Genomic DNA, 57,671 nt, shown 5'->3' on the forward strand with positions numbered 1-57,671 from the left:
GATACCGGGCATACTCCGTTTGGAGATATTTTCTACAGCGAAAGTCCGGACCTTACCTTCTGGGGCAAGCACCGCTATGTGATGGGCACGGTGAATGGAGATGCCTCCGCCTGGCAGTCCAAGAAGATTGGCCCCGGTCCGATTCCGATCGAAACGAGCGAGGGCTGGCTGCTCATCTATCACGGCGTAATCAACACATGTAATGGATTTGTCTACCGCATGGGCTGTGCGCTTCTGGATCTGGATCAGCCTTGGAAAGTAAAAGCCCGTTCGCGCAATTATATTCTGGGGCCGGAAATGGTGTACGAATGTATGGGAGATGTGCCTAATGTGACCTTCCCTTGCGCGGCTTTGACCGATTCCGCTACAGGACGGATTGCGATCTACTACGGGTGTGCGGATACGGTTACGGGCCTTGCTTTTACCACTGTGGATGAATTGCTTAGATATATGAGGGAGTTCCCTTTGGAGATTGAGGGATAGTATCGGTGAACAGTAACAGGGCGGGGGGCTTTTGGTGTTTATGGGACGGAGCCCCTCAATTGAACTTATGAGTCCTATAAGTTATGAGGGGTTCTTAGCACTCCGTAATTCGGAGTGTTTTTTTGTTTTCAGACACCAGCAGTGCCACCCATTGCATATCAAATGGAATTTTTGCGGAAGGACGGGCGTTGGTAATCACCGTTTCAATACAAGTGGCAAGAACACTTCGTCCACAAGATTAGCAATCGTCTGCTCGGACATTGGTTTGTTATACAGCATTAGCTCATGGCGGGCCAGATCTGCCGGCAAAGTAAGCATCCGGGGTGTAACGGCTTCGGCCGACACCTCTCCCCGGTCAACGGCCCGCTGCAGTACAATCGTCATTGTCCTGTTATGACGCCCTTGGGGGAATAATAAGGATGCAAGCGGCATGGCGCCGATTTCCGTTACGAGCCCATAAAAGGCCTTGATCATCACTTCGATGTTGTTCTGATTCATTGATTGAAGCACGCTGCATACATCGTCCCTCAAATTCCCGTAATCGGGTACCTCCTCCAGCGGGAGAGGCACGCGTTCCCGGATCGCCGCGAGTACAATCTCAGCGCGGTTGGCCCATCGACGGTACAGCACGGCTTTGCTTGTCCCCGCCCGTTCCGCCACTCCATCCATCGTAAGATTAGAATAGCCTTGTTCAGTCAACTCTTCCCGTACGGCTTGCAGGATAGCCGCTTCCAGCTCTTTGCCTCTGCGTCTGTTTTTCAATTTATCCGGGTGTTGAGAATTGGACATGTTGTTCTCGTACTCCTTTAGAAAAATTCGTTGCGTTTCATATAGGGATAGTATATCATAAACGCAAATAAGAAACCAAAAGTTTCTTATTTTTCGATCAAAGGGAGGCAATCAACATGCAAAAACAAGGTTCTACAGCGCTTGAATCGGCTGAACAGCAGGCAGCCGAGAAGAAATTGATGTGGATTCTAATGGTTGGCATTCTGGCTCCGCTATTCGACACGACGATAACGAATGTGGCTATTAATACGCTGGTTCGGGAATTCAATACCTCGGTGTCAACCATTCAATGGGTTATGACCGCTTATCTGCTTGCGCTTGCTATGGTCATTCCCTTCAGCGGCTGGGCGGTGGAGCGATTCGGGGGCAAGCCTATGTGGCTATTTTCGCTGGGCATGTTCTTGCTCGGTTCTGTGCTATGCAGCTTGGCATGGAACGTGGAGAGCCTGATTTTTTTCCGTACCATTCAAGGGATCGGCGGGGGATTGCTGATGCCCATTATGCAGACCTTGGCAGTGCGCGCCTCTGGAGGACGAAATATGGGCAAAAAGATGGCCACGGTGGCTTTACCGGCGCTGCTTGGGCCGATACTCGGGCCAGTGCTGGGAGGCCTTATCATCAACCATCTGAGCTGGAGATGGATTTTCTTTGTAAATATTCCGCTCTGCATCGTTGCCATCATTATGGCGTGGAAAGAGCTGCCTAATGAAGAGCGCGGAACCCGAACGTTGCGGCTGGATCTGCCGGGACTGATGCTGCTCTCCCCAGCTATCGTGCTCATTATTTACGGTCTTGGAGAAGTGAGCTTGAGTCACGGTTTTGGACATGCTGCGGTTCTCGTTCCCGTTATAGCAGGGTTATCGCTTCTAGTTGTATTTGTCGTTTATGCCTTTCGCAAAGGAAACGAAGCGTTGCTCGATGTTAGGCTGTTCCGTGTGCGTTCCTTTACTGTATCCGCGGCACTGCTTTTTCTATCCGGCCTGACCTCCTACGGGGCAATGCTGTTGCTGCCGCTGTACTTCCAGCAAGTCCGTGGCGAATCGGTGCTTCTATCCGGTCTGCTGCTCGTTCCGCAAGGGGTCGGGATGCTGCTGACAAGATCGCTTGCCGGCAAACTAACGGATCAGATCGGTTCGAAGCCCGTCGTTCTTGTCGGAACCGTCCTTACCATGCTTGGAACATGGCCGCTTACGCAGCTTAGTGGAGATACGAGCTATTATTATTTGAGCGCGGCATTGATCGTGCGGGGAGCAGGATTAGGCGCTGTTTTTCTGCCGGTCATGGCTTCCGCTTATATTGGCCTGTCTTCGCAGCAAATCCCGCATGCCAGCAGCACCACTCGTATTATGCAGCAGATCGGCGGCGCCTTCGGTGTATCGGTTATCGCTATTATTTTGCAGAACGAGCTAAATTCAGTCTTGTCACATGACCCGGCAGCTGTGGCTGTTGCGTTCAATCATACGTTTATCTGGTCAATTGCCTTCTCTACATTGGCGCTAATTCCGGCGGCATTTCTGCCGAGAATAAAAAGATAAATTCGAGTGAATTCACTTCGTGATAGCCCCTGAGCGCAAACTGTATAACTCGTATAAATCTAGTGAAATAAGGGGAATGGCTGTTACCCGACTAAAAATCTAAACAAACGGAGTTTGGCCCCTTTATTAAGTAAATGGGTGGCAGAGCTATGTCGTATAGCTTAATTTCCTTCTACCAGAGTAAGAGATTTGCTCTGCGTTTACGGAAGATATTCGTATCTGCTGAGGGTTATCCCAATTCGTTCTGTGAATAATTCAGCTTGTATTCCTTGGGACTCATCCCTGTATATTTGGAGAATACATGCGTGAAATAGGCAGGTGTCTCAATGCCCACGGCTTCCGCGACTTCAAATACTTTACTCGCCGGATTCCTGAGTAATTTCTTGGCCATATCAATCCGGTACTTGTTGATCACGTCGATGATGGACTCCCCGGTTACCTTTTTGTAAAGGCGGCTGAGGTAGCTGCTGTTGATGTGGATATGGTCCGCAATAATCTGCAGATTCAGGTTCTGGTTGTAATGCTCTCTTATATATTTCTGGCATTCTATAACGATGTAATTGGGCTGCTTGTCACTCTGCGCCATTGCCCTTGAGCAGCTGTGGATCAGGCGCCCCAGGATGTCTGTTAACAGCTGAATGCTCTTGCTCTCCTGGATTTGCTTGTAAACCGCGGATTGGTTTTCATCCAGCTCCGGTGCGAAGGGTGTGCTTGCGCTCAGCAGACGGAAACAGTAGGAACCGATAAGCAGACAAGCTACCTTTACATTTTCTATCGGCTCTTTGATGCTCTTGTAACTCTCAAGTAACTGGTCCAGATGCTGGACCGCCAGATCGTTTTGTCCTTGCTGTAGATGTTCGGCAATTTGCTCTGCGGCATGATGGGGAGGAGCTCCGGGAGTGAGTGTCTGATTCGTATGGGGCATATACACAGCTACATAATTATCGTTATAGAAGCTGCCTTGAAGTGCCTCTCTGGCCTCAAGATAAGCCACCCTGAGTGTCAGAACATCCCGGTGGTTCAGACTGATGCCGATATTGACATGGTACTGCCTGAAGTTCTCTGCCATGGCAAGGATTTCATTACTGATCGTGAGCAGCGCTTGTGTGGATACTGATGCATTGCCGCCGTCCATGGAGACAATAGCGAGCAAGGTGTTTTTCTCCATGGTCATGATATAAGAGGGACGTTCCCCGAAGGCCAGTGCAAGGAATTGGCGGATGGACGACAAGAACCGGTGATGGTCATTCGCCGGGGCATCCGCATTTGCATGGAGGCCGGGCATATCCTTAACTTCCAGATAGATCCCGAAATAGTTCTCCAATTGCAGACCCAGCTCTCTTGAGCGGCTGAATAAACCTGCTTCATCACTAATCAAGCCGCCTACGGCTTCCTTCAGAAATTTCTCGCTGATTTCGGACAGATTGTCGTTGATTTTGCTCTCCAACTGTCTAACTTTCTGCGTCTGCTCCCTCTCCTTTTCCAGCAGCCGAGTTGCCTTTTCAATAGCCCGGGGAATCTGCTCGGTCGGATTGGTCTTGACCACAAAATCAACCACTTCATATTGAATGGCCGTTTGGGCATAGGAGAAGTCCGCGAAGGCAGTAAGAATGATGACCTTGGTCTGCGGAAAGTTCTGGTGCACATAGTCCGATAAAGCAAGACCATCCATCCCCGGCATGCGGATATCGGTTACAATAATATCGATATCATAATAGCCCAGTATCTCTACCGCTTCCAACCCATTGGATGCCTCACAAACAACCTCGCACTCAAGAACGTCCCAATCAATAAAACACTGCAGCCCTTTTTTGATAACAGGCTCATCATCAACAATCATGACGTTATACATGCGGAATTTCCCCCGAATCTGCTGGTATGTGAAGGGTAACTTTGGAGCCTGAACCGAGTTCGCTCTCAACATCCACTCCATAAGCCTCGCCGTAGATCAGCTTCACCCGTTTATGCGTGTTGATCAGGCCAATATTGTTGTGGCCTTGTTTGCGTATGGTGGTATTCTCGAAATTATTCCAATCCCGTGGAACATGCTCAAATCCGATGCCATTGTCCGTGATCTCGAAATAGACCGAATCGTTTCTGCGGTAAATGCGGATATGGATCATCCCCTTGCCCAGCTTTTTTTCCACACCGTGCACCACAGCATTTTCCACCAGGGGTTCAACACTCAGCTTGGGCAGGAGCAGATCCAGTAACGCTTCATCCTCGATCTGGATCGTATACTCCATCTTATCTTCAAACCTTTCTTTCTGCAGATAAAGATAAAATTTGATTAAATCCAGTTCCTGCCGGATCGGGATTTTGGCCAGGCTGCTCGAATAAATACTTGCCTGCAGCAGCTCAGTAAGCGATGTCACCATTTTGTAAACGGTCTCATCTTTGGACAATTTCGCTTTGTAACCAATGGTAATGAGCGTATTGAACAGAAAATGGGGATTCATCTGGGCTTGTAAAAATTTGATCTCCGACTCCCTGATCAGCAGGTGCTTCTCATACACTTCCTTGATGAGATAGTTGATCTCATCTGTCATGTTGTTGAAGGTGGTACTCAGCTGATTAAGCTCCACATCCTTGTAGGCTGGCATTCTTGTGTTGTAATCCCCTTTCTTTACTTTGCGGATGCTCCGCAGCAGATCACGGACGATCCGTGTAAAGCGAAGAGATAACAGAATTCCTGCCGCGAGGGATACGAAAGCAATCAGAGCGATGATCCAAATGTAATTGTACATGCTCCCTGATAATTTGGAGAGTACCTGTTTCCTTGGAATGCCTGCAATGAAAGTAAGCCCGGTTGTACCGATGCTGCGGGAAGCGGCCAGGTAGGTCTCCTGATCTAGCTTGACGTCACTTACCTCGGTATTGTCCTTAAGCGCCAATATATCAGGAGAAACGATAGAACCTAACTCATGCTTATCGCTACTTGAATAGATGGTTCCCCGGCTATCAATAATGTAGGCCATAGCGCCCTTAAAGGCGAGCAGTGCGGAATACTCTTCGGCTAAATCTGCCTCATTCGTGCCAAAGATCAGCACAAGACGCTGCCGGGGAAGATTGATATTGGACATCACCCGTGTGAAATAGATGGTGGGGTCCCCGGGGCTTGGCGTGAGAATTTCCTTACCCCGGACCATTCTGCCATTAACCGATTGATAGACAGCGAGATTGTTCCTGTTAATTTGTTCAATGTTAGGCGGTGACTTTAGAACGGATACATAGTTGTCCGTATCAAAAAATACATAGGCCGTTGACAGCAGGCTGATATTCCAAGCATTGTTGAACATAAGGCTGTACTTCAGATCCTCTTCCATTTCACTTTTATTCATGAATTTCTTGTAGAAGTCATCGCTCAGTGACACATCGTTGATTAGCCAGTTTCTTAACATTTTATTGGAGAGGAAATGCAGGGAGGTATTATCAATAATCTGAAAGGATTTCTCAATATTGTCGTTGGTCTGGCGGATCAGAAGGGACAGATTATCATTGGCATTCCTAGTTAGAATCTGGGAAATGTTCCAATAGAAATAGCAGCCAGCGAACGTCATCGGCAGAAGAATCAGAAGAAAGATGATAATTACAATTTTATTCCTTACCGGGATGCGGGAGAGCCATCCGGAAATGGGGCGAAGGCTGAGCCGTCGAAGGAGATGTTCTTTGGACATGCAGATTGCTCCTTGGTTGATGAGTCTTATAGTAAGCGTATTATATAATTTTTTTATTGCGGCGAATAGGCAAACAGAAGGGAATTCAGACGTTTCGGGCGATATGGTAAAGAAAACGATGAAGAGTTAAAGAAATCTGAAACCCCTTTCATCCATCCCGCTGCCTTGCCCTATTTACTCAAGATTTTATAAAAGATAATACCGAAAAACGAATTCATTCGCTTTTTTCTTTGTTCTACAATGAGAGCTGTAACAAACTGCAATGGGCCGAAGGGTTACGCTCATGCATCACGCTATCATTATTAAGGGGGATTTAGTTTGAAGAAACCAATGCACAAAACGGGCTTTGCTCTGGCAAGCACGCTGATTCTAGCCATGTCCATTTCGGCATGCGGATCAAAGAATTCGGCAGAGAACAGCGGGGCGGCTGCAACAGCGGGCCCGGGAAATGCCGCGGCGGCCAAGGCGCCTGTGAAAATTTCTTATCTTACCTTCCGGGTCGGCACTCACGCGTCAGCCAAGATGGAGGAAGAGCAAATCAAGCAGTTCAACGCCAAGTATGGTGATGAAGTGGAGGTTGTGGTTGAAGAAATTCCAAGTGACGCTGCATATGTTGACAAGATCAAGATTCTGGCAGCCTCCGGGGATGTTCCGGATGTCGTCATGGGCAAGGACGGAATTAATGACGTTTTGATCAAAGGAAATCTTGCAACCCCTTTCAATGATTATTTAGACAAGGACCCGGAGTGGAAGGCCGCCATCGGAGAAGATGCGCTATCCTCCAATACCCGGGACGGAAAGATCTGGTCGATCAGCGATCAGAAGCAGAACATCGGTTATTTCTACAATAAGGAGATGTTTGAGAAGGCAGGGATCAAGCCGGCGGAGACTTGGGATGAATTTATGAGCAACAACGAGAAGCTTAAAGCAGCGGGCTTTGTTCCGCTCGCACTCATGACCGGGGAGAATGCCTGGACGACCAATCTGATTCTTGCTGCCATGATCGGCACTAACGGGGACAACGGCAAAGCGTTCATGAACACACTGCACCCCACCGACTTCAATACGCCCGAAATGAATCAGGCGCTTAACATGATGAAGGAGTTATTGGAGAAGTATACGACCAAGGATGCACTTGGAGCCGGATACGCCAACGCAGCGAACGCCTTCAGCCAGAACAAGGCGGCGATGATTGCAAATGGTCCCTGGATGATCGGAGACTTCAGCGATCCGACCAAATCCAGTGAAGGTTTCGATAAAAAGGTGGGAGTTGCCGCTTTTCCGAACAACAGCCTGATTTCCACCTACGAGGTGGGCTATATGATCGGAGCCAAAACGCCGGAAACCCGCGAAGCCGCTGAGAAATTCATTCGTTTCAAGACAGGGCTTGAGGGACAGACCATCGCGCTTGAATACGGCAATGTGATGCCGGTATCGAATGAAATCCAGCCTTCGGACGCACTTAAGCAGAAATATCCGATTGTAGTTGAATCTATTATGGTAGCCCAAAAGACGCAGCTTCATTACCGGACGCTTGATTCCATCGTGTATCCGAACGTAACAGATGCATGGAAGAACCTTTATCCGAAGCTGATATCCGGCCGGGCAACGGCAGAAGAAATTGCCAAGGAACTGACGGATATTGCTGCCAAAAATAAATAAACTGTAAGCTGAGGATTGGGGAGGACCATATGGATGGTTAGGAAAAATAGAGGAAATATCGCGCTTTTCCTGTTGCCGACAGTAGCATTGTTTATTATTGTCTATGCCGTCTCACTTGTCATTCTGTTCGGTACGTCCTTTACGGAATGGTCGGCCGGACGAAGACCGGTGTTTAACGGTCTCGCTAACTATATACAGCTGTTTAGTGACGATACCGATTTTCGCAAAAGTGCTCTGAATACACTCGTCTGGGTTGTACTCCAGTCTACGGTACACGTTGCCATCGGCACCATATTCGCGATTATTCTCAGTATGAAGGAATTCTACTGGAAGTTTGCACGAACAGTTTACATGTTCCCTAACATCATCTCGGGGGCCGCTGTGGGTATGTTGTTCCTGTGTATGCTCAATCCTGATTTTGGTGCGGTGAACAGTATTGCCCGCTTGTTTGGAAATGCCGATTATGCCCAGAACTGGTTCATGGATTATGCGACAGCCTTCTTCTCTGTCACAATGACCTGGCTACCCTATGCGGCTGTCGTCACCATTCTGATTCTGGCCGAAATCGCAGCGATTCCGGAAAGCCTGTATGAATCCGCACGCATTGACGGGGCCAGCACTTTCAAGATTAATCTGTACATCATCCTTCCAATGCTGCGCAACATTATCGGCACCTGCGTGATTCTGTCCGGAACCAGCATGCTGCAGAAGATGGATATTATTTTGATGACGACTGGCGGCGGACCCGGCAATGAAACCATGAATTTGCCAATTTATATTTACAAGACCGCACTCATGAACAATAACTTCGGTTATTCCAACTCAGTGGGCGTCTTTCTAATCGGCTTTGGCTTGATCTTTGTCCTGCTGTGCCGAAATCTGTTCAGAATAGGCAGCTCCCAAAACTGAATGGAGCGGATGGGGTGGAAATGTTGAAAAAAGGTTTGGCTGTACTCAAATATGGGTTTGTGTTCTTGATTGTCCTGTTATCGCTGGGTCCGTTCCTGTGGGTGCTGCTGGCTTCGTTTAAGACAAATGCCGAGATATTGACCAATTCACTCGGCTGGCCAAGCAGCTTCCGCTTTTCCAATTACACCATGGCCTTCAAAATAGCGCCGATATCCCGGTTCTACATCAACAGTGTAATCGTGGGGATCTTCGGAACTGTGCTCAATCTGCTTCTGCTTGGAATGGCAGCCTATGTCCTGGCGCGCTTTCAATTCCGCGGCAAGAAGCTGCTGATGGGAGCCTTCTCCCTTTCGCTCTTGATTCCAGGCGCTGCAATGCTGCAGCCGTTATACTTGACGGTTAACACGCTCGGGCTGTACGACAAGCTGATTGGACTTATCATCGTATATACCGGCTTTGGATTGCCGGTCTCGCTCTATATTCTATCAAGCTATTTCCTGACGATTCCTAAGGAAATGGAGGAATCGGCTTACCTGGATGGTGCGAGCTTCATCCAGACCTTCTTCAAAATTATATTGCCTATATCGAAGCCGGGCTTCGGCACGGCTGGGGTGATGCAGTTTCTGCTCTGCTGGAATGAATTTCAATTCGCTATTATTCTGACAACGGGCAATCAAAGCCGCACACTGCCGCTTGCGCTCTATTATTTCAAAAGCCAGTTTGCCAGCGATTACGGCGTCATGTTTGCGGCCACGATGGTCGTCATCATCCCGAGTATCCTGGTGTATATCCTGCTGCAGGAGCAGGTGGTATCCGGACTTGCTGCGGGAGCAGTTAAGGGATGATGAACCGGATGATAACCAAAGGAAAGATACCGGAGAAACCAGGAGGTTGCAGATGAATGAGGAAAACCTGTGGTGCCTGAAGGAAAACGGATATCAGGCCGGATTACACAAGCATTATGAAGGACTCTTTACCCAGGGAAACGGCTATATGCATGTCCGTGGAAGCTTTGAGGAGGGGTGCAGTGATGCGCCCCAGGATGAGGACTACCTGCGCTTTCCTGATAACGTTACGCTGGAGAAGCCACGGCACCTGAAGTCCAAGCAGGGAACCTATATTCCGGGCATTGTGGGACGGCATCCGCTGCTGAAGGAAGAGATTATCAATCTCCCTTATGTTCTGGGACTTGAATTCCGGTCAGCCGGCGAGCGGCTGGATATGGACCGCTGCCGGATCAGCAGCTACAGACGCTGGCTGGATCTGCGTGATGGAAGCCTTCATCGTGCATTCATATGGGAAACGGAAGAGGGGATGCAGCTTCAATGTACCTACAGCCGCTACATCAGTATGGCGGATACCCATCTTTGCATCCAGCGGGTACAGCTTGAGGTGCTGGCAGGCGAAGGCAGGCTGGAGGTGAAGGCCACCCTCCGGGCTGATGTACGCACCAATGGAATGAATCATTTTGCCCAGATTGTTCCCTCAGCAGAATCAGAAGGAAGCCTGTCACTCGAGACGCTGACAGAGGAGGGCAATCAGATCTTCATGCTGTCTGCGCTGGAAGCCTCTGAAGCCATGAACTGGCAGGAAGACAATACCCGGACGATGGCTGCACTCCGCGGGGATTGCAGGCTGCAGAACGGGGACCGCTTGACTGTCACCAAGCTGACTGCGGTGACAACCGACCGTGATAGGGAGGAGGGAACGGTCTGTGACAGGGCGCATGAACATCTCAGCCGCGCACGCGATTTAGGCTGGGAGCAGCTGTATAAGCGGCATACTGACAGCTGGAAGAGCAAATGGCAGCATGCTGATATCCGTATTAAGGGAGATGATATAGCGCAGGTAAGCGTCCGGGCATCGCTCTACCATCTGATCCGCGCAAATAGCGGGCAGGATGCGCGGGTGGCGATCTGCGCCAAGGGCTATGCCGGGGAGGCCTATTTCGGCAGGTATTTCTGGGACACAGAGATCAACCTGCTGCCCTTCTACCTGCACACTAACCCGCAGGCCGCCCGTAATCTGCTTCTGTTCCGCTACAATACGCTCGATGGAGCCAGACGCAACGCGAAGAATTATGGATACAAGGGAGCACGGTATGCGTGGGAGTCCTCGCTGAGCGGGGAAGAACAATGTGCCAACTGGCAGTATGCTGATCATGAAATTCATATAACAGCGGATATAGTGTATGCGATATATCACTACGTGAGGGCTACAGGAGATCATGAATTTCTGGAGCGCTACGGCATTGATATTCTGGTGGAGACGGCCCGTTATTGGTGTGACCGGGTGGATTGGAACCGGGAGGGGGCCTGCGAACTGCTCGGCGTTATGGGGCCGGACGAATATTTGCCCTTTACCCGTAACAATGCCTTTACCAACCGTATGGTCAAATTCAGTCTGGAGCAGACCGTTGCTTGTCTGGACAGCCTGCAAGGCAGCATGCCGGACAGCTATGCGACTGCGGCAGAGCGGCTGGATATTCGCCCCGGTGAACGGGAGCTCTTCCGGCGCACAGCGGAGAAGCTAAGGCTACCGTATGACAGCCAGAGCGAAGTTGTTCCGCAATCCGACGATTTCGCCTCCTATGCAGATGTGGATTTTGCAAGTGTCTGGACCGACAAGTCCAGGCCTTTCGGCCATTTCATTTCCCAGGAGCGCAATTATCGTTCCAAGGCGTTAAAGCAGGCGGATGTTCTGGAATTAATGCTGCTGTTCCCGCAGGAATTCACCCGGGAGCAGCTGAAGGCGGCCTATGCCTATTATGAGCCGATCACGACTCATGATTCCTCTTTGTCCGTGGCGGTTCACGGTATTGTGGCCTCCTGGCTCGATCAGAAGGAGGCTGCTGCGGATTTCCTGCAGCGGGTGATGGCTATTGATCTCTCGCCTGAGAAAAAAGGTGCCGCTGAAGGAATTCATATCGCCAATTGCGGCGGTTTGTGGCAGCTTATCGTTTACGGGTTTGCCGGTTTGAAGAGTGCAATGTGGAGTGAAACCCTTCAGCTTGAGCCCCGTCTGCCCGAGGGCTGGGAGGAGCTGGACTTTCAGATTGCCTGGCGGGGAGAGCGCTACCGGATAACCCTTCATCCAGGTGCTTATGAAATACACAAGCTGGACGGGAGGGAAGCAATTGCAGACACAACCATTTGAGGCAGCCATCTTTGATTTGGACGGCGTGATTGTCGACACCGCGAAATTCCACTACAAAGCCTGGCAGCGCCTTGCCGGTGAGCTGGGATTCGCCTTCAGCGAAAGCGATAATGAGCAGCTGAAAGGTGTCAGCCGCATGGAGTCACTTGATCTTCTGCTTCGGGCCGGCGGGATCACGGAGGTAACGCCGGAGCGGAGGGAGGCGATGGCTTCCCGGAAGAATGAGTGGTACACAGAGTACCTTGCAACACTTACACCCGCTGATGTATTGCCCGGTGTAACCGACTTTCTTAGGCAATTACACTCATGCGGAATCAAAACAGGGATTGCATCGGCCAGCAAAAATGCTCCTCTGATCTTGGAGAAGGTGAACATCAGGCCGTTGTTTGACGCAGTGGTAGACGGCAACACCATTGTCAGGGCGAAGCCGGACCCGGAGGTATTCCTCCGGGCAGCCGGGCTGCTGGGTGTGGCGCCGGCCGCATGCTTTGTCTTTGAAGATGCTGCCGCCGGTGTAGAAGGTGCGATCCGGGCAGGCATGCGCGTTGCTGGCATCGGAGACGGGCGGCTGCTTGTCCGCGCTCATCTTACCATCACCAGCTTTGAACAGCTTAATCCCGTGTATCTGCTGACCCATATAGGCGTAACCGGCCACACCGGACGGGGAGACCGTACGGATGGACAATAAGCGGATAACCGGATTGACACTGGCGCAGCTGCAGCCGGGCATTCCGCAGGTGCTGCCGGAAGGCAGCTTTGTTACCCTGACGCTTGTTACAGACCGCTTCGGCTCGCAAATGCACCTGTTGACTATTTCCAATGGCAGACTTGTCTTTACCGTGATTCTGGAACGGGGAATGGACATCGGGGAAATCAGGCTGGATGCTGAGAAAATCAGCTGGGACCGTGATGAGCGGTATCTGCTGCATCCGGATCACGTCGATCTGACCGATAATGAACATTCGGGCTGGGATTCAGGCTTCTATGCGGCTGTGGCTGCCATAGGGCCTGAAATCTTCGGCACCCCGGATGAGGAAAGAACCGTCCATGGAACAGGGTCTTATTCCCCGGCGCTGCTGGAATCGGTACGGCTAATTTGGGATGAGCGGCAGATCTGCCTGGAGGGGAATGTTCCAGTGAGAGGGTATGGAACGTTGCCTGTGTATGAAAAATTAATCCGCATCGTAACCAATTACGGGGCAGCTGCGCTGTTCCGGGAGGATACGGTGCGGAATTTAACAGATACCGCCCAACCGGTTGATGACGGATACCATATCCAGCTGGCGGGGGTTTTCATGTCGGGAGGCGGAAGCTATGTTCTGCCGGTCTCGCCCGGGAAAATGTTGCTCCGCGATTCTGCCCCGCCGGAGGAAGACCCATTAGCTGTCTACAATTCCGGGAGCAGGCTGGACCCGATCCGCTGTTATCAATACATTCCTGAACCCGTGGAAGGGCTGGCCGCGCTGCCGCAGGTCCGCGACTACCACGCTGTCGCAGGCGGGGGGCGGGAGTTGACGGCCGAGATGCTGGTGAACACAGGACAAGATGCCGCGGCTTATGTGATTCGTTCTCTGCAATGCTTTCCCCGTTCACTGATAGCCAAACGGGCGACCGGGGACTGCATGTATGCTCTGGAGCCTTGTAAAACCAGACCTAATTCCATGAAGCAAAAAACAATAGACGGAGAAGTGGTCTATGTCGGACCCCGCGGCCAGAGTACCGGCTGGTTCATCTTGGGGGCGACACGTGATCCGCAGGAAATTACAACCCTTACGCACTTAATCCGAAGTGCAGCAAAATGACTTACGCCAGGAACACAGACTCCATCTAGGTTTAAATGAAACTAAATAACCAGTCACCGGTAGATTTGCGGCGACTGGTTATTTAGTTTTTCGTTTTCTGCCGGGTTTTTCTCACAGCTTGCTTTTATCAAAGTGTATATTTGGACTTCCAGCTGCTGTTGCCGCTAGATTTCTTAAATCAACCCGCTGTCTGTGGCTGAAATCCGGCGACTGCTGCTGTAAATAGCGAGCTTTATTGCGGAAAGCTTCCGGTGTGCGTTTACTATTTAAAATCCTGCACTCTAGGAATCCAAGTTGCAAAATGTACAATATTTGTTTCCTTACCGAGTGATCTTAAGCCATTGTTCGGTTGCTGGTTTGGTTATAGTCTTCATATTATTCTTGAAATATTTGCGGTACAGGGTACAAGAAGCGCTCCCCCTTGGAACAGTGTAAGGGGGAGCGCTTGTTTATGCCTTGCAGAACCGGTAATCTCCGTTTCTCGTCAATGCTTATCTCAAATAATTCATCAGGATCTGCGCTGCTTCTGCACGGGTGGCAGGAGCTTGGGGAGCAAAGGTACCGTCAGCCCGTCCTTTCACGAGGCCAAGCGCAGTCGCTGCAGCCACATGATCCGCTGCCCAGTCGGAAATGTCTGCAGCATCCTTAAGGGGAGGGCTGACCGGAGCGGCCGGAATGGCACCATGCTGGAGCGGGTACGCCCGCATCAGAATGACGGTCATCTCTTCACGGCTGATCTCTGCATTCGGCTGGAAGGACTCCGGAGTCAATCCGGTAATCAGACCGGCCTGCACCATGCCGGAGAGAGCGTTCTGATACCAGGCGCCTTCCGGAACATCGGTGAAGGAAGTGGTGCCGCTGCCGCTTAGCTGCAGCGTGTTCGACATCAGCTGCACGAATTCAGCTCTGGTAATGTTCCGGCCGGGCTGATAAGCCAGCTCCGATATACCTTGGATCAGATGTTTTGCAGACAGCTCACGCAAGGCTTCAAATGCCCAGTGCGTGACAGGGACATCGCTGAATTGCTTGGAATACTCCAGCAGCGCGTACATGCCGCTGCCGTCAAGTAGCGCCTTCAATCCGCCGTCTTCCGCTGCACCGCCCAGGTAGGTGAGTGTACCGTCACTTCCCACACGGTACAGGCCAAGCAGCCTCGGATCAAGTCCATCGGCCGGCCAGCTGAGGCCTACCGGAGCCGGATATTTCTCAAGCCGATGGACCGCTCCATCCGTTCCGGACAGGCTCAGATCATAATCCAGCAGCCTGCCTTTCAGCGCTACGTCGGCTTCCGTCTTCAGCTTAACTTCCTCCAGCGCCTTCCGCCCTGCCTTCAGCAGGATCTTGGCACCTCTGCTCTCAGCAGCAGGCATGGCTTCGGCCAGCTGCTTCAGCAGCTCCGGCGCCAGCACAAGCTCTATTCCGTCTCCCTGCACACGCAATGATTTTGTTCCCAGCAGCTCCCCGGCATTCACCGGAAGCTCAATGGCAGCCGCTTGCCCCACCTGCACAGTAACCACCCCGTTCACCGCCGGACTGCTCAGCTGGGTGGCTGTAATGACTGCAGCCGAAGGCCGTGGCGTTGCGGTTGGCTGTGGTGTTGGTGCTGGATTCGCCGTTGTTGACGGCGGGCTCGTCGGCGTCACCGGAGGATCCGTTGGCGTTACCGGAGGACGGTTGACAGTCAGTTCAATCGTCTTTGTATTGACCGCATCTACATAAGTACGGTCCCCGATGATACGGGTATTGGTCACCTCTGCCTTATATGCCCCGGCATCAGCAGCCCCGGCCTTCACAACAGTCAGGCTGTTGGCATTGGCACCATCCAGTACAAGGTCATTCTTCAGCCAGCGGTAGCTGAGCTCTCCATATACCGAGTTGGCTACAACGGTAAAGGTAACTGAGTCCCCCTCCACTACCGGATTACCGGTTGCCGTGAACGACTGGACCGACGGGACTTCATGCGCCGGATACACCTTGAGCCTAAGCTCCGTTCCAGTGATACGAACCGAATTCACCTCTGCTTTGCCGGTCAGCACCACACGGTACTGCGTTCCGTCATCTTCCACTCCCGGAGTGAAGCGGTATACCGCACCGGTAACAGTCGGGACCGTCAGCCAATCACCGCCGTCCGGGCGTTTCACTTCCCACTCGATAGACTCAACGTCTCCTGTCGGCTCAACCAGCAGCATTAGCGGTTCACCTTCCACAGTGTCAAGCAGAGAAGGCAGATCGGTCCCGAATGCCGGAATTATCCATTCCGCATCGGCCGGAAGCACCTGCAGGATGTATTCCTGCTCTCCGGTTAAGCCGCCTTCGCCCGTCACGACGGCCTTGTACCGGTAGCCGCTCATCGCTTCGGACAACTCCGGAAGCGTCAGCACGTCGCCCGATCCGACCGGTTCGCCGTAGCCTTCTCCCTGGTCCACATACCAGGTGTAGGACAGGGTTCCTGTCCCTGTTCCGGCAGCGCGGAGGATTCCGGCCGATCCCGCCCGCAGCGAGCCTTCGCTGACAATCTGCACCGTAGGCGCCTTAAGCGTCCATTTCGCCGTCAGCGTCAAGGCACCCGGCACCGTCTGGGCGGCAAAATCCCATTTCGCAGCATCGTTGTACCAGCCCTCCAGCTCATAACCTTCCTTTGTTACAGCCGGAGCAGTCAATGGTTCGCCGTACACGGCCTGAACAACCGTCTGGGCCGGACTTCCGCCATTGGCGTTAAAAGTGATATCAAAGGTTCCATTTAGCTCAGTCAAAGCGCTGATTTCACTATTGCTGAGATTGCGGATTTCTATTTTCATCCGCTGATTATCTTTCGCCTGGTCATCAGCTAACCTTACCTTTGCGCCATCACTAAAGGATGCTCCTTCTACAGTGATTACTTTATTATTGCTTTTGTTAACTATTTTGTAGTAGTCACCGTCTTTTTCCAGTTTCCACTGTTGAGTATCCGGTATGGATCCGGAAGCTTTTGTATTTTGACAGATTTGCAGTATGGTTGAACCGGGAAGAATGTCGATGACAAGACCGCTTTGAACCGACTGGATTTGATAATAACCTGTACCGAGATCCAGGAATCTCCATAGCTGATTATTGCCGTCGCCATTGGCCCATTGGTTGATTACTGCCAGCGGATTACTTGAAACTTTGTCCACATCCAGTGCTTTTCCGCTGTGTTTCGGCTGGATTTTAACCATCTTTTCGGGAATGATTTTCTTGGCAGTTGAACTCATAAATCCGCCCAGGGTCTTATCTATAGTGAGACTGTCGATATTGAATCTTCCGGTATCTCCTTGTTCACGGATGAATTCAATTACATTTTTACCGGCGTTCAAGTTTACGGACTCCGTACTGTTATTCCACGTATCCCAATTCGCTGTCGGAGGTAGAGATACTTGTTTGATTCTCTGTCCGTTAACATACATTGTCATGGTTATATTAGAACTCTGTACGCCGGAATACCGCAGTGTTGATGTATAGGCAGCTGTATTGGGGACATTGACTTCAAACTTGACCGCATCGCCTGTTTGCTCAAATCCGCCTACGAATCCGTTGCCTTCATACCATAAGTGATCTTTGGCAATCTTCAGGCTGCCCGCTCTGGTTGCTTCTTCTGCCTGATACCGCCAGGGAGTCCGCTTGTTAAGATGAATACTGTCCATATTTATAATGCCTGAATGATCCGTTTCATTTTTATAAGCGATCGTGTTTTTTCCCTCTTTCAGACTTAACGTCTCAAGCTGCTCCTTCCAGACCGTAAGTCCGCCAGTAGAGGGGAGAGTAATATTTTTAATCTTAGTGCCATTCAAATACAAACCTAAGGTTTTACCTGCAGCTTCTTTGGCATATCTCAGCTTCACATCATAAGACGCCGCATTCTCAACATTTACAGCAAACTCTACAGATGAGTCCGCTCTGGAGAGGCCGGTTACATATCCGGTCCCCATATTGCCGTCTTTGGCGTAAACGACTGCAGCGTCATTCGCGCCCGCAGTTTTGGCATCTTCAGCTCCATAATGCCAGGTAGTTGCATCGGTAACCGTTATATAGTCCAGATTGACATTGCCGGTGTCGCCGGCATCGTATTTATACATGATCGTATTTTCCCCTTCTTGAAGGAAAACATTATCATAGCGGTCGGCCCAGCTGTCCCAGCTTTTTAGGCTGAAGAAGTCTACCTGCTTAATTTTGTGGCCGTTTACATACATACTCAGGGTCCTGTCATCATTAAACCCTAAGCTGTAGCCCAGCTTAACCGAATAGCTGCCTGCACTGACGGCATTTACCTTGAAGGTAACCGCAGAATTTGAAGTCCATAATCCCCCAATAAATCCGTTTCCGCTATATCCCGGATGGTCTGTATCCACCTTTGCATTTCCGGACAGCCCGGCATTTTCTGCTTCATATAAGCTGCTTCTTTTGATAATCATGGAATCCAGAGCCAAATTGCTCTTGCCAGAGAGGCGGATCGTATTGCTTCCGGCGTTAAGCTTAATATTATAAGCAGATTGAATATCGAAGTTTGCATCAAATCCTGCATTAGAAGTAAAGGAAAGATCCCGGGCAGCTTCCCCATTGACTCCTAATTTCATGTTAATAGCATTCGCCGTATTATTGTTGTATCTGAAATCCAGGGAGTAGGTTCCTTTGGCGGCAGTGTTTACAGTAAACTCAACATAATCACTTCCGCTGCTGTTATTGTATTTTTCATATACACCGCCCGAAGCATAGCCGCTTTTTCCGATGACTTTAGATACTCCTGCGAGCTTTGCATCCTCGGCTTCATAAATTTCGCTTTTTTCCTCTCCGGAGGGTCTGTTCAGGACAGTGCCGGGATTGGAAGGGATTCCGAGATTGATGAAATCATTATCATCCCAGGAGATACGCTGCGCTCTTATTCCTCTGTTTCCGCCGCCTTGTCCATGGGTCGGTATGCCATGATACATAATCCAATCCTCGGTGTCGTCTTCGGACTTAAGGAACAAGGGGGATCCCGGCCCATAGGAGCTGTTTTCATCCGATCTTTGCATCACCGGCTCAGGATATTTCACCCATGACTGGGCATTCATCACATCTGAGGTTGCATTAGCTACGGATACGCCTACAGCATAGTTATCATTCATAAAGCTGCTTGCCGAGTAGGCGAAATAGATTCTACCGTTTCTTTCAACGACCGCAGCGCCTTCATTGATATTGTCGCCATGCTTTTCCCAGTCATATTGCGGCAGGGCCACTTTACCTTCTGCGCCTTCCAATGTCCATGGGTTCTTCATTTTGACAATCGTAGGGCTCTCGTCAAATTTTGTCTTTGCAGGATCATTAGGATCAGGGTAATAGTAATATTTGGTATAGGTGAAGTATGGTTCTCCTTTAATGGATACAACACCGCATGCTAAACCATAGCCCTGCGTGTTCAGCAGTCCCTTCTTGACCGTAACCTGTCCATCGCTGTCTGCATTGGCGGATTCTCCCTTAAGCTCCCAGGTTCCTTCAAAAGGATCGGGAGACGGGTTCTCCAGGACGTAGGAGCTTGGATGTCCATATCCGAAGCTCTCCTCCGGACCAGAAGAGAAATACAGATACCATTTGCCGTCCAGCCTATATACGTATGGACCCCACACGTATCCGAAATTATCGGGCTTCTTCCAGACTACCTTGCTTTTTGCAGTGGATACTCCGAGAATGGTTTCATGTCTTTTTAAGGTGATATTATTATCGCTTGAAAAAGCTGAATAGTAATAGCCGTCTGCAGCCCTGGCAATGGTAGGATCAGCACCTCCCATAAGCGGGTTAACATAATTAGAAGTTACCTCTGCACTGGAGATGCCTGCCAGCAATATTGAAAGTATGATTGCAAAGGGCAACATCATTAAAATTTTTTTCCTCATAGTAATCTCCTTGTCTGCTCAATTTTTTCCTCCTTAAAGATCCGGACCTCTTTTTTGAAACCGCTTACTTTTTGGCGTAGCGCTACGCATTCATTATAAAATAAAAGCGGAACCGTTTTTCCGCATCATGTTTTGCGATATTTTGAGGGATTATAATTACCGAAGAAGAGTCTTGAATGAAAACTTGATTTTCTTGTATTTTTTTTAGTTTTCTTATGATATTTTTACCGGGTGAATATTGCTGAAAGGAAGCAAGCAAATAATAAATTTTAGAGGTTTTATTTCGAGAGGAGTGATGTGTTATGTTTATTGGACTGCAGACTCGGTATATGTTAACAAAGTCTCCCAAATCAGCAAATCGGGTAATAGAACGGCAGACACTGCTTCAACTCCTTACCGTGCGCGTCTGTGACCCAGCAATATGAGTGTTTACGTAAATTGCACTTATGCAGTTGCAATGCCGTATACCGAACAATACGTACGGTGGTGAGAGGAATGCGATATAGTCGCCAAATTTTTTGTGCACTCCGTCAATTTGTATAGCGGGCGTACTGCCGCTTTTTTTCTTTGATAAAATACTCATAGCCTTTAACTCCTCCATAAAGAGAGAGCTTGTACAGGATTCTAAGGACGATACTCCTGAACAAGCTCCACCGGAAATGTTTCAATAAATCTACTGCTTTATGATGTTATGACAATCCCTAAGATTGGCGGGGCGCAGCTGGCCCAAGCCCAATGGAGCAGAGCCAATTCAGCGCTACCTCATGCATCACGTTGATGTTGTCTACCTGACAGTGTTCTAATCCGCCAAGTCGTCTATCCTCTATCGCGTAGAATGTCTTGTTTTTCGAACCCGCCTGCTCGTAATTCTTCATGGCTTGTGTCAGCGGATTGGGCTGAACCAATATCTCTTCCGCTCCATGCATGACAAGCAGCGGACATTCGATCTGGTGGAGCACGCCCTCAAGATCATAGGCAAAACGCGGATTCCCCGCAAAATCCTCCAGGCTTTCTGCCCCCAGAATTCTCATGCCGTGTGCGGCCAGACTTGGCGGCATCCATGTAAGCATGGCTTTCCAGTCGAAGGCATGCGTACCGCCGTCGGAGATGACGGCAGCAATCCTGTGATCGAACGAAGCGAATCGCAATGAGTCGTAAGCCGCAAAACTCTCCCCGTGCACGATAATCTTATCGGGATCGACTTCCGGCCGTGTTAGAAGGAAGTCGATGGCCCGGGAATGGAAAGCCTCGCTGTCCGCCCGTCTCCCCTTTCCCTTTTCGTACAGCGAGAGGCCGGTGCCGGGCTGGTCATAGACCAAAAAGTTATATCCACACGAAATGAAGGCAGGACCCAGCCAGAAATAATTTTCAATGGACCACTCGTCACCACCGTTAAGCGCAAACACGGTCGGCTTTGGGCCTTTGATCCAGGAAGGGGAGAAGAAGTATCCCTCCAGCTTGACATCCTCGTAATCGACCTCGATTTTCTCCGGGCGGACATCGAAGTACTTTCCGGCAGCTTCGAAGAGTTCATTAACCTTCTTAAAAATACGGATTTTCTCGGTGTCATCATCCATCACCGCATACTCTGCGATTCTGTAGTAATTGCAGGCACGAATGTAGCAGTTCCGTGCGGTATACCAGTTTCCGGCCGTTTCGGCCTCCTTGCCGTGTCTTTCCAATGCCTGAGCGGTGATGAGCCATTCCCTGTGCCACGTATCCTTGTCATCGGGATCGATTTTTTTGCAGGCCTCGTAGATTTCGGTGACGTCCGTAGCACCAAGGCTTGCCATACCCAAAGCTTTGGTAACTTGGTATGACATCATGTAGTTATTGGGCCAGCGGCTGAACTCAATTGACATTTCGACATCCTCCTTGTCAAGTTCCAGTGATTGTAGTTTTTTTACTACAAGTAATTTTTACATCCAAAGATAAAGCTTCTTTAAAGGAAAAATAAAGGTTTATAAAGAGAATATAAAAAACTATAAACCGCTAAAAAACAAAGTTAAAGGCTATTGCCTGGGTATTGACACCCGGCAGTAGCCTTTAACTTTGTTGTAAAAGAAGATATGCAAAAATAAAGTCAGCGTTGTGCCGCCCGGGGAAGGCTGAATCTTATCCCCAAACCGCCATATTCGGAAGAGTAGGCAACAATTTCGCCCCCGTGATGTTCAATAATCGATTTACAGCTTGCAAGCCCCAGCCCCAGCCCGCCCTTTTGGATTTGCCGCGATTTATCCACAGTGAAAAATTTGAGGAACAGAGAAGAAATATCCTTATCCGGCACTCCCATTCCATTATCCTCGATTTGGAAATAGGCATAACGTTCTAGCGGGTATCCGGTCATATACACTTTCAGCTTATTCTTCCCTCCATATCTTACAGCATTGCTAAAGAGGTTGCCGAAAACCCGGCGGATCATCGGTTCATTGACCATTAGCAATATATTTTCCGTGAATGAATGACGGCAAGTCAGCTCGTAGTCAAGTCCCGCCAACTCGTACTCATATTCAAGAGCAATTTTTTCAAATAATATTGATGCTTGTACAGGTTTAGCTACCATGGATTCCAACTCCAGTTTTTCTTTGGTGAAGCTGGAGAAATCATTGATGAGTTCGACCATATATTCTGACTTCCCTTGAATCAAATCATAATATTCCTGCTTTTCAGTTTCTGGTAGGTCCTTGTGTGTAGCCAGCAGTTCAGTAAAACCGTTAATAGATGTCAGGGGTGTTTTCAAATCGTGGGCGATTGCCGCAATCATATCGGTTTGCTCTCTGTGGGCGAGTTGAAGCCTATGCTCCATCTTATTGAAGTGCTTATAAAGTTCTCCGATCTCGTCATTACTCCTCAATGCTAACGGAGGCATGGGATGTACAATATTTACTTCTTCCAGCCTGGTATTCAGAAGCCGAATGGGCTTCTCTATGCAAAAATAAATATAGATAATCAGAATAATAAATATACAACAAGCGATGGCGAATATGGGCAAAAGCAATGCTATATATCGTGAGTCCAACAATGTACCGCGTATAGGGGAATATACTGCAAAGACAAACTTTAAGTACATTCCAATGGAAAACATAAGAATTAGAAGCATCAGCAGGAATAAGAGGGGAAGTTTTATTTTCAGTTTCATACTATTGCTCTCTTTCCGTATATTTATATCCTATGCCCCATATGGTTTTAATAAAGTTATGATCAGGCCCCAGTTTCTTACGGATATTTTTGATATGGACCGTTACGGTATTTATTTCTCCGTATTCGTCTCCCCAGACCTTCTCATAGATCTGCTCACGACTCAATACCTGATTGGGGTGACACATAAGAATAGACAAAATTTGAAATTCTTTCGTTGATAAGTCGAGCTTCCTGCTATGCAGGAATACTTCAAACGTCTTATCGTTCAAAATGAGCGGAGCATCCGCCTTTTCGCTACTGGGACTAAGTTCATCCCACTCTTTAAACAGTCTGTCCATTTTTCTGAAGTGGGCCTTTATCCTGGAGGCAAGCTCCTGAATACTGAAAGGTTTGGTCATATAATCGTCTGCTCCTATTTCGAGCCCAACGATTTTATCAATGTCCTGATCACGCGCACTTAAAAACAGAATTGGAACATTATAAGATTTTCGGATACATCTGCAGACATCAAATCCATCCATATCAGGCATCACTATATCAAGAACGATGAAATCAATGTGGTTTTCTTCTAATGCAGATAGGGCTTCTTTCCCAGAACATGCCGAAATTATTACAAATTGCTCGTACCTTAAACTCTTTGTAATGAGTTTTACAATTTCTTCATCGTCGTCTACAACTAATATCGTTTTTGGCATCTTTATACCTCCCAACCTCTTTAAATGGCCTTCATTTATAACACAAGAGCCGTATGGACTTGAATTGACAAAAAAATGGAGCTCAAAGCGCCTTCCAGTTCCGGATACGCTGGAATAAGAGCTTGAGCAACGCCATTTCAAGTTCCAGGATTCTTTGGTACCGGCTATTGTAGGCTATTCTTAAACACTTGATGATCAAAATTACGCAAACGAATCTGGTATAAATAATATTCTCTTCATCTTGTTGATGCAATCGTCCACTTAGTAAATAGAATCAAGGCATAAATATTGAATTACCAAGATTTTATTTCTCCTTGTTAATCTATCCAGAGTGTCTCTGTGCTCTGTATACACATACTCCATTAACGAGATCTCATTTAGTATTATTAGGTCAGCCAGATTACAGGGATGAAATTTTGTATACTTGGAGAGGAATTAATTCAATAAATGGTGTTTAGGGACCAATCAGAATGGATAGAAATAGGGGGGATTTTGATCATTATTTAGAGGAATAAAGCCTAGTTTAAATAATTCGAACAAAAAAACCCTTATTATTCAAGGGTTTTAGCATTTTAGTATGGTCGAGACGACAGGATTTGAACCTGCGACCTCTTGCTCCCGAAGCAAGCGCTCTACCAAGCTGAGCCACGTCTCGTCATTACAGGTTAACTGGTTGTTAACCGCAGGGTTGTTCTAAACAATCCACATTATACGCCTGCAAGTAAGCGCTGTAAATAATCATTTTGCTGCTTCATTTCGTCCTATTCTCTACCCGAGATTGACAGAAATAGGGGCGCTGGCTATACTTGAAATGTTAAAATGCAAATCGGAAAAAACGTTGATGAAATGAAGTACGCCGGAGATTGGCTTGATCAGAGAAGAGGTTCCTTTACGATAGTTTTCGTAATTGGCTGTGAGAACCTTGAAGACAGGCCGGCAGAAAGCTGATTTCGGAGTGCGGGGACAATCCCGCCGGGGGCGCCCGTTAACAGCCGCACAAGGCGATCGTCTGATCATGGTCCGTGACTTCACGGATATTGGCGATAACCAGGGTGGTACCGCGATAATCATCGTCCCTGAATTTATTCAGGGGCGTTTTTTTGTTTTTAATAACTATGAGACAGGGGCTGTACATGATGAAAGCAAGTGAAATCCGTTCCAAATGGCTGCAGTTTTTTGAGAGCAAAGGCCACCGTATCGAGCCGAGCGCATCGCTCGTGCCGCATAATGACCCATCGCTGTTGTGGATCAACGCTGGGATGGCTCCGCTGAAGGCGTATTTTGACGGCCGGGAAATCCCGGAGAATCCGCGTCTGACCAATTCGCAAAAATGCATTCGTACTAACGATATTGAGAATGTAGGCAAAACGCGCCGCCACCATACGTTCTTTGAAATGCTGGGTAACTTTTCCATTGGTGATTATTTCAAGGAAGAGGCTATAACCTGGGCTTGGGAGTTTCTGACCGGCAAGGAATGGATTGGCTTTGATCCGGAACGTATTTCCGTAACGGTATATGCTGAGGATGAAGAAGCCTTCAAGCTGTGGAATGAAAAGGTTGGCCTGCCCGCAGAGCGCATCATTAAGCTGGGTGACGACAACTTCTGGGATATCGGTGAAGGCCCTTGCGGCCCCTGCTCGGAAATCTTTTATGACCGCGGCGAAGCCTACGGCAGCGACATGTCCGATCCAGAAATGTATCCGGGCGGGGAAAATGAACGCTGGCTCGAAGTGTGGAACCTCGTATTCTCGCAGTTCAACCATAACAAGGACGGCAGCTATACGCCGCTTCCGAACAAGAACATTGATACCGGTGCAGGTCTGGAACGCTTCGCGTCCATTCTGCAGGATGTGGATTCCAACTTTGACACCGATCTGTTCCAGCCGATCATCCAGAAGACGGCCAAGCTTGCAGGTGTAACCTACAAGGACAACCTGGAACAGGATATTGCACTGAAAGTAATCGCCGACCACATCCGGACTGTAACGTTTGCTGTAGGGGATGGCGTGCTTCCTTCCAATGAAGGCCGCGGCTACATTATCCGCCGTCTGCTCCGCCGCGCGGTGCGATACGGGAAGACACTTGGTCTAGACCGTCCATTCCTGTTCGACCTTACGGAGACTGTGGGCGAAGTGATGGGTGTCTACTATCCATCCGTTGTCGAGAACCGCGAATACATCGCCAAAATCATCCGTACCGAGGAAGAGCGTTTCCATGAAACGCTGTCTGACGGTCTGGCCATCCTGGGCGAGATCAGCGCCAAAGCAAAGGCTGACGGGCTCAGTTCCATTGCCGGCGCCGATGCGTTCAAACTGTATGATACTTATGGCTTCCCGTTTGACCTGACTGAGGATTTCGCCTCCGAGCAGGGCCTCACCGTGGACCGCGAAGGCTTCGACGCCGCCATGCAGGAGCAGCGCGACCGTGCCAGAGCCGCCCGTCAGGACGGCGGTAGCATGAAGGTTCAAGGCGGACCGCTGGCTGAGCTGACGGTTAAAAGTGAATTTGTTGGTTATACTGACTCCGTAGCAGAGTCTAAAATATTGGCTATTGTTGCCGGCGGTACATTGGTGGACATCGCAGGCGAAGGTACCGATTGCCAGGTTATCCTGGAGTCCACGCCATTCTATGCTGAAAGCGGCGGCCAGGTCAGCGACACCGGTCTTCTGACCGGAGGTTCGGTGACAGCCAAGGTAACAGGACTGTTCAAAGCTCCGCACGGCCAGCATGTTCATCTGGTTACTGTGGAAGCCGGGGAGCTGAGAGTGGGCGACAGTGTCCGCGCCGAAGTGAACCGGGAGCAGCGTGAAGATATTGTTAAGAACCATACGGCAACTCACCTGCTGCATAAAGCACTCAAAGAAGTGCTTGGCGGTCACGTGAATCAAGCCGGCTCTTTAGTAGAAGGCGCACGTTTGCGTTTTGACTTCTCACACTTCGGCGCAATTACGCCGGAAGAGCTGAGCGACATTGAACACCGGGTGAATGCGCAAATCTGGCGCGGCCTGGATGTAGTCATTGAGAACAAGCCGATTGACGAGGCCAAGGCTATGGGTGCCATGGCACTCTTCGGCGAAAAATACGGCAACATCGTGCGCGTGGTTCAGGTTGGCGATTACAGCCTTGAGCTGTGCGGCGGTATCCATGTTTCGAACACCTCGCAGATCGGGATCTTCAAGCTGGTCAGCGAGAGCGGCATTGGCTCCGGGGTCCGCCGGATCGAAGCGGTAACCGGACGTTATGCGTACCAGTTCACCGAAAGCCAGCTGGATCTGCTGAAGCAATCGGCAGGACTGCTGAAGTCTTCGCTGAACGATGTGCCAAAACGGATTGAAGCGCTGCATGCCCAGGTCCGTGAGCTGTCCCGTGAGAATGAATCCCTGCAATCTAAGCTGAGCGCAACCTTTGCTGCCGAACTGACCAGCAGTGTGAAAACGGTAGGCGGCGGTACACAGCTGCTCGCGGTTGCCGTTCAAGCTGGTAATATGGACGCGCTTCGCTCGACTGCCGATGAATTGAAATCTAAGCTGCCGGATGCTGTACTTGTGCTGGGTGCGGCTATGGACGACAAAGTCAACTTTGTTGTATCGGTTCCGCAGGACCTCGTCAAAAAAGGCTTCCACGCCGGTAAGCTGGTGAAGGAAATCGCAGCGGTATGCGGCGGCGGGGGCGGTGGACGTCCGGATATGGCGCAAGCCGGAGGCAAGGATGCATCCAAGCTGGGCGAAGCTCTTCTGAAAGCCGAGGAGCTTGTAGCCGCTCAAGGTTAAGCGGTAAAAGTGACGGAGCAGGTTTCGGAGCTGCTGCATAACGCCAGGAATCACTGGATTTTGCAGCTGCAGACAGATGGATATGGAAATCGGAAATGAGGGTTACCGCAGCGGTACTGAGAGCAATATATCAGTACCGCTGCTTTATTCACGCAAAGCTGGAAAATGTATATTTTTTGTCAATATTCACTTTCAGCGAACATCTGCAATAGCTTAAAACCCAAAAAAATCTCTATTTTTGTAGATGAAATACCAAAAAAAGCGTTACCATGATGGCAGGATTTCCTCGTTGGGCCATGAATATGTTATGATGAGGGCAGCAAGTCAGCTGTACAGCAGCAACTTTGCGAAGCCGCCCAATAAGCGGGTGATTTTGCAGAAGGAAGGTGTCACAAATGGACTCCATGGACAAAACGGTCAAATTCAATGTAAAGGGCGATGAGAAGGAAGCCTCCTCCCAGGAAATACTGCTCGCAGTATACGATGCGCTGGTGGAGAAGGAATACCATCCCATCAACCAGATCGTAGGGTATCTTATTTCTGGAGATCCGGCTTACATTCCGCGCCACAACAATGCGAGAAGTTTGGTCCGGAGGAAAGAACGTGATGAGCTGATTGAGGAACTGGTTCGTTTCTACCTCGCCAATCATCGGGTGGATCATCCGAAATGATGAAGAAGCTGGGTCTGGATTACGGCGACCGCAGAATCGGAGTTGCCACAAGTGATATTTTTGGATGGACAGCACAAGCTCTGGAGACGATTGAGCGGCGCGGCAACGGAAATGAGTTCCTGCGTATCCGCGAACTGGTCAAGGAACATGAGATTGGAGAGATTGTAGTTGGCCTTCCGAAGAATATGAACGGCTCAGTAGGACCCCGTGGTGAAATCTGCATCGAATTTGCCGATAGGCTTCGGGAAGAACTCGAAATGCCCGTACACCTTTGGGATGAGCGTCTGACGACGGTATCTGCTGAGCGGATGCTGATTGAAGGGGACGTCAGCCGGAAGAAACGCAAAGGGATTGTAGACAAAATGGCTGCAGCCCTGATTTTGCAAAATTTTTTGGATGCTAACAGTAAAAGGTGAGGGGTGTGTTAGATTGACAAACGAGCAGATTGGCCAAGAAGAAGAACCGGAAATTATCTACATTCCTGATGAGGAAGGTAATGAAGAGGAATTTGAGGTCATTATGAAATTTGAAGTCGACGGTTCGGATGCCAAGTATATGATGGTGGTTCCGCTGGATTCCGAGGATGAAGAGAGCGATGAGGTGTATGCGTTCCGTTATGAAGAAGACGGTGATGATCTTCAGCTCTTTATGATCGAGAATGATGAGGAATGGGCAATTGTTGAAGAGACCTTCAATACGTTGGTAGATGAGCTAGACGGAGGAGCGGAGAATGACTGATTTTTCCGCCGATCAGGTAGTTTGGACTTCAAAGCTCAAAGAAGTATATGGAGAAACAGTGGAACTGGAAGACGAGCAGGGTAAATCTTCCGTTTACGATATTATTGCCGAATTTGAAGTTGGTGACCGCGCGTATGCGGTGCTTACCGGTTCCGGGAGAGCCGCCGAACAGGAGATTCTGCGGATTGTGGTTTCGCCTGACGGGCTTCCCGAACTGGAGAGCATCGTGGATGACGAGGAATGGGAAAATGTCAACGAGCTGTATGACGAGCTGACTTTTCCCGCTAACGTGAGCGAATAAGCTTCCATATGTACGCTATAGCAAGGAGTGGCACGGAAGAGGGCGGGGATTTTTCCGCGCTCTTTTTGCTTGAAATAGAAGTTTTGGAGAAAAGGAAGCCGCTTCTTTCGGAGGACGGTGAAGCCGTTTCCACTTGTGCAATGCATATGTCCGCAAAAATATATGTTGAATTTGAGACAATACAATTTTATACTTTATAGTCGGAAAGTGAGGAGTGACATTTGAAAGCTGCAATCCGCACCTTGGCTCTTATTATCCTTTTGCTAGCTGCAATCGGCGGGGGAGGAGTCTGGTACATCTGGAATGGCATGCAGCCGGTGAAGCCGGCAGGCCCGCCGGTAACCTTTACGATAGAGAAGGGTATGGGCAGCGCGAAAATTGCCGACCTGCTCGAACAAAACGGCATTATACGCAAAGGATTATTTTTTAGAGGCTATCTGAAATGGGTCAAGGAAGGGTCCAGCTTCAAGGCAGGCACATATACCGCCAGTCCAGGCGACACCTATGATTCACTCATTGCCCGCCTGAATGCAGGGGATGTGGTGAAGAAGGATACCGTTTCATTTACGATTCCGGAGGGATATACGGCCAAGCAGGTTGCTAATAAGCTTGCTGTAGCCTGGAATCAGAAACCCGAAGTATTCCTGAAAATTATAGATTCTGGAGCGGGTCTTGAAGCCGTGGGCAGACTGGGTATTCCTGAAGACAGCAAGCTTCGCCACCGCCTGGAGGGATATTTGTTTCCGGAGACGTATGAGCTTGTGAAGGAGAGTACACCGGAGCAGGTTGTTGAAGCGATGCTGGAGCAGCTTGAGAAGAAGCTGGACAGTATTAAAGGCTGGCAAGGCAAGCTGAAGAACCGCGGACTCTCCTTGCATGAACTGCTGACAGTGGCCTCGCTTGTAGAGCGTGAGGTCGTAGTGGACAGTGAACGTCCGATTGTGGCCGGAGTTATCTATAACAGGCTGGATAAAGGGCAAAAGCTGGAGATCGATGCGACTGTTCAATACCTGCTGGACAAACAGAAGCAACGGCTGTATGAGAAGGATCTGAAGGTCAACAGTCCTTATAATACCTATAAAAACGAAGGTCTGCCGCCTGGGCCGATCAGCAGTCCCGGTCTTGCATCCATTGAGGCGGCCCTGACGCCGGAAGCTTCGGATTATTATTTCTACGTAACCAAAAAGGATGGCTCACAGGGTCATTTGTTCGGCAGGACCTATAAGGAACATTTAGCCAATATCAAAAAAAGTGAACAAAATTCACAGTAACCTATTAAAATAGAGTGTGATGCGGTTTGAACCGCGAAGTAGGAGGGTGCAACATGAATAACAAACCGGAGCTGCTGGCGACAGCCGCTTCCTTGGAAGAAGCAGCTGTGCTGCTGGAGGCCGGGGCAGATGCGCTGTTGATTGGCGATGACCGCTTTGGCATGCGTCTGGCAGGCCATTTCTCGCTGGAGGATACCGCGAAGGTCGTCAAGCTGGCTCACGCCAAAGGCTGCAAAGTCTACGCAGGCCTGGGCGGTCTAATGTCGAACCGGCTGCTGGACGAGCTTCCCGCTTATGTAAAAGCCATTGGGGTACTGGGTGTAGATGGCATCGAATTTGGTGATCCGGCTGTGCTCGCCGCAGTGAAGACGGAAGCGCCGGGACTGAAGCTGCACTGGAATGCAGAAATGACTTCAACCAACTATGCAACCGCCAATTACTGGGGCCGCAAGGGTGCTTCGCGGGTTGTTCTGGCCCGTGAGCTGAACATGGATGAAATGACAGAAATGGTGCCCCTGCTGGAAGTTGAAGCCCAGGTGCAGGTACACGGCATGACGAATATTTATCATTCCAAGCGCAAATTGGTCGCAAGCTACATGGCCCACCAGGGCCGTCCGAGCGACGGCGGAAGCCTTGGCAAGGAGCGCGGACTGTTTCTGATCGAAGCTGAACGCCCCAATGAAAAGTTTCCGATATACGAGGATGAGAATGGCACGCATATTATGAGCTCCGATGATATTTGCATCCTGGAGGATCTTCATTTTCTCCTGAAGGCAGGAGTGCAGAGTCTGAAGATTGAAGGACTCCTGAAGCCGGTTGCCTACAACGCAGCCGTCGTTAAGGCTTACCGTCATGCGATTGACCTCTACACTGCCAATCCTGAAGGCTATGCCTTCCAAGAGGATTGGATGGACGGCATACGTGCGCTGCAGGACCCTGAGCGTGAGCTGTCCTTCGGCTTTTTCTACAAAGAACAGGTATATTGAAAAATAATAAAAAAGTCAATGACTCAGCTTTTTAAAATAGATCTATAAGCAACATTCAGGTGTAGCAGCGGAGGGGAAGTTTGGAACTGTAGGAGCGTCAGCGCCCGCCTTTAGGTTTGGATTTCTACTGCGGCCGGAGGTCCAAACATTCCCCGCAGCTGCGTTCAACACCAAAATGTAAGGTTTTTAGCTATTTTAACTGGTGAGACAATGGAGGGGAGAACAGGAATGGGAACCATGACCAAGCAGCAGCACAAGGGCAAACGTTACCGTCTGGACAAACCGGAGCTCCTTGCTCCGGCGGGCAATCTGGAGAAATTGAAATTCGCCGTGCATTATGGTGCGGATGCAGTATATATTGGGGGACAGAAATACGGCCTGCGCTCGGGAGCGGATAACTTCAGCTTCGAGGAGATGCGCGAGGGTGTGGAATTTGCCAAAAAATACGGCGCCAAGGTCTTTGTCGCTACGAATATTTATGCCCACAATGAAGATATCGCAGGGATTGAAGAATACCTGCGTAACCTATATGAAGCGGGGATCGCTGCCATTATCGTGGCCGACCCTGCCATCGTTGATACCGCCCGCCGCCTGGTGCCGGGCCTTGAAGTTCATCTGAGCACCCAGCAGTCCACACTCAACTGGCAAGCCGTATCTTTCTGGAAGGAAGAAGGGCTTCCGCGTGTCGTCCTCGGCCGCGAAACGAGCCTTGAGGAAATCGCCGAAATCAAGCAGCATGTCGATATTGAAATCGAGAGCTTCATCCATGGAGCGATGTGCTCCTCGTACTCCGGCCGTTGCGTGCTGTCTAACCACTTCACGGACCGCGATTCGAACCGTGGGGGCTGCTGCCAGTCCTGCCGCTGGAAATACGATCTGTTCGAGGATGCCCGCCCTGAAGGCACTTGGGTATCCGAGGAGGAACAGGCCCAGGCACAGCAGTCTCCTCTGCCGCTGCAGCCGGGAGTAACCCAGCTTCCCCTGCATCAGCCGGAGGATAACCCGTTCTCGATGGGTTCCAAGGATTTGTGTATGCTGGAGAGTATTCCCGAGCTGATCGAGGTCGGCATAGACAGCTTCAAGATTGAAGGACGGATGAAGTCGATCCACTACGTGGCGACGGTTGTCAATGCCTACCGCAAAGCCATCGATTCCTATATGGCTGACCCTGAAGGGTACGTACTGAAGCCGGAATGGCTGGAAGAGCTGCAAAAGGCGGCGAACCGTCCGCTGAACACCGGATTTTTCTACGATACGCCGGATCATGAGGATCATATTTATGAGCCGGAAGAAAAGGCTGCGCCTTATGACTTCGCCGGACTGGTGCTGGAGTACGATGCGGTTAGCGGAACCGCGCTGATTCAGCAGCGCAATCACTTCAAGCCAGGGCAGGAAGTGGAGTTCTTCGGACCTGACAATACGTTCTTCAAACAAACAGTAGGCGAGCTGTGGGACGAGGAAGGTCAGCCGCTTGATGCGGCACGTCACCCGCTGCAGCGGGTACGAATGAAGGTCGATCAGCCTGTGGCTTATTTCGACATGATGCGCAAGAAGAAATAGTGTGTTTGTGAGTTCGTTTTGTGTTCTTTACAGGAATGCACCTCATATTGAGGGGCATTCCTTTTTGGTATATAGAATAAAATGGAAAATGACTAAAATATATAAAGATTCTGTGGTAATTTCTAAAGAAAACTAAGAAATTGTACCTACACTGCCGATATAAATAAGAGCGAACGCTTACATATGTCTTCTAATCTAACTGGCAGGTGATTATGATGGTTGCTCCTAAACGGGAGAGCAATGGGGAAGAGCGGAAAGAGAGAAGGATGAAATTGACAAAGAAGAATAAGACCAACAAGAAACAACCGTCGAACGTCCAGAAATCTGATACAAACCTTACAGATGAAGTACAGGAAACAGTAAAGAAGGCTGCCCCAACTAATAAACGTATAGGCTCAGGTCTTTCTGCTAAGGGAATGCTGCATGGTTCCGTAAGTCAGATCAAGAGGGTCAATCCTAATAAGTCGGTTGGGGTCAAGCTGTTCTTGATCTTTTTATCCTCCATTGTGGTAGTTGTACTGGCTCTGGGGCTATTGTCCTATAGTAAAGCTAAGAACACGATTAAGAATAATGTGTCGGAAGCTAACCGCCAGACGATTATTCAGACCTCGGAGAAGCTTGATATTACACTGAAGCAATATGAAAATTTGGCCATGCAGCTCTTTTTTGATCCGCAAATGCAGAACAATCTGACAGATCTGGCCTCTGCAGAATCCAGTTACGATAAATTCGTGGCTACGGATGCGATGAATAAAAAGCTTTCCAGCCAGACGACTACAGACTCTAATATTGTAGCGATTACACTGATTCCGACTTCCAAAGATTTTGATATTGTTTCAAGTGGAAGCTCCAGCATGAAGCTGGACAGTGTCAGAGATCAGGCATGGTTCAAAACAGTGGTTGCAAATGCCGAGAGCTACAAGAGCTATTATTCCGGTGAGGAAAAATCGGCACAGAACTATTGGTTCCCTACATCCGTAGCAGGAGAAAACGGGAAGAATATTGCGATGGTCAGATCACTAAAAAATCTTGGAGCCAATTCAGGATATGTGATTATGCTTGAACTGAAGAATACACTGCTGGAGGAAGCCTTCAAGAGCGTAACACTCGGAGATGGTTCACGGATTCAGCTCGTAGCACCTGACGGGACCGTAGTGGCTTCCTCCATTCCTGAAGAGGATGGCAAGGTATCGGAGCTTGGATTTATTAAAGAGAGCAAGACCAACAGTAAGAGCCAGGATGCCACGGACGCAAAAGGCGAAGATGTTCTGGCTGTCTACAGTCCTATGGCCAAAGCGGACTGGAAGCTGACAGGTATTGTCCCTACCGGTGAACTGGTGAAGGCTGCAACTCCAATTCTGTTCACAACCTTTCTGGCTGCTGCTGCTGCTGCGCTACTGGCCGTGCTGGTCGGTATTGGGATGGTACGGATGATTGCCCGCCCGCTGGCCCGGTTGAAGGATCTTATGGTCGAAGGTGCAAAGGGCGACCTGAGCGTACGCACCGAATATGTATCCAAGGATGAAATTGGTGAACTGTCGGCATCCTTTAATACGATGATGGAGCGGATCACCGAACTGGTTGCCCAGACAACGGATACCGCACGTGAAGTGCTGGAAACCGCTGGTGAACTTGGTGATGCTTCACGCAAGACAGCGATTTCCGCGAAGGAAATTGCGGCAGCTACGGAAGAGATTGCCGGTGGCGCAGGAAGCCTTGCACAGGAGGCTGAACGTGGCAATGAGCTTACGGATCTGATCGGAACTCAGATGCAGAGCGTCATCGCAGCGAACGCCGAGATGGATGAAGCAGCCCGCGGAGTGGGAGAAGCCAGCGGTCAAGGTGCGAAGCAACTGGAAGAGTTGCTGACGCAGACCAGCCGTACTGGTGAGATGACTACTGCACTGGTTGATCGGGTCAACAATTTGAAAGAAACGGTATTCTCGGTCATCAAGGTGCTGGATGTGATGAAGAATATTACACAGCAGACGAACATCCTCTCGCTCAATGCGACGATCGAGGCAGCAAGAGCTGGTGAAGCAGGACGCGGATTTATGGTTGTAGCTGATGAGGTCCGGCAGCTGGCCGACCAATCCAAACAGTCCATCGCCGTTGTAGCCGGCATTACCGATAAGATTATTACGGAAATGAATGAGACAGTGGCAGTGTTGTCCGAGGTTGCACCACTCTTTAAACAGCAGATGAGTTCGGTGAAGAGCACCAGTGATATCTTCGTATCCGTACAAGGGCAAATGGAAGATTTCATCTCCAGTCTGGAGTCGGTTACCGGAGCCATTGACAGTCTGAATCATTCGCAGGGCGTCTTGTCGGATGCCATGGGTAATGTAAGCGCAGTGGCCCAGCAGTCCTCGGCCACTTCGGAAGAGGTTGCTTCCCTAAGCAATGAACAGCAGAATGTCAGCGATCAGCTCGTTGCACTCTCCGGCAAACTGGAAAGCGTCTCAACCCAGCTGAAAGATAAGCTCTCCCTGTTTACGATTTAATAAAGATTAAGAGTTTCTAACCTCTAGTGAACAAGCGTTCCGCAAGCCGGCAATCGGCAGCGGGGCGCTTTTTTTTGCAAGATATTCAACGCTTGGTAATGTAATTTCCTTGTACATCAGGGAACTAACACGTATAATTATTTTGTTAGGGGATTGTTATTTTTTCTTAAAATGTTAGGTGAAGCTGGAACAAGGAGAAGGACCGAATGAAAGCAAAACGCAGTCACACCTGGTGGTCCTATGTGGGGGACATGAGCATGGAACGTAAGCTACTCCTCGTCTTCCTGATTATTATTACACTTCCGCTTTCGTTCATCAGTGTGATCAGCTTCAAGAGCTACTCCGAATCGATTCAGGCGAACACAGTTGCCTATTCAGAGAAGCTGATTGACCAGATGATGGATTCTATTGATGACTATATTGAGGATATGAAACGGATTTCGTCCATGCCTGCCTATGTTAACGATATCAAGCAGAATTTGATCCGCTCGAACCGCTATTATGAACAACAACAGATGATGGAGAGCAAAGGGAGCAGCACACAGGTTGCTCCTGGCGATTTTGATTTGCTGCTGTCCATTCAGCGGGGCATTGAAGGGAATATCTCTTTCATTAACAATATTAAGCGGGGAACCAACTCGGTATATATTTTCGACGGCTACGGCAATGGATATTATTCTGCCAAGGATGGCGGTGTACGTCTGGACCTGAAACAGAGCTACAAATTTTGGAGCGAGAAGGCCAAGAATTCCAGTGGCGAGGCGCTGCTCTTTGGCACCCAGGCGTATACGAGCAATCTGCAGAGCACCCGCTATGCTTTTACTGTGGTCCGCAAAATTGTCGACGGGCTGTGGAATCCGATTGGACTGATTGCAGTGGAAGCCAACATCAGCAATCTGGAAAATCAGGTGGCCGAACTGGATACCGTAACCCACGGGAAGTCAATCATTGTGGATGAGGACGGCAAAGTGATTTTTGACAGCGAACAGAGACTTCTCACGACCGATATTTCCCATACCAGCCTGTTCCGTCAGGCTTCAGGCAATGCCGGGAGTTTTTATGATACCGTGTCAGGCAAGGAACGGCTTAATATTTATTCAAGCTCTTCCAAGACCAATTGGAAAGTCATCATTTCTATTCCTGTGGATGAGCTAACGCGCGGGGTGAAGCTGACCCGTAACGCTACCTTTGCCGCTACCCTGATTATTATCGTGCTGGCGCTGATCATTTCGATTATTCTGTCGTTTGCCTTAACCAAACCGCTAACCCAAATGATCGAGCTGATGAAAAAGGTGCAGAACGGCGATCTGGATGTGACTTTCCGCGTCAGACGGCGGGATGAGATTGGCCTGCTCGGCCATCAATTCAACCGGATGCTGGCCCGTATCCGGCAGCTGATTCAGGATATATACCGGATTGAGGAACAGAAGAAAGAGGCAGAGCTGCAGGCGCTGCAGAGCCAGATCAATCCGCATTTTATATACAATACATTGGAATCCATCCGTATGACTGCAGAGATCAATGATGACGTGGAAGCCGCGGATATGATCTCCATTCTGGGCAAGCTCCTGCGTTACAGTACCAGTGAGTTGTCCGGTATAACGACCATGAAGCAAGAGCTGCTGTATGTCCGTAATTATGTCGAGCTGCTGGGCTGCCGGTATCCCGGAAGGTTCGTGCTGCAGATCGATGTTCCCGAGACGCTGGACAACTACTCCATGATTAAGCTGGTTTTTCAGCCGATCATTGAGAATGCCGCCTACCATGGATTGGATGATACCAAGGACCAGATGCATCTTAGCATTAAGTGTGAAGTCACAGAGCAGAAGCTTCTGTTCCATATCCGGGATGACGGCTGCGGGATGGAACAGGCTACACTCGATAAGCTGAGCGACAGTCTGAAGCGTGAAATGCCTCCGAAGAAAAGCATCAATGGGGGCATTGGGATGAAAAATGTTCATCAACGGATTCAGCTTCATTATGGAGCAGCCTATGGCATTGAGGTCTTTAGCAAGCTGGGGGAAGGGACGGATGTGATTTTATCCCTGCCGCTTCTGAGTCCGCTCGACCAGGAAATGAAGGGAAAAGAATAGAGGAGGAGTCCGCTTGAAACGGATGAAATTACGTTGGCCCATGCACACCATTCTGCTGCTATTCCTGCTGTCTGCCGGCTGTGACGGCCGAGGCAATCCACAGGCCCTGCCCTCGCCAACCCCTGCCGGAGGTGATAGACCATCAGAATTGTCCGGTACCATCGTAATGCTGACGAACCGGATTGATTTGATTGAGAATGGGACGTTCAAAGGCTACGCCGATAAGTTCAAAAAGAAATATCCGGGAGCTAATGTGGAATTTGAGGGTTTGTCCAATTATGCCACTGACATTCTGGTCCGTCTGTCCACCAAGGATGCGGGGGATGTGCTGCTGCTTCCGGTGAACCTGCCGGCTAAAGAGCTGGGACTTTTTTTTGAACCCCTGACCGATGAATTGGCTGCACAGGAGAAGTTCACCACCTTCGCCACGTATGACGGCAAAAGATATGGGTTGTCCACCGGCACCACTACGAGCGGAATTGTCTACAACAAGCAGGCTTTTAAAAAAGCCGGGATTGAGAAGGTGCCTCAAACGCTTAATGAATTCTATGCAGCCAGCGCCAAGCTGAAGCAGGCAGGCATTATCCCGCTCTATATGAATTACGGTGCTGTCTGGCCGCTGCGGGATTGGGGCGACAACCTGGTTAATTATATGTCAGGCAATCCTGATTACCTGAACAATATGGTGCATGAGGACAGTCCCTGGAGGATCGGTAATGAATGGGGCCGGGCGCTTGAGATTGCCAGGACCATGCTTGCCAAAGGTTATGTGGAGGATCAGCTGTTCTCGAATAACTGGGAGATCTCCAAGACCATGCTGGCCAAGGGGGAGGCAGGGATGTATCTTCAGGGCAACTGGACGATCCGCCAGATTCTGGATGCCGGTGCGAAGTCTGAGGATATTGGCTTTTTCCCGTTCCCTTATGATAATAATACCAGCCATAACGCCTTGTTGAATCCCGATTGGTTCATAGGAGTAAGCAGGTATAGCAACAACAAGGAGCTTGCGATGGCCTGGGTGAAGTTTTTTGTAACCGAAACCTCTTATACCACGAACTCAGGGTTTCTGCCGGCTGACGAGACGGAGGAGCCCTCGATGCCGCAATACAGCGAGTTTCTCTCCTATCATCCCAAGCTGATCGAGGCTACTGTGCAGTCAGACGCCTTCATCGACATGGCGAACCGGGCGAAGCTGTCCTTCTGGTCGGGAGATTATATCCAGGAGCTGCTTGCCGCACCGGATTTACAGAAGGCTTTTGACGAATTAAATGAGAAATGGAAAGAAGCACGGGCAGGCCAGCAGGCTTCTCCCGGACCACAGGCGGCGGCTGTACAATAAAGATAATCTGGAGGTATTTTCCTATGGCAAAAAAAGTGACCATGCAAAAAATCGCTGACCACCTCGGTGTATCCAAGTTCGTAGTCTCCAAATCGCTCTCCGGCAAAGGCGGCGTGAATGAAACCACCCGGGAGCGGGTCATTCAAGCCGCATCACAGCTGGGGTATTTTACCCAGAAGAATGCATATGTGCAAAATGTCAAACGTCCGTCTCCGGCGTCCGGCAGTGACCGGGGGAAGCAATCTGTGCTCGTGCTGATGCCGAATATCCGGGCGCAGACCCAGGACTCCCTTTATTGGGGGAAAATCATCGATGGCATCGCGCTGGCTCTCGATCAGGAGGGTCTCGGCATGGTCATTGTCTCGGAGCACCGCGCGGATAACTTTATCCATATTCTCAATCCGGGTGGTCTGCTCGGTCTGGTGGGGGTGGGGCAGATTTCCACTTCACTCCTGCTGGAGGTGCACCGCATCGGTCTTCCGATGGTGCTGATTGACCATGAAGACCCGCTGATTCCCAGCGATACTGTGTTCGCCAACAACATTGATTCTATGACCCGGCTCAGCAACCATCTGATGGGCATCGGACATACGCTGTTTCATTTTATCGGCAATATCCGTTATTCCCGGAGTTTCCGTGACCGCTGGATCGGCTTCCGCAGTGCTCTTGAAGAGAATGATATGAAAACGCCAGCCGGTGACGACGAGATGCTGCTGCTGGAGGGCATGGATGACGGCTCGTTCCGTGATGAATTCAAGCTCTGGATCACAAAACGCAAAAAAGCCAAAAGCCTGCCGACCGCACTTATCTGTGCTAATGACTCCACGGCCCTGGCCGTGTGTGAAGTCCTTAGAGAAGAAGGGATATCCATCCCCGCTGATATTTCAGTTACGGGTTTTGATAATATTGAGGATGCCATGCGCGGCGTTCCGCCGCTCACAACGGTACATGTGCCCAAGGAAGCTATGGGCCGGGCCGCGGTAGAGAAGCTGCTGAGCCGTATCCACAACCCTTCTGCGCCGCTGGAAAAAATTCTGATCTCCGCTGATATTGTCCATCGGGATTCGGTCGCAGGACCGCGGGAGTAGCAAGCATTCAGCTATCGTTCATGCACAGGGAGGTTGATAGAATGACAGCAGCACTTATAGACCCGACAACACACAAAGACTGGATGATGCCGCATTCGTTCCAGTGGTATGCCGGGCTGGGAAGTCTCACCGGGAAATACGCCTATCCCTGGAATTCAACGATCACGGGGCCGGATGCAGAGCAGATATTTGCGCAGGAGGTCGCCGGAATGGTTCCGGGGAAAAAAGTGCTCGACGTTGGCTGCGGCCATGGAGATTTTACGATTGGGTGGAGTCCTGTTGTCCAGCGCATAGTCGGCCTTGATGTTACAGCCGATTTTATACATACCGCTAACAGCACTGCCCCTGCCAATGTGTCCTTTGTTACGGCTAATACCAAGATCAGGCTCCCTTTTGAGCAGAATGAGTTCGATTGTGCTTATAACCGTAAAGGGCCTACATCCGCATACCCTGAGCTAACCAGAATTATTCGAAAAGGAGGACAGCTGATCGCCCTCCACCCTGGTGACCGGTTGTCTCCTGAATTGTCAATTCTGTTCCCTGGGTTGTATGGTCCACGGCAGGAAGGGACTCCCGTATTGGACAAGATTAAGCAACGGCTTGATGCGAGCGGATTTGCTGAAGCTGAAATAGAGACGGTGCTCAGTACACAGTACCTGCATGGGCCTATAGACATTGTACGACTTCGCTGCTTTGGGCAAACGTCTGCCGTACATGAAATGGTTATGGAGAGCAGTCTGCCAGAGATCAGCCGGATCTTCGCTCAGCATCAGACTGTCCATGGCCTGCCGACCACGGTAGAATATTACATCGTGCGGGCTACAGTTTAGAGTAGTCGATGGCCGGGAAACGCTGCTGAAACAGGATGGCAAATGGAGGGGGGAGATTATGAAACCGAAGTTAGTTCTGGTTGAAGTTTAGCTCAACATACTATTGAATAATAAAGGCGGCCCTTGGATTTCCACAAGGGCCGCCTTTACTTCTGCTTACTCTCCTATAAAAGAACTTGAGAAGTCAACATTAAGGGTGAAGTAACGGAGGGGAAGTTTGGAACTGAAGGAGCGATAGCGACCGCCTTTGTCTGCGGATTTCAACCGTGAAACACGGTATATAATCAAGAAATCTGCAGACAACAGCGGCCGGAAGTCCAAACATTCCCCGCAGTTACGTTCAACACCCGGGATTGCTAAGCTTCAAGGTTCATTTTAACATTCCGGTCAATCATCGCAATCCGCTGCTGCACGCACGCATAGGAGCGAAGCGGGTCTTCAGGTGTATTCAGCACATAATCCAGCATTTGATCAACCGTTGTGGTAGCCACGTGGATACGGGTGTCGGAGGACGCATAATAGATGTAAATGTCACCGTTATCCCGTGCGATCACGCCGTTGCAGAATACAACGTTGGATACATCGCCAACACGTTCTTCGCCATCGGGAGCGATGAAATGTCCGCCTGGTGCATGCGTGACTTTATTAGGCTCTTCCAGATCGGACAGGAAGGCATACAGCACATAGCGCAGCCCTGCGGCGGTGTTACGGACACCGTGAGCAATGTGCAGCCAGCCGCGTGCTGTTTTGATTGGCGCCGGGCCTTGGCCGTTCTTCACTTCTTTGATCGTATGGTAGTAACGCTGGTCCATGATAGACTCGCTGGTAATTACAGCGTTCTCGATGGTATCCGACAATCCCCAGCCAATGCCGCCGCCGGAACCGGCGTCGATGAATCCATCCTGCGGACGGGTGTAGAAGGCATACTTGCCGTCAACAAACTCAGGGTGCAGCACCACATTGCGCTGCTGTGCAGAGCCGGTCTTCAGGTCAGCAAGGCGTTCCCAGGTCTTCAGATCCTTGGTACGGGTAATACCGCATTGGGCAACTGCGCTGGACAGATCACCATGAGGGGCATCCGGGTCTTTGCGTTCGGTGCAGAACAAGCCGTAAATCCATCCGTCCGCATGCTTCACGAGGCGCATGTCATAGACGTTGATATCCGGGTCTTCCGTTTCAGGCAGCACTACCGGGTGATCCCAGAAGCGGAAGCCGTCCACGCCACTGTCGCTTTCGGCTACAGCGAAGAAGGATTTGCGGTCATTGCCTTCTACACGGGCAACAATATAAAATTTGCCGCTGAGCTCAATGGCTCCGGGATTGAAAATACCGTTAACCCCGATTCTTTCTGCGAAATAGGGGTTGGTCTCCGGATTGAAGTCGTAGCGCCAGATCAGCGGTGCGTGTTCAGCAGTGAGCAGCGGGTGCTGGTAGCGGTCATAGATGCCGTTGCCGTAAGGAACCTTCTCATTTTTGCGGCCAATCAATGCCTCGTAGCGCTCCGTAAGCTTCTGTTTGCGTTCTTGAAAGTTTGCAGTCATTTTATTTTGTCTCCTTTATAGTGGATGTTGAGGTAAGGCGTCCGATCATTTCAAAGCAGGCTCTGCTGTTATGATATGGACATTTCCAGGCGCTGACCTTGGGTGCATGGGCCAGCGGCTGCAGGGCTTCGTCAATCCCCCAATACCATTCGCCATACTTGTGGTCGACGATATATTTGTCAGTGAACGCCCAGGCATTCTCGGCAGCTTCCAGGAAGCGTTGATCACCCGTCAACTGGTACGCATTATAAAAGCCCACAATGGCTTCAGCCTGCGGCCACCAGTCTCTGGACTCTTCAGACTTGTCAATGAATCCGCTCTTGTCCGCTTCATTCCAGATTCCGCCATCCTCAGCAATGCCCTCGGCAAGCACGGCGTCGGCCATGGAAATAGCTACCTTGCGCACACGCTGAAGCAGATCTTCATCTCCAAGCACTTCTGCGGCTTCAACCAGCAGCCAGCTGCCTTCGATATCGTGGCCAAAAGATATGCTCTCGGATTTGACATGCCACTCTTCGTCCAGGAATAGGTGGAAATGTTTGCCGTCAGCATCAATGATATGCTCCAGCATCGTTTCAATCAGTTCAGCCAGCTTCCTCTTCAGCTCTTCCGATTTCCATACCCGGTACAGGCCGGTGTAGCCCTCCAGCACATGCAGATGGGTATTCATAGATTTCTTCTCGTTCATATCCTTCGAGCTGAGACTCAGATTATCTGTCATTTGCCATTCACGGGACAATGCTTCAATATAACCTTTATAAATGGGATCATAGCCGTACTTCTCTACCATATGGAACAGGTCAACTGCTTGCTGCAGCGCATCAGCACGTCCCGTTGCATGGTGGAATTCAGCAAGCGCATAAATGGCAAAAGAATGGCCGTAGATTTGTTTCTTCGGCTGGGAAGGGACTCCATGCGCATCTACCATCCAGAACAAACCGCCGTGTTCTTCATCTATGAAATGCTGGTTCAGATAGTCGAAGGCACGTTCAGCCATCTTTAAGTATTCTGCTGCGCCATACAGGCGGTAAGCGCTCGCAAATGTCCACAGAATCCGCGCATTGAGCACAAGGCTTTTCTCGGCACCGGCAATGACATTCATCTGGTTGTCGATCTCGCCCACAAAGCCGCCATGTGCTTCATCCAGTGTGTGTTCCATCCAGAAGCGCAAAATATTGCCCTTCAGCTCTTCCTCCAGCTCGTTCAGCCATACCTGAGGTGAATTCTTCATTTTGTGGTTCACTCCTTAAAGTTTTGTAAGCATCTGCTTACAGCATTACTTCGTACAAAACCCGCTTCGGAAGCAAAAACTTAAGTGGTGGTCTTGGAGCTGTAATACTCCTTAATAACACCTGCCGCCGATTTCCCGTACATGCAGTAGTCATCGTTCTCTGCTGCAGCCTCCAGTGGATACAGGCGTGCCGGCCAATCCCAGAGCATAAAGCCCTGGACCCAATCCCGGCCCTCACAACTGCGGAACATGGCCTCATAAAAGCGCTTTTGTTCCTCCTCGCTCGGGTCACCCTTAAGTGACCAGTCGTTCGGGATGGCTGCACTGCCGGTGCGGCTTGGGCAGCCTGCTTCCATGAAGAAGAAGGGCTTGCCGCAGCGTTTCACCACTGCCTCAATCCGGTCAAGCTGTGCTTCCCAGTCCAGCTCGGGGTAATAGCCACTGGAGGAAATTACATCAAGGGCATCCCACCAGGTCACATTGTCCTCTTGATACTTGTCGCAATTATAAGTAAGGATTCCGCTGTACACTGTGCGGACTTCTGCAATCAAGGCCCGCCACTCCGCAGCCCGTCTGTCAGACATGACCAGCTCGCAGCCGATGCAGAACATCTCGCAACCGCTTTCTTCTGCAATCGCGGCAAAATGCAAAATAAAGGCAGTGTAAGAACTGAACCAGTCCGACCATTTGGGCTCGCAGGGAACATCCTTATCGAAGAAATTGATGTGAGCGCGCCAAGTGCCGTCTGCACAATTCACAATCGGTTTCAGGCATACCTTCAGTCCAAGCGACTGCGCCTTGCGGATTGCCCATAAGACCTCATCGTCGGTAACTGTGGGTTTATCCGCATAAGGAATTTCCGTGGATTGCGGAGTAGCCTGAACCGCACTGAAGGCGATAGCCGTCCAGTTCGCTCCAGTGACCGATTTCATAAGCTCCATTGAAGCTTCAGCTTCTTCATTTGCCCAGGTCCCGCGTGTGCCCATGAAACCCCAAGTAACGCCTCCGACATATTCATTCTGCAGTGACATCTCAGTAACCTCGCTTTGTCAGAATAGTAGGATAAGGGATCGAAACATTTAGGCGTTTTGTTATCTTGTTATTACTAATTTGTTATTTAACAATAACAAGAATATAATTTAGTTATAACCCTTTTCGGGAGTGATTTCAAGGGTAAAATGGGTAAAGTAAATTCAAGACTAGAAAAGTACAATAGAGCACATATGCTAATGAGAAAATGAAGCTTATAATTGATAATGATAGCGCAAACATTTGTGGATGCAACTAGACTGGAGGCGATTTGTGGTGATCAGGGTCATGATTGCGGACGATGAGGAAGTGATTCGCCGCGGGCTTGAGAAAATCACTTCCAGAATGGATTTGGAAGTTGAGGTTATCGGTTCCTACGGCAATGGGCTGGAGGCCTGGAATCATCTCCGGGATCTTAGCCAGAATGATATAGACCTTCTTATTACAGATATTAAGATGCCGAGAATGGATGGCTTCAAGCTGATTGAAGAGGTGAGAGGGCATCTGAAGCAACTCCCCATAGCGGTACTGAGCGGGTTCAGTGAATTCGAATATGCCCGCCGGGCTATGCGGCACGGAGTACTCGATTATTTGCTTAAGCCCATTGAGAAGGCCCAGTTGTATGATTTGCTAAAAAGTGTGGAAGAGAACAAAAAGCTTCAGCTTGCAGAGGCAGAGCCGGAAAGTGCAGTGCAACTGGCCCCGGAGGGTGGGGAGCATTATGTGGTTGAACAGACCAAAAGCATTCTGGAGAAGGAATACAGCCATAACTTTGAACTTGAACGGTTGGCGGAGACGGTGGGTATGAACGCGAGCTATATCAGCCGGTTGTTCAAATACAAGACAGGCCAGACGATTACAGATTATCTGATAGGCATTCGCATCGCCAAGGCCAAGGAACTGTTGACCGGTCAGCCGGATTTGAAGAATTACGAAATTGCTGAACGGGTCGGCTACAGTGATCCGGTATATTTTAATAAGCTGTTCAAGAAAATGTGCGGCATGACGCCGAAGGATTATAAGAGCCGCTGCAGATAGTGAGGAGTGGCCGAGATATTCATGGCAGAGAAAATCTTATATTATAAACTAGCTCCGCAGCAAAGCGGGGCTATTCTGCGTGCACCGAGTGAAGGGGGACTCCCTGCAATGGGGAGACTCCCTTTTTCTTCATATAATGGTAGATAACAAATTAGGTATATAAAAAACAAAAATAACAAATTGAAGACCAGAAAAAACAATTGAAACCATCGTTTTGGGTTTGGTAACGATTTATAATGTGTTTGTAAGCGATAACATCATCACTTTTCAAACGAAATGGAGAATGAATTAATTTTTCTGGAGTATAATCGTTAATCTGTGGTGCTTGTTGTTATTGTTTTGTTATTATTCGGTTCAAGGTTCAAAATGAAGAGAGGGGTCAAAAAACAATGAAGAAGACCAAAGCAGTTACTAGTCTGGCAGCACTGACACTGATGGCGGGTTTGTTCGCAGGTTGTTCATCGAACAACAATAACACAGACAATGCTACAGCAACCAATGCAGGCAATACTGGAACAAATACCGAGGCGACAACAGCGCCTGAAGGTGACGCAGCCAAGGATATCAAAGGGGATATCACGGTCATCACACAAAGAACGGATATTGTTGATACCGTATTCAAAGACTATGCAGCCAAATTCAATGAGAAATATCCGAATGTCAAAGTAAACTTCGAAGCGCTGTCCAGCTACGAGGATCAGATTAAAATCCGCATGAGCACAAATGATTACGGCGATGTTCTGCTGTTGCCTACAAGTGTAGCCATTAAAGATCTGCCGGACTTTTTTGAACCGCTGGGTAAAATGTCCGATCTGGAGAAGCAATATACCGGGCTGGAAGAACGCAGTGTAGATGGTATTTCTTACGGGATTCCGATCACGGTTAACTTCTCCGGTGTCATCTACAACAAACAAGTATTCAAGGATGCCGGAATTACTGAGATTCCAAGAACTTTTGACCAGTTCTCTGCTGCACTGAAGAGCATCAAGGACAAGACGGACGCGGTTCCTCTCTACACGAACTATGCTGCCGGCTGGACACTGACACAATGGGAAGCGGATCTGGCTACCGTAGCCGGAAATCGTGATTATGTGAATATCGGCCAAGTGGCATCGGATGATAACTTCGTTAAAGGCCAGCCGCACTATGACTTGTACAAAGTATTGTATGACGCTGCCAAGAATGGCCTGATTGAAGAAGACCCTACAACTACGGACTGGGAATCTTCCAAGGCTGACCTGGCTAACGGCAAAATCGGTACCATGATGCTGGGATCTTGGGCAATCGGTCAAATCAAAGGCCTGGCAACCAACCCTGACGATGTAGGCTTCATGCCTTTCCCGACCAACGCCGACAAGGTTCTGGTTCCACTGTCTGACGACTATAACCTGGGTGTAAGCATCCACAGTAAAAATAAAGAAGCTGCAAGAGCTTGGGTGGACTGGTTCATCAACGAATCCGGCTATCCTACCACTGAAGGCGGCGGCATGAGCCCGGTTAAAGGCGCTGAGCTTCCGGAAATCCTGAAACAATTTAATGGCACAGATGTAACGTTTGATACGATTGCCCCTGCAAAAGCCGGTGAAGAGGGCTGGGTTGATGCCATCGACAAAGAAGCTGAAATCGGCCTCTGGCAGCCTGACTTCAAGAAAGTGATCATCGAAGCGGCGATTGGCAACAGAAGAGATTCCTATGACGACATTATGAAAGACCTGAACGATAAATGGAAAGCTGCAAGAGCCAAAGTAACGGCAGCAAAGTAAATTTTGATTAAACGCAGGAGTGAAGACAGATTGAAGAGAACGGGGGGATGCCGGCAGCGGCGTTTTCCCCTTCACTTTTGCGGTGTGGAGAAGGATTTGGAGTGCTAAGCAGTCTTCTTAGGAGGTGTGGAGAGATTGTCCAACTTAAGTTATAAAAATCAGCGGATATTGATCATTGTTTTATTCTCATTAGTTCCGGTAGTTCTGTTGCTGACGTTCTCATATTTGCCTGTATTCAAAATGTTCCAGTACAGTTTCACAAGCTGGAATGGTCTAAGCAAAAACATGGAGTATATCGGCTTTGACAACTACAAGACCATTTTCACCAAACCGGAGTATTTCGCCGTATTCAAGGTGAGCTTGTATTATTTCTTCGCCACCTTCGTCCAAATGGGGCTGGCGCTGTATTTTGCCACGATCTTAAGCTTTAATGTCCGTATGAAGAACTGGTTCAAAGGAATTCTGTTCTTTCCGACACTCTTGAACGGTGTGGCCATCGGATTTATTTTCCTGTTTTTCTTCAAGCCGGAAGGCACCCTGAACACCATCCTTGATCTCGTCGGACTTGGAGCCTGGCAGCAGAAGTGGCTGCTTAACCCCCATCTGATCAATATCTCGCTCGCCTTTGCATCGGTATGGAGATACATGGGAATGAACTTTATCATCTTCCTTGGAGCGATATCCTCCATCGGCAGTGATATTTACGAAGCCTCTGAAATTGACGGAGCCAACCGCTGGCACCAGTTCAGACACATTATTATTCCGAGCATCAAACGGATTCTGCAGCTCAATCTGATCCTCGCGGTAAGCGGAGCGATCGGTGTATTCGAAATTCCGTATGTCATGACCGGTGGTTCCAATGGCAGCGGTACATTTGTCATCCAGACCGTCGATGTGGCCTTCAAATACAGCAAGCTGGGTCTTGCTTCGGCAATGGCCGTAGTGCTCCTGGGTATTGTTGTTCTTGTCACCATTCTGCAGCGTGTTCTGATTAAGGAGGAGAAGTAAGAACTATGCATACTTTAAAATACAACGTAGCCTCTTTCTTCAAATACCTCAGTTTGATTTTGGGAGCGCTGATGGCCCTTATTCCGATCGCTGTCGTCTTTTTCGCTTCATTAAAAACGAATGAAGAGTATGCGACAACGGGTCCGCTTACCCTGCCGGAGAACTGGCTGAATTTCGCTAACTATACCAAAGCTTTTGTGGACGGGAATATGCTCCTGGGCTTCTTGAATACTCTTATTATTGTAGTCATTTCTATTGCCGGTGCTACACTTACCGGATCGATGATGGCATACATTCTGGCACGTTTCCGGTTCAGGGGCAGCAAGCTGCTGATGGGCGCTTTTCTGCTCGCGACGCTGATTCCCGGAGTTACGACACAAGTAGCCACCTTTCAGATCATCAACTCGCTGGAATTGTTCAACACCCGCTGGGCACCGATTCTGATGTACCTGGGTACGGATATTATCGCCGTCTATATATTCATGCAGTTCCTGGACTCTATATCCGAATCGCTTGATGAATCGGCAATGCTGGATGGAGCTTCATACTGGACGATTTACTGGAGAATTATCCTTCCGCTCCTGAGTCCGGCCATTGTAACGGTAATTATTGTGAAGGGCGTAAACATCTACAACGACTTCTACACCCCTTTCCTGTATATGCCAAAAAGCAGCCTGCAGGTGGTCTCCACCGCGCTATTTAAATTTAAAGGTCCGTATGGTTCACAGTGGGAGGTTATCTGCGCCGCTATTATGATCGCCATTATCCCTACACTGATAGCCTTCATAGCTTTGCAGAAGTACATTTACAACGGTTTTGCCCAAGGGTCGGTAAAATAAAATCGGTTCTTCATTTAAATTATTCGCAGCACCGCTGCGCTCACGGAGGGAATTGTACTTATGAAAGAAGTTAAGTTGATCGCCAGTCAGAATATTCCGAATATACCTTGGCAGGACAGACCGGCAGGCAATGATAGTCCGGTATGGAGACACAGTGATAATCCGGTGATCAAACGCAACCCGGCAAAAGGCGTGGCACGTATTTTCAACAGTGCGGTTATTGCCTATGACGGCAGCTTTCTGGGGGTATTCCGTGTAGAGGATAACACTACCCGTCCTCATCTGCGCATGGGCCACAGTGCAGACGGCCTGGACTGGAAAATTGACGATGCACCGATTCAGTTTACAGATGAAGCCGGTAATCCGTACATGCCTCGTTATGCGTACGACCCGCGTCTGGTCCAAGTCGAAGATACCTATTACATCATCTGGTGTACGGATTTCTACGGTGCCGCGATCGGTGTTGCCAAAACCCAGGATTTCAAAACCTTCGTCAGTCTGGAAAATCCGTTCCTGCCGTTCAACCGCAATGGCGTGCTGTTCCCAAGAAAAATAAACGGCAACTTCGTGATGCTGTCCCGTCCGAGCGACAGCGGCCATACGCCTTTTGGCGATGTGTTCCTGAGCGAAAGCCCTGACTTTGTATACTGGGGCAAACACCGTCATGTCATGACCAAAGGCGGTCAAGGCTGGTGGCAGAGTACCAAAATCGGCGGCGGCCCTGCCCCTATCGAGACCACCGAAGGCTGGCTGATGTTCTATCACGGCGTTACCGGAACCTGCAACGGCCTCGTATACAGCATGGGTGCTGTCATCCTGGACAAGGATGAGCCATCCAAGGTCAAATACCGCTCCAAGAACTTCGTGCTGACACCGGAGGAATGGTACGAAGAAAGAGGCTTCGTGAACAACGTGCTCTTCCCTTGCGCTACCCTGAATGATGCTGAAACCGGCCGGATCGCCATCTATTATGGCGCAGCAGACACCTATGTTGGCGTTGCTTACACCACTGTTGAAGAAATCGTCAACTACGTAATCGAAACCCATGAGGAAGTCGGCGACGACGCCGGTTTGGGCAAGATCTAAAACGGTGCTGATCCAAGGCTTTCGGTAACGAAGCTAACCGTATCATGAAATACTGTGCGGTCAGCGCAGCTAGCCTGTGCGACCAGCGCAGCCAACCTTTGCAGCGAGTGGCGGCCATCTCTGTGGCCGTCACGTTGCTGCATCAACCCAAAACCCATGCTTAATGGGTTTTTCATTTTGGGATGGGGAGTGGGGAGTAACGGAGGGGAATGTTGAGTGGAGAAGCGGAGCGTTCGCCTGAAAGCTTTCCGAAGGAAAGCTCGCTTCGAAAGCATATGCAGTTCCCGGATTTCTACCGCCTGGCGGTACAAATCAGGAAATCCGGGAACAACAGCGATCGGAACCAACATTCCCCGCAGTTACGCCGTACACTCCCCATGCCTGCAACCAACGCATTTTGCCAACACAATTCAATCCAACCCTAAGGAGGATTTCTTATGTCCGAAAGATCCCTGCCCCAACTAAAAGCCTACCAAGGCTCCAGCCCGAAGCCTGCCGATTTCGACTCCTTCTGGGAACGTGCCCTGGCTGATCTCGATGCTCAGACGCTGGATTACGAACTGGTACCTGCGGAGTTCACCAGCGAGCTGGCGGAATGCTTCCATCTGTATTTTACCGGAGTAGGCGGTGCCAAAGTGCATTGCAAATACGTGAGACCGAAGAAATCGGAACAAGTGAAAGGACCAGGCGTGGTCATGTTCCACGGCTATTCTTGCGATAGTGGCGATTGGATGGAAAAGGTTACCTACGCCGCACACGGCATCAGTGTACTTGCTATGGATTGCCGCGGACAAGGCGGTTTGTCCGAGGACAACCTTACGGTCCTGGGCACAACCATACGCGGCCATATCATCCGTGGAATCGATGATCCGAGTCCGGACAAGCTGTACTACCGGAACGTGTTCCTGGATACCGTCCAAACGGCACGGATTCTAATGAATATGTCCGAAGTGGACCCGGCACGGGTTGGCGCATTCGGCCTGTCCCAAGGCGGCGGGCTTACCGTAGCCTGTGCTGCCCTTGAACCACGGATTAAGCTGGCCGTTCCGGTCTATCCGTTCCTTTCCGATTATAAACGGGCATGGGAGCTGGATATTACCACTTCCGCTTATGAAGAGATTAACTATTATTTCCGCTTTTTTGATCCGCATCATGAACGGGAAGAAGAGATTTTCAACCGGCTCGGGTACATCGACATTCAGAATCTGGCAGGCCGAATCCAGGCCAAAGTGTTGTGGGTAACCGGACTTGTGGATACGATCTGTCCACCTTCGACACAATTCGCAGCATACAATAAAATCGCAGCAACAAAAGACCTGATGGTATATCATGAATACGGTCATGAGTATCTTCCATATCTTTCTGATCGGACACTGCAGACCTTCATGACCTTGTAACGGGAAGCCGTGCAAGATTATCGTAGATCTGGCGCGGCTCGTGCAGGTGAAGCTAGCAAGGGATTCACAGTGGTGGCCGATGAAATCCGCCAGCTGTCTGAACAGTCCAAGCGCTCCATTGCCATGGTAGCTGAAATTACCAATAAAATCGTGTCGGATATGAATGAGACGGTAGCTGCACTATCGGATGAAAGAAAGACTCTCGAAGTTTAATGTATAGGCAAGGTACAAAGGCTGTGGGCTGATGCCTATATCTGAACATTTCAAGGAAAATTCGCCTCTTTCCAATTGGGAAGGGGCGTATTTTTGCATGCAGGAAGCGGAATGGAAATGTCCTTACGAAAGGAGAGATGTGGGTGGAGCCTTTTGACCGCTGCAGGTAATATATCCGCCATGTGGGCATAATAGATACCATGAAGTTCTTAGTGAGTCAACAAACATCAGGAGGAATGGCTTTGCACAAGCTTGCTCATAAACGTATCATTTGGGGTTCGCTCATCCTGTGTATTTTGTTGGGGGTGTTGATTCTAAGGCTTGCATGGGTCCAACTGCTGCTTAAGGACCGTAAAGTTCCGGGGGCGGAATACACTATGGCCCAAATGGCTGCCATTCAGAGCGAGCGGGAGATGGTGCTGGACAGCGGCCGTGGCCGTCTGTATGACCGCAGTGGGCAGCCGCTGGCGGGTGAAACCGTGTGGACTGCGGCTTTTTTTCCGCAGGAGGAGGCTGAAGCTGCGGCGGACAGCGAGGCGGGTAAGGAACAGTTGCAGCGTCTTGCCACTGTACTGGGTGTGACCTACGAGCAGCTTCAAGCAAGGCGCAAGGGGCTAAAAGAACCGCTGCTCTGGCCGTCCGGCAGTGGCAAGAATCCGCTGGAGCTGACCCCGGGACAGGCTGAAGCTGTGGAATCACTTGCCATCGGCGGTGTGCGGGCGCTTCCCTTTGCCCGCAGGTATGAAGGGGAAGAGACTGGGCGCCAGTGGCTGGGGTACATGTCAGAAGCTTCGGCAGCTCAGTTGGAGAAATCGACAACGGGTCTGAGAGTTCCAATGACGGGAACCGACGGGCTGGAGAAGACGCTTGAACCCCTGCTGCAGGGGGTGGGCCATACCGAAGTATATGCGCAGGTGGATGCGCGGGGGAACCGTCTTCCGGGTAGTCCCCTGAAGGTGAGGGCGCCGGGGAATCCGTATTATCCATTGTCTTTGTATACAACAATAGATAAGCAGCTTCAGGAAGGCATTGAGAAGCTGGTTATGAAATCCGGAATTAAGGAAGGCGCAGTTGTTGTGCTGGATACGAAAAACGGGGATATTGAGGCCATGGTGTCATTCCCATTCTATAATCCGGGGCACATCTCGCCTGAGGGTGGAGAGTGGAATAACCGGGCGCTGCAGGCGGCGGTGCCTGGCTCGATCTTCAAGATAGTTACAGCTGCTGCGGCACTGGAGGCCGGAGTAACCTCTCCCGAAGAGAGGTTTTATTGCTCAGGACATTACGGGAAATACGGACTCTCCTGCCGGAAAGGCGAAGGACACGGCTCCCTTACCCTGGCGCAAGGGTTCGCCGTGTCCTGCAATACCGTATTTGCTTCGTTGGCTGAGCGCCTGACCGGGGCGCAGCTGGAGTCCGCAGCCCTTGCTCTGGGGCTGGGCAGGGATATCAGCTGGCAAGCGGAGAATACGCTTGGCCTGCCGCTCCTCCGTCCGTTGTCCGGAGAGCAGCCCGGCAGCATCTTCACCACCCTGCTGCCGGATGACGGCGGGGCCAGGGTACAGACAGCGATCGGCCAGCGGGATGTCCGGGTTACACCGCTGCAGGCAGCTAATCTGTTAGTCACGCTGCTGCATGGTGGTGAAGTGCGGGCACCGCGTATTCTGCAACGGGTGGCATTTGCCAACGGGCAAACGCTCCAGGAGCTGCCGTCGCATCTGTCTCCGGTTCGGCAGGGCAGAATCTCCCCATCGACAGCCCGGGTGCTCCTGTCCCTAATGCGTAAGGTTGTAACGGATGGAACGGGCAAAAGCCTGCTGGGCACGAAGTGGCCCGTAGCAGGCAAGTCAGGGACAGCTCAGACATTGGTGAAGGGTGTGTCCCGCAATAACCAATGGTTCATCGGTTATGGGCCGGTCGGCCATCCCAGATATGCTGTATCCGCTCTGGTAGAGGATTTGGCTCCTGGGAGTCCGCATGCGGCCACCCGGCTGTTCGGTCAGGTGTTTGAGCTCCTGTCGGAATCCACGGGAGCCTGAGCTCCGTCCCCTTCCCCTGAAACCGCTGCTCCTCCCGGTGTCGAAGGTTCACCGGAGGCAGCAAATGGCGAGACGATGAACTCTTCCTGCGGCAGGAAGATCCAGCTTTGGAGATAGCCCTGCTGTAACAGCTCTTTGAGCAGAATGAGCAGGATCGGCGAGAGGATTAAGCCCGCAAATCCGAAGAGAGAGCTCGACAGAATCACGAACGACAGCATCAGGAACGCCGAAGATACACCGATGGAATTACCTGTGATCTTGGGCTCCAGCAGCTGCCGCACAATCAGCACTACTACAAGCAGTACAAGCAGCCCAATGGCAAGCGAAGTATTTCCGACAATGAACAGATATACAATCCAGGGAATCAGAATCGTTGACACCCCGAGCAAAGGAAGCACATCGAACACGGCACAGACCAGTGCCATGGTGATTTCATTGCCGCTCCTAAGAATAAAGAGTCCGACCAGAACAATCACGAAAGTAATGCTGATCAGAATCAGCTGAGCTTTGAGATAGGAGCCGATAGCTTTGAAGACATTGCCCTGCAAAAAGGCGAAAGCAGTCTTGAAAGTCTTCGGCATTTTGTCATGAGCGATTTTGCGCCAGTCTTTAATTTCCATACTGAGAAAGAAGGCTAAAATAATGGCAATGCCGAAATTAGCCATAAATGACGAGAAGGAGCCAAGAACTCCGATCATATATTTAAGGAAGATCACCAGCCAGCCCGAAAGAACATTGGTGGCCTCTTTGAAATAACCGTTGATTTTGTTAGTAAGATCTGGCGGGAGCGCATCGACCTTATGCTGCAAATAAGTGGTTGTCTCAGCAAACTGCTGCTGGACTATATATGTATACCGGGGCAGATCATCCTGGAACTGTAACGCTTGCATCGTAATGAGAAGTCCGGCGCCGAACAAAACGCCCAGCAGTACAATCAGGAACAGGATCACCGAAATGGCGGAGGCAAACGATTTGGCAATTCCCCGGCGGTTAAGGAAACGGGCCAGCGGCTCGATCAGAAGAAATACGAAAAAGGATAAGAATACAGGCGCTGCTAAGCGGTAAAGCATACTGAAAGCCAACATAACAAGATACACTGTCAGTACGACCAGACCGATGTCGAAGAAGGTGCGCCAATATTTTTTGTACAGAGGCAGCATAGGTATAAACGACTCCTTTTTAGATAAATTTACAAATTTAACTTGAATTCATTGTACACGATTTTAACAAAAAAGCGTCTATTTCTTTGATACCTGTGTTAAAATAGGGGGTAACGTTTTTTCGTGGGACTCTGCCTACCTAAAAACCGCGAGTCATACTTTACTCTACTTGGCCGTATCACAGAATCTGCTTGCAGACGTATAGGCGAGCCAAAGTCAACTCTGGAAAAGCGGGGAATTTATATGCAGACTTTGCTGCTCTGGTTATTTTACATTTCATCCTTCTATGCATTTATCCCTGGTATGATCAGCCGGATCTTTGGATATCGTGTCTTTCGCAAAGGGACCGGCCGTACTGAATTTGCCCTTACCTTTGATGACGGGCCAGACCCGCGGTATACCCCGGTTTTGCTTGATTTGTTGAAGCGTTACGGGGCTAAGGCTACTTTTTTTGTTGTCGGTTCCCATGCGGAGAGCAATCCGGAAATTATCAAGCGCATGCATGAGGAGGGGCATTTGATCGGGATTCATAACTACGTGCACAAGACAAACTGGCTCATGCGTCCGCCTACCGTGAAACGCCAAATCCAGCGCACCGACGATATCATTTACAGCATTACCGGTGAACGGAGCACCTATTACCGTCCACCCTGGGGAATCGTCAATTTATTTGATTTTTCCAAGCGCCGTCAGGTGCAGATCGTGCTCTGGTCAGCCATGTTCGGTGATTGGAAAGAGAAGGTTGGCGCGGACCGGCTGACGGAGAAGCTGATCAGCAAGCTGAATCCGGGCGAAGTCATGCTGCTGCATGATTGCGGTACTACGCTTGGTGCGGATCTGAAAGCGCCTGAACATATGCTGATTGCCCTGGAACGGATGCTCCAGGAGGCGGAACGGCGCGGGCTGCACAGTATTCGGATCGACGAAATGATCAAGGGGGGGCAGAGTTCTCCCATTCAGCGGATTTCTTTTGGTAAAAGACTGATTGTCGGCTTGTGGCTGGCATGGGAACACCTTTTCCAACTAATGTTCCGGCTGAAGACCCTCTCTCCGGCAGATCCGTTCCTGCATTACCGCATACGCAAATATCAGGGTGAACCCGTGCAGATGGAAGGCGGGGAGCATCTAAGTAAAGGCGACAAGGTGATTGAGCTCCATATCGACAACAGGCAGTTATTCGAGCTCGGCATGCATTCCCGTTCCTCGGCGCAGCTGGCGATCCGTATGATCCGCCGTATGGAGAAGGATATGCCGGTGCTTGCGCAGCGGATTGCTGCAGATGTGGACCTCGCTGAAGCGAAAGCGCTGTACGGTGTAAGTATGATTAACCGCGGGCCGGAGAAATTCGGGTTTATGGTGCTGGATCTGCCAAACGGCTGGTTTGCCCGGTCAACCAAGTTCTACCTGAGTATTCTGCTGAGTGTCATTCATCCTGCTGGAGGGGCAAGGCTTAAGGAACGGAGCGAGGTACTGGTTCCCAAAATGATGCTGATGCCCATCTCCCAGCTTCTGGACCAGATGAATCAACAGCGTCCGCAGAAACAAGTCAAGCCGCGTGAGCGGGTAAGGGAAGAAGAGATGACCCTGGAAGCCGAGCTTCCCGCAGCCACGGTCGTACATTAGCAACTCGTAACATAATGAAATAGCAATTATAAGCTTCAGTGGCCTTTGGGTCCTGGGGCTTTTTGATGTTTCTGCATGGGTTTCTGTCAGCCTAGCGGTTTGTTTATGGATGTCCTGCTATGCATACAATGGCGAATCACCGCAAATAGTATACACAGGGGAGGAGGCTAGTTATGCTAAAAGACTGGATTAAAAGTGTATTGAAGCCAGCGAAAGGTTCCAGCCAAGATGTGGAGAAGTCCAAACATCAGGCCTTGAATGAGCCTATAAATACATCATTAGCCAGTACCCTAAGCACTCTTAAAAAGAGACTGGGTCAAAGCCCTGACTTTACCATCCGGGACTTTTCCGGTGATCCTGATCCTGAGCATACCGGACCTCTTGCTATTTGTTATATTGAAGGGCTAATTGATCCAGGTCTGTTATCCGATCTTATTGAAAGTTTAGTTAAAGAAACTGCACACACACCCTCTAACCGGTTAGAAGAGTATCTTGCTGCTTCTTTATTAAAAAAGACGCTGCCTGCAGGAAATATTCAAATCATTGATTCGCTAAATCAGATCTATCAAGCTGTCCTTACAGGCAATGCCGTCATTGTAATAGACGGGTTACAATCTGCTCTGGCCGTTTCCATTGCCGGCGGGGTAAGAAGGGCCGTGGAGGAACCCACTTCACAAGGTGTGGTCCGGGGGCCGAAAGAGGGGTTTACAGAGGATATCTCAACCAATATTACTCTGATTAGAAGAAAACTGCGGACACCTGATCTTAAGTTTGACAGCCATATTATCGGACAATATTCACAAACCGCTGTAATTGTAA

44 protein-coding genes and 1 tRNA gene (1 of these 45 running past the window's edge) are annotated in these 57,671 nt (G+C 49.8%); 32 read left to right on the top strand and 13 right to left on the bottom strand.

Annotated features, from left to right (window positions below; genetic code table 11):
* A partial coding sequence (locus A3842_RS16365) for a glycoside hydrolase family 130 protein (protein WP_483874424.1) occupies positions 1-483 on the top strand: 483 nt, incomplete at its 5' end.
* A gap of 195 nt (positions 484-678) precedes the next feature.
* On the opposite strand, the gene A3842_RS16370 is transcribed toward A3842_RS16365, so the two are convergent.
* The gene (locus A3842_RS16370; RefSeq protein ID WP_074102092.1) at positions 679-1,272 is read right to left on the bottom strand and encodes a TetR/AcrR family transcriptional regulator; all 594 of its coding nucleotides are present in this window, start codon (positions 1,270-1,272) and stop codon (positions 679-681) included.
* 116 nt (positions 1,273-1,388) lie between these two features.
* Here A3842_RS16370 and A3842_RS16375 point away from each other — a divergent pair, with 116 nt between their 5' ends.
* A complete protein-coding gene (locus A3842_RS16375; RefSeq protein ID WP_074087122.1) occupies positions 1,389-2,807 on the top strand; it encodes an MDR family MFS transporter in 1,419 nt (472 codons plus the stop codon).
* Between the two features lie 229 nt (positions 2,808-3,036).
* Here the strand turns inward: A3842_RS16375 and A3842_RS16380 are convergent, their stop codons facing one another.
* Together A3842_RS16380 and A3842_RS16385 are read right to left on the bottom strand one after the other, a co-directional pair.
* Positions 3,037-4,659, bottom strand: coding sequence for a response regulator (locus tag A3842_RS16380; protein WP_074087120.1), 1,623 nt, complete (start codon positions 4,657-4,659; stop codon positions 3,037-3,039).
* Positions 4,652-6,484: a cache domain-containing sensor histidine kinase gene (locus A3842_RS16385; protein WP_074102093.1), complete on the bottom strand. Its 1,833-nt coding sequence runs from the start codon at positions 6,482-6,484 to the stop codon at positions 4,652-4,654. The genes A3842_RS16380 and A3842_RS16385 overlap by 8 nt, the downstream gene beginning before the upstream one ends.
* Before the next feature lie 318 nt (positions 6,485-6,802).
* Between A3842_RS16385 and A3842_RS16390 the strand changes: the two genes are divergently transcribed.
* From A3842_RS16390 to A3842_RS16415, 6 genes are read left to right on the top strand one after another with little or no spacing between them, the layout of a single operon-like run.
* The gene (locus A3842_RS16390; RefSeq protein ID WP_218618684.1) at positions 6,803-8,146 is read left to right on the top strand and encodes an ABC transporter substrate-binding protein; all 1,344 of its coding nucleotides are present in this window, start codon (positions 6,803-6,805) and stop codon (positions 8,144-8,146) included.
* A gap of 33 nt (positions 8,147-8,179) precedes the next feature.
* Positions 8,180-9,055 (top strand): carbohydrate ABC transporter permease, encoded by an 876-nt coding sequence (locus A3842_RS16395; protein WP_074087116.1) that lies wholly within the window; start codon positions 8,180-8,182, stop codon positions 9,053-9,055.
* 20 nt (positions 9,056-9,075) lie between these two features.
* Positions 9,076-9,900 carry a carbohydrate ABC transporter permease gene (locus A3842_RS16400; RefSeq protein ID WP_083609619.1) on the top strand — a complete coding sequence of 275 codons (825 nt, stop codon included), beginning with the start codon at positions 9,076-9,078 and terminating at the stop codon, positions 9,898-9,900.
* Positions 9,901-9,952: 52 nt separating this feature from the next.
* The gene (locus A3842_RS16405) at positions 9,953-12,211 is read left to right on the top strand and encodes a glycoside hydrolase family 65 protein (protein ID WP_074102123.1); all 2,259 of its coding nucleotides are present in this window, start codon (positions 9,953-9,955) and stop codon (positions 12,209-12,211) included.
* Entirely contained in the window at positions 12,192-12,899 is a 708-nt protein-coding gene (gene pgmB / locus A3842_RS16410; RefSeq protein ID WP_256701727.1) for a beta-phosphoglucomutase, read from the top strand. Before A3842_RS16405 ends, pgmB begins: the two co-directional genes overlap by 20 nt.
* A complete protein-coding gene (locus A3842_RS16415) occupies positions 12,889-14,013 on the top strand; it encodes a DUF4432 family protein (RefSeq protein WP_074102094.1) in 1,125 nt (374 codons plus the stop codon). The genes pgmB and A3842_RS16415 overlap by 11 nt, the downstream gene beginning before the upstream one ends.
* Positions 14,014-14,504: 491 nt before the next feature.
* On the opposite strand, the gene A3842_RS31530 is transcribed toward A3842_RS16415, so the two are convergent.
* From A3842_RS31530 to A3842_RS16465, 5 genes are all read right to left on the bottom strand, one after another.
* Positions 14,505-19,898, bottom strand: a complete 5,394-nt coding sequence (locus tag A3842_RS31530) for a CBM35 domain-containing protein (RefSeq protein WP_083609618.1) — start codon at positions 19,896-19,898, stop codon at positions 14,505-14,507.
* 701 nt (positions 19,899-20,599) lie between these two features.
* Positions 20,600-21,760, bottom strand: a complete 1,161-nt coding sequence (locus A3842_RS16450; protein WP_074087110.1) for an alpha/beta hydrolase — start codon at positions 21,758-21,760, stop codon at positions 20,600-20,602.
* Between the two features lie 221 nt (positions 21,761-21,981).
* Entirely contained in the window at positions 21,982-23,037 is a 1,056-nt protein-coding gene (locus A3842_RS16455) for a HAMP domain-containing sensor histidine kinase (RefSeq protein WP_074102096.1), read from the bottom strand.
* 1 nt (position 23,038) lies between these two features.
* A complete protein-coding gene (locus A3842_RS16460) occupies positions 23,039-23,734 on the bottom strand; it encodes a response regulator transcription factor (protein WP_074084727.1) in 696 nt (231 codons plus the stop codon).
* Between the two features lie 578 nt (positions 23,735-24,312).
* Positions 24,313-24,389 (bottom strand) — tRNA-Pro (locus tag A3842_RS16465).
* A gap of 252 nt (positions 24,390-24,641) precedes the next feature.
* On the opposite strand from A3842_RS16465, the gene A3842_RS16470 reads away from it, so the two are divergent.
* The 14 genes from A3842_RS16470 (at position 24,642) to A3842_RS16540 (ending at position 40,885) form a co-directional block, all read left to right on the top strand.
* Positions 24,642-24,884 carry a hypothetical protein gene (locus A3842_RS16470; RefSeq protein WP_074102097.1) on the top strand — a complete coding sequence of 81 codons (243 nt, stop codon included), beginning with the start codon at positions 24,642-24,644 and terminating at the stop codon, positions 24,882-24,884.
* Complete coding sequence (gene alaS, locus A3842_RS16475) at positions 24,871-27,504, top strand: alanine--tRNA ligase (RefSeq protein ID WP_074102098.1); 2,634 nt, start codon at positions 24,871-24,873, stop codon at positions 27,502-27,504. The genes A3842_RS16470 and alaS overlap by 14 nt, the downstream gene beginning before the upstream one ends.
* A gap of 395 nt (positions 27,505-27,899) precedes the next feature.
* Positions 27,900-28,175: an IreB family regulatory phosphoprotein gene (locus A3842_RS16480; RefSeq protein ID WP_074102099.1), complete on the top strand. Its 276-nt coding sequence runs from the start codon at positions 27,900-27,902 to the stop codon at positions 28,173-28,175.
* Entirely contained in the window at positions 28,175-28,591 is a 417-nt protein-coding gene (ruvX, locus tag A3842_RS16485; protein WP_178381952.1) for a Holliday junction resolvase RuvX, read from the top strand. Before A3842_RS16480 ends, ruvX begins: the two co-directional genes overlap by 1 nt.
* A gap of 13 nt (positions 28,592-28,604) precedes the next feature.
* The gene (locus A3842_RS16490) at positions 28,605-28,913 is read left to right on the top strand and encodes a DUF1292 domain-containing protein (protein WP_038588104.1); all 309 of its coding nucleotides are present in this window, start codon (positions 28,605-28,607) and stop codon (positions 28,911-28,913) included.
* Positions 28,906-29,214 (top strand): DUF1292 domain-containing protein, encoded by a 309-nt coding sequence (locus A3842_RS16495; RefSeq protein WP_074102100.1) that lies wholly within the window; start codon positions 28,906-28,908, stop codon positions 29,212-29,214. The genes A3842_RS16490 and A3842_RS16495 overlap by 8 nt, the downstream gene beginning before the upstream one ends.
* A gap of 221 nt (positions 29,215-29,435) precedes the next feature.
* Complete coding sequence (gene mltG, locus A3842_RS16505) at positions 29,436-30,485, top strand: endolytic transglycosylase MltG (protein ID WP_074102102.1); 1,050 nt, start codon at positions 29,436-29,438, stop codon at positions 30,483-30,485.
* Between the two features lie 53 nt (positions 30,486-30,538).
* Positions 30,539-31,471, top strand: a complete 933-nt coding sequence (locus A3842_RS16510) for a peptidase U32 family protein (protein ID WP_074102103.1) — start codon at positions 30,539-30,541, stop codon at positions 31,469-31,471.
* A gap of 228 nt (positions 31,472-31,699) precedes the next feature.
* A complete protein-coding gene (locus tag A3842_RS16515; RefSeq protein WP_074102104.1) occupies positions 31,700-33,031 on the top strand; it encodes a peptidase U32 family protein in 1,332 nt (443 codons plus the stop codon).
* 266 nt (positions 33,032-33,297) lie between these two features.
* Positions 33,298-35,535 carry a methyl-accepting chemotaxis protein gene (locus tag A3842_RS16520; protein WP_244169841.1) on the top strand — a complete coding sequence of 746 codons (2,238 nt, stop codon included), beginning with the start codon at positions 33,298-33,300 and terminating at the stop codon, positions 35,533-35,535.
* 206 nt (positions 35,536-35,741) lie between these two features.
* Positions 35,742-37,628 (top strand): sensor histidine kinase, encoded by a 1,887-nt coding sequence (locus A3842_RS16525; protein ID WP_074102105.1) that lies wholly within the window; start codon positions 35,742-35,744, stop codon positions 37,626-37,628.
* Between the two features lie 22 nt (positions 37,629-37,650).
* Entirely contained in the window at positions 37,651-38,967 is a 1,317-nt protein-coding gene (locus A3842_RS16530) for an ABC transporter substrate-binding protein (RefSeq protein ID WP_074084743.1), read from the top strand.
* 23 nt (positions 38,968-38,990) lie between these two features.
* A complete protein-coding gene (locus A3842_RS16535; RefSeq protein ID WP_074102106.1) occupies positions 38,991-40,055 on the top strand; it encodes a LacI family DNA-binding transcriptional regulator in 1,065 nt (354 codons plus the stop codon).
* Positions 40,056-40,096: 41 nt separating this feature from the next.
* Positions 40,097-40,885 (top strand): class I SAM-dependent methyltransferase, encoded by a 789-nt coding sequence (locus A3842_RS16540; protein ID WP_074102107.1) that lies wholly within the window; start codon positions 40,097-40,099, stop codon positions 40,883-40,885.
* A gap of 356 nt (positions 40,886-41,241) precedes the next feature.
* On the opposite strand, the gene A3842_RS16545 is transcribed toward A3842_RS16540, so the two are convergent.
* The 3 genes from A3842_RS16545 to A3842_RS16555 form a co-directional block, all read right to left on the bottom strand.
* Positions 41,242-42,426: a glycoside hydrolase family 130 protein gene (locus A3842_RS16545; protein ID WP_074102108.1), complete on the bottom strand. Its 1,185-nt coding sequence runs from the start codon at positions 42,424-42,426 to the stop codon at positions 41,242-41,244.
* Between the two features lies 1 nt (position 42,427).
* Positions 42,428-43,657, bottom strand: coding sequence for an AGE family epimerase/isomerase (locus A3842_RS16550; RefSeq protein ID WP_074102109.1), 1,230 nt, complete (start codon positions 43,655-43,657; stop codon positions 42,428-42,430).
* 80 nt (positions 43,658-43,737) lie between these two features.
* Positions 43,738-44,688, bottom strand: coding sequence for a glycoside hydrolase family 113 (locus tag A3842_RS16555; protein ID WP_074102110.1), 951 nt, complete (start codon positions 44,686-44,688; stop codon positions 43,738-43,740).
* Positions 44,689-44,962: 274 nt separating this feature from the next.
* On the opposite strand from A3842_RS16555, the gene A3842_RS16560 reads away from it, so the two are divergent.
* The 5 genes from A3842_RS16560 to A3842_RS16580 all read left to right on the top strand — a co-directional run bounded on the left by A3842_RS16560 (position 44,963) and on the right by A3842_RS16580 (position 50,420).
* Positions 44,963-45,724 (top strand): response regulator transcription factor, encoded by a 762-nt coding sequence (locus tag A3842_RS16560; protein ID WP_074102124.1) that lies wholly within the window; start codon positions 44,963-44,965, stop codon positions 45,722-45,724.
* 389 nt (positions 45,725-46,113) lie between these two features.
* On the top strand, positions 46,114-47,487 hold the full coding sequence (locus A3842_RS16565) for an ABC transporter substrate-binding protein (RefSeq protein ID WP_074102111.1): 1,374 nt from the start codon (positions 46,114-46,116) through the stop codon (positions 47,485-47,487).
* Between the two features lie 126 nt (positions 47,488-47,613).
* Positions 47,614-48,495, top strand: a complete 882-nt coding sequence (locus A3842_RS16570) for a carbohydrate ABC transporter permease (RefSeq protein WP_074084708.1) — start codon at positions 47,614-47,616, stop codon at positions 48,493-48,495.
* Positions 48,496-48,500: 5 nt separating this feature from the next.
* On the top strand, positions 48,501-49,334 hold the full coding sequence (locus tag A3842_RS16575) for a carbohydrate ABC transporter permease (RefSeq protein WP_074084707.1): 834 nt from the start codon (positions 48,501-48,503) through the stop codon (positions 49,332-49,334).
* Positions 49,335-49,394: 60 nt separating this feature from the next.
* A complete protein-coding gene (locus A3842_RS16580) occupies positions 49,395-50,420 on the top strand; it encodes a glycoside hydrolase family 130 protein (protein ID WP_074084706.1) in 1,026 nt (341 codons plus the stop codon).
* On the opposite strand, the gene A3842_RS32570 is transcribed toward A3842_RS16580, so the two are convergent.
* Positions 50,417-50,566, bottom strand: a complete 150-nt coding sequence (locus tag A3842_RS32570; RefSeq protein ID WP_178382364.1) for a hypothetical protein — start codon at positions 50,564-50,566, stop codon at positions 50,417-50,419. The genes A3842_RS16580 and A3842_RS32570 overlap by 4 nt on opposite strands.
* Before the next feature lie 291 nt (positions 50,567-50,857).
* Here A3842_RS32570 and A3842_RS16590 point away from each other — a divergent pair, with 291 nt between their 5' ends.
* From A3842_RS16590 to A3842_RS16600, 3 genes are all read left to right on the top strand, one after another.
* Positions 50,858-51,817: an acetylxylan esterase gene (locus A3842_RS16590; RefSeq protein ID WP_074102113.1), complete on the top strand. Its 960-nt coding sequence runs from the start codon at positions 50,858-50,860 to the stop codon at positions 51,815-51,817.
* A gap of 9 nt (positions 51,818-51,826) precedes the next feature.
* Positions 51,827-52,030, top strand: a complete 204-nt coding sequence (locus A3842_RS16595) for a methyl-accepting chemotaxis protein (RefSeq protein ID WP_074102114.1) — start codon at positions 51,827-51,829, stop codon at positions 52,028-52,030.
* Between the two features lie 242 nt (positions 52,031-52,272).
* Positions 52,273-54,069, top strand: coding sequence for a peptidoglycan D,D-transpeptidase FtsI family protein (locus tag A3842_RS16600; protein WP_256701728.1), 1,797 nt, complete (start codon positions 52,273-52,275; stop codon positions 54,067-54,069).
* Here A3842_RS16600 and A3842_RS16605 read toward each other — a convergent pair.
* Complete coding sequence (locus tag A3842_RS16605; protein WP_074084702.1) at positions 54,030-55,229, bottom strand: AI-2E family transporter; 1,200 nt, start codon at positions 55,227-55,229, stop codon at positions 54,030-54,032. The two genes, A3842_RS16600 and A3842_RS16605, sit on opposite strands and share 40 nt — an antisense overlap.
* A gap of 243 nt (positions 55,230-55,472) precedes the next feature.
* Between A3842_RS16605 and A3842_RS16610 the strand changes: the two genes are divergently transcribed.
* Both A3842_RS16610 and A3842_RS16615 read left to right on the top strand, forming a co-directional pair.
* On the top strand, positions 55,473-56,852 hold the full coding sequence (locus tag A3842_RS16610) for a polysaccharide deacetylase family protein (RefSeq protein ID WP_074084701.1): 1,380 nt from the start codon (positions 55,473-55,475) through the stop codon (positions 56,850-56,852).
* A 173-nt stretch (positions 56,853-57,025) separates the two neighbouring features.
* Positions 57,026-57,671: the start of a spore germination protein gene (locus A3842_RS16615; RefSeq protein WP_074102116.1), read on the top strand. The gene runs 983 nt beyond the window's last position; only the first 646 of its 1,629 coding nucleotides appear in the window; its start codon is at positions 57,026-57,028; its stop codon lies beyond the right edge, outside the window.

It is taken from the genome of Paenibacillus sp. P3E (assembly GCF_001909045.1).
Classification (GTDB): Bacteria; Bacillota; Bacilli; order Paenibacillales; family Paenibacillaceae; genus Paenibacillus_AQ; species Paenibacillus_AQ helianthi.

Coding starts and splice junctions, on each gene's coding strand:
- A3842_RS16370 (WP_074102092.1), bottom strand. CDS start 1,272: ATGTCCAATTCTCAACACCCGGATAAATTGAAAAACAGACGCAGAGGC.
- A3842_RS16375 (WP_074087122.1), top strand. CDS start 1,389: ATGCAAAAACAAGGTTCTACAGCGCTTGAATCGGCTGAACAGCAGGCA.
- A3842_RS16380 (WP_074087120.1), bottom strand. CDS start 4,659: ATGTATAACGTCATGATTGTTGATGATGAGCCTGTTATCAAAAAAGGG.
- A3842_RS16385 (WP_074102093.1), bottom strand. CDS start 6,484: ATGTCCAAAGAACATCTCCTTCGACGGCTCAGCCTTCGCCCCATTTCC.
- A3842_RS16395 (WP_074087116.1), top strand. CDS start 8,180: ATGGTTAGGAAAAATAGAGGAAATATCGCGCTTTTCCTGTTGCCGACA.
- A3842_RS16400 (WP_083609619.1), top strand. CDS start 9,076: ATGTTGAAAAAAGGTTTGGCTGTACTCAAATATGGGTTTGTGTTCTTG.
- A3842_RS16405 (WP_074102123.1), top strand. CDS start 9,953: ATGAATGAGGAAAACCTGTGGTGCCTGAAGGAAAACGGATATCAGGCC.
- A3842_RS16415 (WP_074102094.1), top strand. CDS start 12,889: ATGGACAATAAGCGGATAACCGGATTGACACTGGCGCAGCTGCAGCCG.
- A3842_RS31530 (WP_083609618.1), bottom strand. CDS start 19,898: ATGAGGAAAAAAATTTTAATGATGTTGCCCTTTGCAATCATACTTTCA.
- A3842_RS16450 (WP_074087110.1), bottom strand. CDS start 21,760: ATGTCAATTGAGTTCAGCCGCTGGCCCAATAACTACATGATGTCATAC.
- A3842_RS16455 (WP_074102096.1), bottom strand. CDS start 23,037: ATGAAACTGAAAATAAAACTTCCCCTCTTATTCCTGCTGATGCTTCTA.
- A3842_RS16460 (WP_074084727.1), bottom strand. CDS start 23,734: ATGCCAAAAACGATATTAGTTGTAGACGACGATGAAGAAATTGTAAAA.
- alaS (WP_074102098.1), top strand. CDS start 24,871: ATGAAAGCAAGTGAAATCCGTTCCAAATGGCTGCAGTTTTTTGAGAGC.
- A3842_RS16480 (WP_074102099.1), top strand. CDS start 27,900: ATGGACTCCATGGACAAAACGGTCAAATTCAATGTAAAGGGCGATGAG.
- ruvX (WP_178381952.1), top strand. CDS start 28,175: ATGAAGAAGCTGGGTCTGGATTACGGCGACCGCAGAATCGGAGTTGCC.
- A3842_RS16495 (WP_074102100.1), top strand. CDS start 28,906: ATGACTGATTTTTCCGCCGATCAGGTAGTTTGGACTTCAAAGCTCAAA.
- A3842_RS16510 (WP_074102103.1), top strand. CDS start 30,539: ATGAATAACAAACCGGAGCTGCTGGCGACAGCCGCTTCCTTGGAAGAA.
- A3842_RS16515 (WP_074102104.1), top strand. CDS start 31,700: ATGGGAACCATGACCAAGCAGCAGCACAAGGGCAAACGTTACCGTCTG.
- A3842_RS16520 (WP_244169841.1), top strand. CDS start 33,298: ATGAAATTGACAAAGAAGAATAAGACCAACAAGAAACAACCGTCGAAC.
- A3842_RS16525 (WP_074102105.1), top strand. CDS start 35,742: ATGAAAGCAAAACGCAGTCACACCTGGTGGTCCTATGTGGGGGACATG.
- A3842_RS16530 (WP_074084743.1), top strand. CDS start 37,651: ATGAAATTACGTTGGCCCATGCACACCATTCTGCTGCTATTCCTGCTG.
- A3842_RS16535 (WP_074102106.1), top strand. CDS start 38,991: ATGGCAAAAAAAGTGACCATGCAAAAAATCGCTGACCACCTCGGTGTA.
- A3842_RS16540 (WP_074102107.1), top strand. CDS start 40,097: ATGACAGCAGCACTTATAGACCCGACAACACACAAAGACTGGATGATG.
- A3842_RS16545 (WP_074102108.1), bottom strand. CDS start 42,426: ATGACTGCAAACTTTCAAGAACGCAAACAGAAGCTTACGGAGCGCTAC.
- A3842_RS16550 (WP_074102109.1), bottom strand. CDS start 43,657: ATGAAGAATTCACCTCAGGTATGGCTGAACGAGCTGGAGGAAGAGCTG.
- A3842_RS16555 (WP_074102110.1), bottom strand. CDS start 44,688: ATGTCACTGCAGAATGAATATGTCGGAGGCGTTACTTGGGGTTTCATG.
- A3842_RS16565 (WP_074102111.1), top strand. CDS start 46,114: ATGAAGAAGACCAAAGCAGTTACTAGTCTGGCAGCACTGACACTGATG.
- A3842_RS16575 (WP_074084707.1), top strand. CDS start 48,501: ATGCATACTTTAAAATACAACGTAGCCTCTTTCTTCAAATACCTCAGT.
- A3842_RS16580 (WP_074084706.1), top strand. CDS start 49,395: ATGAAAGAAGTTAAGTTGATCGCCAGTCAGAATATTCCGAATATACCT.
- A3842_RS16590 (WP_074102113.1), top strand. CDS start 50,858: ATGTCCGAAAGATCCCTGCCCCAACTAAAAGCCTACCAAGGCTCCAGC.
- A3842_RS16605 (WP_074084702.1), bottom strand. CDS start 55,229: ATGCTGCCTCTGTACAAAAAATATTGGCGCACCTTCTTCGACATCGGT.
- A3842_RS16610 (WP_074084701.1), top strand. CDS start 55,473: ATGCAGACTTTGCTGCTCTGGTTATTTTACATTTCATCCTTCTATGCA.